The sequence below is a fragment of the Neobacillus solisequens genome (assembly GCF_051233465.1).
Lineage (GTDB): Bacteria > Bacillota > Bacilli > Bacillales > Cytobacillaceae > Neobacillus.
The window spans coordinates 1-57,671 of sequence record NZ_JBKFGJ010000017.1 but is presented as its reverse complement, the minus strand read 5'-3'; the positions used below and the strand labels follow the sequence as shown (position 1 = coordinate 57,671).

The 57,671-nt window shown below is 39.4% G+C and carries 55 protein-coding genes and 1 riboswitch (1 of these 56 running past the window's edge); of the genes, 22 read left to right on the top strand and 33 right to left on the bottom strand.

Annotation, left to right across the window (positions count from 1 at the left end; translation table 11 throughout):
- The 5 genes from ACI3K6_RS16055 to ACI3K6_RS16035 form a co-directional block, all read left to right on the top strand.
- A protein-coding gene (locus ACI3K6_RS16055) for an ABC transporter substrate-binding protein (protein WP_435555611.1) crosses the window boundary here: on the top strand, positions 1–355 show its end. It extends 1,235 nt beyond the left edge of the window; 355 of the gene's 1,590 nt are visible here — the last part of the coding sequence; its start codon lies off the left edge, out of view; it ends in the stop codon at positions 353–355.
- Between the two features lie 193 nt (positions 356–548).
- Positions 549–1,487 (top strand): ABC transporter permease, encoded by a 939-nt coding sequence (locus tag ACI3K6_RS16050; protein WP_435555610.1) that lies wholly within the window; start codon positions 549–551, stop codon positions 1,485–1,487.
- Between the two features lie 14 nt (positions 1,488–1,501).
- Positions 1,502–2,329: an ABC transporter permease gene (locus ACI3K6_RS16045; RefSeq protein WP_435555609.1), complete on the top strand. Its 828-nt coding sequence runs from the start codon at positions 1,502–1,504 to the stop codon at positions 2,327–2,329.
- Entirely contained in the window at positions 2,329–3,333 is a 1,005-nt protein-coding gene (locus ACI3K6_RS16040) for an ABC transporter ATP-binding protein (RefSeq protein ID WP_435555608.1), read from the top strand. Before ACI3K6_RS16045 ends, ACI3K6_RS16040 begins: the two co-directional genes overlap by 1 nt.
- Complete coding sequence (locus ACI3K6_RS16035; RefSeq protein ID WP_435555607.1) at positions 3,320–4,285, top strand: ABC transporter ATP-binding protein; 966 nt, start codon at positions 3,320–3,322, stop codon at positions 4,283–4,285. The genes ACI3K6_RS16040 and ACI3K6_RS16035 overlap by 14 nt, the downstream gene beginning before the upstream one ends.
- A 121-nt stretch (positions 4,286–4,406) precedes the next feature.
- On the opposite strand, the gene ACI3K6_RS16030 is transcribed toward ACI3K6_RS16035, so the two are convergent.
- Complete coding sequence (locus tag ACI3K6_RS16030) at positions 4,407–4,826, bottom strand: MerR family transcriptional regulator (protein WP_435555606.1); 420 nt, start codon at positions 4,824–4,826, stop codon at positions 4,407–4,409.
- A gap of 190 nt (positions 4,827–5,016) precedes the next feature.
- On the opposite strand from ACI3K6_RS16030, the gene ACI3K6_RS16025 reads away from it, so the two are divergent.
- The gene (locus tag ACI3K6_RS16025) at positions 5,017–6,057 is read left to right on the top strand and encodes an NAD(P)-dependent alcohol dehydrogenase (RefSeq protein ID WP_435555605.1); all 1,041 of its coding nucleotides are present in this window, start codon (positions 5,017–5,019) and stop codon (positions 6,055–6,057) included.
- Between the two features lie 408 nt (positions 6,058–6,465).
- A complete protein-coding gene (katG, locus tag ACI3K6_RS16020) occupies positions 6,466–8,682 on the top strand; it encodes a catalase/peroxidase HPI (RefSeq protein WP_435555604.1) in 2,217 nt (738 codons plus the stop codon).
- A 192-nt stretch (positions 8,683–8,874) separates the two neighbouring features.
- On the opposite strand, the gene ACI3K6_RS16015 is transcribed toward katG, so the two are convergent.
- The 3 genes from ACI3K6_RS16015 to ACI3K6_RS16005 form a co-directional block, all read right to left on the bottom strand.
- Entirely contained in the window at positions 8,875–9,018 is a 144-nt protein-coding gene (locus tag ACI3K6_RS16015) for a hypothetical protein (protein ID WP_435555603.1), read from the bottom strand.
- A 120-nt stretch (positions 9,019–9,138) separates the two neighbouring features.
- Positions 9,139–10,971 (bottom strand): APC family permease, encoded by a 1,833-nt coding sequence (locus ACI3K6_RS16010; protein WP_435555602.1) that lies wholly within the window; start codon positions 10,969–10,971, stop codon positions 9,139–9,141.
- A 49-nt stretch (positions 10,972–11,020) separates the two neighbouring features.
- Positions 11,021–11,590 (bottom strand): hypothetical protein, encoded by a 570-nt coding sequence (locus tag ACI3K6_RS16005; protein ID WP_435555601.1) that lies wholly within the window; start codon positions 11,588–11,590, stop codon positions 11,021–11,023.
- A gap of 222 nt (positions 11,591–11,812) precedes the next feature.
- A riboswitch (cyclic di-AMP (ydaO/yuaA leader) is annotated at positions 11,813–11,957 on the bottom strand.
- 221 nt (positions 11,958–12,178) lie between these two features.
- Between ACI3K6_RS16005 and ACI3K6_RS16000 the strand changes: the two genes are divergently transcribed.
- Positions 12,179–13,660, top strand: coding sequence for an ATP-binding protein (locus tag ACI3K6_RS16000; protein WP_435555600.1), 1,482 nt, complete (start codon positions 12,179–12,181; stop codon positions 13,658–13,660).
- Positions 13,650–14,354, top strand: a complete 705-nt coding sequence (locus tag ACI3K6_RS15995) for a response regulator (RefSeq protein WP_435555599.1) — start codon at positions 13,650–13,652, stop codon at positions 14,352–14,354. The genes ACI3K6_RS16000 and ACI3K6_RS15995 overlap by 11 nt, the downstream gene beginning before the upstream one ends.
- Positions 14,355–14,630: 276 nt before the next feature.
- On the opposite strand, the gene ACI3K6_RS15990 is transcribed toward ACI3K6_RS15995, so the two are convergent.
- Positions 14,631–15,197 (bottom strand): DUF4256 domain-containing protein, encoded by a 567-nt coding sequence (locus tag ACI3K6_RS15990; RefSeq protein ID WP_435555598.1) that lies wholly within the window; start codon positions 15,195–15,197, stop codon positions 14,631–14,633.
- A gap of 299 nt (positions 15,198–15,496) precedes the next feature.
- Here ACI3K6_RS15990 and ACI3K6_RS15985 point away from each other — a divergent pair, with 299 nt between their 5' ends.
- The 4 genes from ACI3K6_RS15985 (at position 15,497) to arcD (ending at position 19,013) form a co-directional block, all read left to right on the top strand.
- The gene (locus tag ACI3K6_RS15985; protein WP_435555705.1) at positions 15,497–15,829 is read left to right on the top strand and encodes a PadR family transcriptional regulator; all 333 of its coding nucleotides are present in this window, start codon (positions 15,497–15,499) and stop codon (positions 15,827–15,829) included.
- Positions 15,826–16,500: a DUF1129 family protein gene (locus ACI3K6_RS15980; protein ID WP_435555597.1), complete on the top strand. Its 675-nt coding sequence runs from the start codon at positions 15,826–15,828 to the stop codon at positions 16,498–16,500. The genes ACI3K6_RS15985 and ACI3K6_RS15980 overlap by 4 nt, the downstream gene beginning before the upstream one ends.
- Before the next feature lie 225 nt (positions 16,501–16,725).
- Positions 16,726–17,493, top strand: a complete 768-nt coding sequence (locus tag ACI3K6_RS15975; RefSeq protein WP_435555596.1) for a dimethylarginine dimethylaminohydrolase family protein — start codon at positions 16,726–16,728, stop codon at positions 17,491–17,493.
- Positions 17,494–17,579: 86 nt separating this feature from the next.
- Complete coding sequence (arcD, locus tag ACI3K6_RS15970; RefSeq protein WP_435555595.1) at positions 17,580–19,013, top strand: arginine-ornithine antiporter; 1,434 nt, start codon at positions 17,580–17,582, stop codon at positions 19,011–19,013.
- A 96-nt stretch (positions 19,014–19,109) separates the two neighbouring features.
- Here the strand turns inward: arcD and ACI3K6_RS15965 are convergent, their stop codons facing one another.
- The 6 genes from ACI3K6_RS15965 to ACI3K6_RS15940 form a co-directional block, all read right to left on the bottom strand.
- Entirely contained in the window at positions 19,110–19,781 is a 672-nt protein-coding gene (locus ACI3K6_RS15965) for a Crp/Fnr family transcriptional regulator (protein WP_335479849.1), read from the bottom strand.
- A 331-nt stretch (positions 19,782–20,112) separates the two neighbouring features.
- Complete coding sequence (locus ACI3K6_RS15960) at positions 20,113–20,862, bottom strand: ABC transporter permease (RefSeq protein WP_435555594.1); 750 nt, start codon at positions 20,860–20,862, stop codon at positions 20,113–20,115.
- A complete protein-coding gene (locus tag ACI3K6_RS15955) occupies positions 20,863–21,624 on the bottom strand; it encodes an ABC transporter ATP-binding protein (RefSeq protein ID WP_435555593.1) in 762 nt (253 codons plus the stop codon).
- Between the two features lie 245 nt (positions 21,625–21,869).
- A complete protein-coding gene (locus tag ACI3K6_RS15950) occupies positions 21,870–22,214 on the bottom strand; it encodes a DUF1048 domain-containing protein (protein ID WP_435555592.1) in 345 nt (114 codons plus the stop codon).
- Positions 22,211–22,555 carry a PadR family transcriptional regulator gene (locus tag ACI3K6_RS15945; RefSeq protein WP_435555591.1) on the bottom strand — a complete coding sequence of 115 codons (345 nt, stop codon included), beginning with the start codon at positions 22,553–22,555 and terminating at the stop codon, positions 22,211–22,213. The genes ACI3K6_RS15950 and ACI3K6_RS15945 overlap by 4 nt, the downstream gene beginning before the upstream one ends.
- A 457-nt stretch (positions 22,556–23,012) precedes the next feature.
- The gene (locus ACI3K6_RS15940; protein WP_435555590.1) at positions 23,013–23,498 is read right to left on the bottom strand and encodes an HIT family protein; all 486 of its coding nucleotides are present in this window, start codon (positions 23,496–23,498) and stop codon (positions 23,013–23,015) included.
- A 430-nt stretch (positions 23,499–23,928) separates the two neighbouring features.
- Between ACI3K6_RS15940 and ACI3K6_RS15935 the strand changes: the two genes are divergently transcribed.
- Positions 23,929–24,558 carry an alpha/beta hydrolase gene (locus tag ACI3K6_RS15935; RefSeq protein ID WP_435555589.1) on the top strand — a complete coding sequence of 210 codons (630 nt, stop codon included), beginning with the start codon at positions 23,929–23,931 and terminating at the stop codon, positions 24,556–24,558.
- 606 nt (positions 24,559–25,164) lie between these two features.
- Complete coding sequence (locus ACI3K6_RS15930) at positions 25,165–25,791, top strand: class I SAM-dependent methyltransferase (protein ID WP_435555588.1); 627 nt, start codon at positions 25,165–25,167, stop codon at positions 25,789–25,791.
- 178 nt (positions 25,792–25,969) lie between these two features.
- Here the strand turns inward: ACI3K6_RS15930 and ACI3K6_RS15925 are convergent, their stop codons facing one another.
- From ACI3K6_RS15925 to rlmD, 3 genes are all read right to left on the bottom strand, one after another.
- The gene (locus tag ACI3K6_RS15925) at positions 25,970–26,761 is read right to left on the bottom strand and encodes a lipid II flippase Amj family protein (RefSeq protein WP_435555587.1); all 792 of its coding nucleotides are present in this window, start codon (positions 26,759–26,761) and stop codon (positions 25,970–25,972) included.
- 99 nt (positions 26,762–26,860) lie between these two features.
- Positions 26,861–27,127 (bottom strand): hypothetical protein, encoded by a 267-nt coding sequence (locus ACI3K6_RS15920; RefSeq protein WP_435555586.1) that lies wholly within the window; start codon positions 27,125–27,127, stop codon positions 26,861–26,863.
- 416 nt (positions 27,128–27,543) lie between these two features.
- The gene (rlmD, locus tag ACI3K6_RS15915; RefSeq protein WP_435555585.1) at positions 27,544–28,917 is read right to left on the bottom strand and encodes a 23S rRNA (uracil(1939)-C(5))-methyltransferase RlmD; all 1,374 of its coding nucleotides are present in this window, start codon (positions 28,915–28,917) and stop codon (positions 27,544–27,546) included.
- 184 nt (positions 28,918–29,101) lie between these two features.
- On the opposite strand from rlmD, the gene ACI3K6_RS15910 reads away from it, so the two are divergent.
- Positions 29,102–29,422, top strand: coding sequence for a hypothetical protein (locus ACI3K6_RS15910; RefSeq protein WP_435555584.1), 321 nt, complete (start codon positions 29,102–29,104; stop codon positions 29,420–29,422).
- 773 nt (positions 29,423–30,195) lie between these two features.
- Here the strand turns inward: ACI3K6_RS15910 and ACI3K6_RS15905 are convergent.
- From ACI3K6_RS15905 to ACI3K6_RS15865, 9 genes are all read right to left on the bottom strand, one after another.
- Positions 30,196–31,599 carry a putative bifunctional diguanylate cyclase/phosphodiesterase gene (locus ACI3K6_RS15905; RefSeq protein ID WP_435555583.1) on the bottom strand — a complete coding sequence of 468 codons (1,404 nt, stop codon included), beginning with the start codon at positions 31,597–31,599 and terminating at the stop codon, positions 30,196–30,198.
- A gap of 125 nt (positions 31,600–31,724) precedes the next feature.
- Positions 31,725–32,525 (bottom strand): hypothetical protein, encoded by an 801-nt coding sequence (locus tag ACI3K6_RS15900; protein WP_435555582.1) that lies wholly within the window; start codon positions 32,523–32,525, stop codon positions 31,725–31,727.
- A gap of 241 nt (positions 32,526–32,766) precedes the next feature.
- Entirely contained in the window at positions 32,767–34,230 is a 1,464-nt protein-coding gene (locus tag ACI3K6_RS15895) for a nicotinate phosphoribosyltransferase (RefSeq protein ID WP_435555581.1), read from the bottom strand.
- A 62-nt stretch (positions 34,231–34,292) separates the two neighbouring features.
- Positions 34,293–34,838: a cysteine hydrolase family protein gene (locus ACI3K6_RS15890; protein WP_435555580.1), complete on the bottom strand. Its 546-nt coding sequence runs from the start codon at positions 34,836–34,838 to the stop codon at positions 34,293–34,295.
- A 201-nt stretch (positions 34,839–35,039) separates the two neighbouring features.
- Positions 35,040–35,798 (bottom strand): succinate dehydrogenase iron-sulfur subunit, encoded by a 759-nt coding sequence (gene sdhB / locus ACI3K6_RS15885; RefSeq protein ID WP_435555579.1) that lies wholly within the window; start codon positions 35,796–35,798, stop codon positions 35,040–35,042.
- Positions 35,798–37,564, bottom strand: a complete 1,767-nt coding sequence (gene sdhA / locus ACI3K6_RS15880) for a succinate dehydrogenase flavoprotein subunit (RefSeq protein WP_435555578.1) — start codon at positions 37,562–37,564, stop codon at positions 35,798–35,800. The genes sdhB and sdhA overlap by 1 nt, the downstream gene beginning before the upstream one ends.
- A 25-nt stretch (positions 37,565–37,589) precedes the next feature.
- On the bottom strand, positions 37,590–38,204 hold the full coding sequence (locus ACI3K6_RS15875) for a succinate dehydrogenase cytochrome b558 subunit (RefSeq protein WP_435555577.1): 615 nt from the start codon (positions 38,202–38,204) through the stop codon (positions 37,590–37,592).
- A gap of 79 nt (positions 38,205–38,283) precedes the next feature.
- A complete protein-coding gene (gene aspA / locus ACI3K6_RS15870; protein WP_435555576.1) occupies positions 38,284–39,738 on the bottom strand; it encodes an aspartate ammonia-lyase in 1,455 nt (484 codons plus the stop codon).
- Between the two features lie 285 nt (positions 39,739–40,023).
- A complete protein-coding gene (locus ACI3K6_RS15865; protein ID WP_335479807.1) occupies positions 40,024–41,337 on the bottom strand; it encodes an anaerobic C4-dicarboxylate transporter in 1,314 nt (437 codons plus the stop codon).
- Positions 41,338–41,679: 342 nt separating this feature from the next.
- On the opposite strand from ACI3K6_RS15865, the gene ACI3K6_RS15860 reads away from it, so the two are divergent.
- Together ACI3K6_RS15860 and ACI3K6_RS15855 are read left to right on the top strand one after the other, a co-directional pair.
- Entirely contained in the window at positions 41,680–42,927 is a 1,248-nt protein-coding gene (locus ACI3K6_RS15860; RefSeq protein WP_335479805.1) for a sensor histidine kinase, read from the top strand.
- Between the two features lie 5 nt (positions 42,928–42,932).
- Entirely contained in the window at positions 42,933–43,841 is a 909-nt protein-coding gene (locus ACI3K6_RS15855) for a response regulator (protein ID WP_435555575.1), read from the top strand.
- 60 nt (positions 43,842–43,901) lie between these two features.
- Here ACI3K6_RS15855 and ACI3K6_RS15850 read toward each other — a convergent pair whose 3' ends face one another.
- The 6 genes from ACI3K6_RS15850 to ACI3K6_RS15825 all read right to left on the bottom strand — a co-directional run bounded on the left by ACI3K6_RS15850 (position 43,902) and on the right by ACI3K6_RS15825 (position 49,458).
- Positions 43,902–44,843 carry a diacylglycerol kinase gene (locus ACI3K6_RS15850; RefSeq protein WP_435555574.1) on the bottom strand — a complete coding sequence of 314 codons (942 nt, stop codon included), beginning with the start codon at positions 44,841–44,843 and terminating at the stop codon, positions 43,902–43,904.
- Positions 44,844–45,149: 306 nt separating this feature from the next.
- A complete protein-coding gene (locus tag ACI3K6_RS15845) occupies positions 45,150–46,070 on the bottom strand; it encodes a hypothetical protein (RefSeq protein WP_435555573.1) in 921 nt (306 codons plus the stop codon).
- Positions 46,071–46,155: 85 nt separating this feature from the next.
- A complete protein-coding gene (locus ACI3K6_RS15840; protein WP_435555572.1) occupies positions 46,156–47,232 on the bottom strand; it encodes a hypothetical protein in 1,077 nt (358 codons plus the stop codon).
- Positions 47,229–47,777 (bottom strand): anti-sigma factor family protein, encoded by a 549-nt coding sequence (locus tag ACI3K6_RS15835; protein WP_435555571.1) that lies wholly within the window; start codon positions 47,775–47,777, stop codon positions 47,229–47,231. Before ACI3K6_RS15835 ends, ACI3K6_RS15840 begins: the two co-directional genes overlap by 4 nt.
- Positions 47,774–48,337 carry an RNA polymerase sigma factor gene (locus ACI3K6_RS15830; RefSeq protein WP_435555570.1) on the bottom strand — a complete coding sequence of 188 codons (564 nt, stop codon included), beginning with the start codon at positions 48,335–48,337 and terminating at the stop codon, positions 47,774–47,776. The genes ACI3K6_RS15835 and ACI3K6_RS15830 overlap by 4 nt, the downstream gene beginning before the upstream one ends.
- 368 nt (positions 48,338–48,705) lie before the next feature.
- Entirely contained in the window at positions 48,706–49,458 is a 753-nt protein-coding gene (locus ACI3K6_RS15825; RefSeq protein ID WP_435555569.1) for a class I SAM-dependent methyltransferase, read from the bottom strand.
- 106 nt (positions 49,459–49,564) lie between these two features.
- Between ACI3K6_RS15825 and plsY the strand changes: the two genes are divergently transcribed.
- On the top strand, positions 49,565–50,191 hold the full coding sequence (gene plsY / locus ACI3K6_RS15820; RefSeq protein ID WP_435555568.1) for a glycerol-3-phosphate 1-O-acyltransferase PlsY: 627 nt from the start codon (positions 49,565–49,567) through the stop codon (positions 50,189–50,191).
- A 295-nt stretch (positions 50,192–50,486) separates the two neighbouring features.
- On the opposite strand, the gene ACI3K6_RS15815 is transcribed toward plsY, so the two are convergent.
- On the bottom strand, positions 50,487–51,041 hold the full coding sequence (locus ACI3K6_RS15815) for a thioredoxin family protein (protein ID WP_435555567.1): 555 nt from the start codon (positions 51,039–51,041) through the stop codon (positions 50,487–50,489).
- Positions 51,042–51,261: 220 nt separating this feature from the next.
- Here ACI3K6_RS15815 and putP point away from each other — a divergent pair, with 220 nt between their 5' ends.
- Positions 51,262–52,758, top strand: a complete 1,497-nt coding sequence (gene putP, locus ACI3K6_RS15810) for a sodium/proline symporter PutP (RefSeq protein WP_435555566.1) — start codon at positions 51,262–51,264, stop codon at positions 52,756–52,758.
- Positions 52,759–52,802: 44 nt separating this feature from the next.
- Here putP and ACI3K6_RS15805 read toward each other — a convergent pair whose 3' ends face one another.
- Together ACI3K6_RS15805 and ACI3K6_RS15800 are read right to left on the bottom strand one after the other, a co-directional pair.
- The gene (locus ACI3K6_RS15805; RefSeq protein ID WP_435555565.1) at positions 52,803–54,233 is read right to left on the bottom strand and encodes a 6-phospho-beta-glucosidase; all 1,431 of its coding nucleotides are present in this window, start codon (positions 54,231–54,233) and stop codon (positions 52,803–52,805) included.
- Between the two features lie 24 nt (positions 54,234–54,257).
- The gene (locus ACI3K6_RS15800) at positions 54,258–54,902 is read right to left on the bottom strand and encodes a YczE/YyaS/YitT family protein (protein ID WP_435555564.1); all 645 of its coding nucleotides are present in this window, start codon (positions 54,900–54,902) and stop codon (positions 54,258–54,260) included.
- A 169-nt stretch (positions 54,903–55,071) separates the two neighbouring features.
- Between ACI3K6_RS15800 and ACI3K6_RS15795 the strand changes: the two genes are divergently transcribed.
- The gene (locus ACI3K6_RS15795; RefSeq protein ID WP_435555563.1) at positions 55,072–55,959 is read left to right on the top strand and encodes a MurR/RpiR family transcriptional regulator; all 888 of its coding nucleotides are present in this window, start codon (positions 55,072–55,074) and stop codon (positions 55,957–55,959) included.
- Between the two features lie 26 nt (positions 55,960–55,985).
- Here the strand turns inward: ACI3K6_RS15795 and ACI3K6_RS15790 are convergent, their stop codons facing one another.
- A complete protein-coding gene (locus ACI3K6_RS15790) occupies positions 55,986–56,525 on the bottom strand; it encodes a DUF1697 domain-containing protein (protein ID WP_435555562.1) in 540 nt (179 codons plus the stop codon).
- A 118-nt stretch (positions 56,526–56,643) separates the two neighbouring features.
- Between ACI3K6_RS15790 and ACI3K6_RS15785 the strand changes: the two genes are divergently transcribed.
- Positions 56,644–57,075 carry a VOC family protein gene (locus ACI3K6_RS15785; RefSeq protein WP_435555561.1) on the top strand — a complete coding sequence of 144 codons (432 nt, stop codon included), beginning with the start codon at positions 56,644–56,646 and terminating at the stop codon, positions 57,073–57,075.
- The last annotated feature ends 596 nt before the right edge of the window (positions 57,076–57,671 follow it).

Here is a 57,671-nt window from a genome sequence, read left to right as displayed (position 1 = left end):
AGTATGGCTTGACCGTGTATACAAAGGCAGAGACTATGAAGCGACCATCATCGGTCTCGATGGCAAGTTAGATCCATATGAAATTTTAAGCCGATACATTTCAACTGCCGAAAATAATTTTCTTAATGTTAAGATCCCTGAATTAGACCAGGTTCTTTCGCAAGCCAGATCTGAAATTGATCAAAAAAACCGAGTGAAATTGATAAAGGAGGCCCAAAAGCTGATAACCGATAATGCCGCAGCTGTCTTTATCATGGATCCGCATACGAATGTATCTTTTAAAAGTTCGATAAAAGGCTATCAAACCTATCCCATTTATGTCCAAGATTTATCGACGGTCTATATAAAAAAGTAGAAGTTTTGCCATTTGAACACTTAAATACAGGTTATCTTTGATTCTATCAATCTGTACTCATTATAAATCTGCGCGGGCAGAGTCCAGCATTTCATCAAGATGAAGTTCCCCCAACATTATATGTTGTGGCGCACTTAAATGGGGGAGGCTCCACCCGCCTTTTTAATAAAAAATCCACTTCAAAAGGGGTGTTATGGTGAATTATATAAGCCGAAAAATCCTAACCCTGCTTTTCACTTTATTATTTGTTGTCCTGTTGGTCTTCATCGCTTTCCGGATCATTCCGGGGAATCCCGCCCAAATTATATTGGGAACGGAAGCTACTGCAGAGCAGATTTCTGCTCTTGAAAAACAGCTCGGTATTGATCAACCGCTTTCCAGTCAATTTATTTCATTTCTTAAAGGGATTGTCATGTTCAATTTTGGCAACTCCTTGCGATATTCTCAACCTGTTCTTTCATTAATATTCGAGAGAGTAGGAGTAACGTTTACTTTAGCACTAATTTCTATCGTCATGACTGTGTTGATTGGTATCCCTCTCGGTGTTGCTGCTGCCAAATATAAAGGGAAATTTGCGGAATTTTTTATTTCAATCGTCACACAGCTAGGATTAGCTATCCCATCTTTTTGGGCTGGTATCATATTAATCATGTTTTTCGGCTTAACCTTAAAATGGTTTAGTGTCGGAGGCTATGTGCCTTGGTCTGAAAATCCCTGGTTAGCGTATAAATCTCTTCTGCTTCCTGCCATAGCCATCTCGATCCCTCAAATTGCGATTATTGTCCGTTATTTACGGACAACAATGATTGAACAATTACATTTAGAATACGTTAGAACAGCCAAAAGTAAAGGTTTAAAAAATTCAGTTATTCTTTATAAACATGTTCTGAAAAATGCACTTATTCCCGTTATTACGATTGCAGGTATGAATTTCAGTGAGATCTTAGCAGGCAGTTTAGTCATCGAACAAGTTTTTTCTCTCCCAGGAATCGGCAGACTATTAATCACTGCGATCGGCGACCGCGATTTTCCTTTAGTTCAAGGGATGGTAATCATGATTGCGTTGATTGCCATTTTTGTCAATCTATTCATTGATCTGGCCTATCAGTGGTTAGATCCGAAAATGAAATGAAAGTAGGTGTTAGCATGAGAAAGTTGGGCAATGCCCATTTTTGGATTGGATTACTATTGGTTGCTATATTATTCATACTCTTTTTTACCAGCCTCTTTTACATTCCGCATGATGTAAATCAAATGAATATTGCAAAGCGCTTACTGGAACCCAACCGAATAAATTTATTAGGAACAGACAATTTTGGCCGTGATATCTTTAGCCGTATCATGAAAGGTTCTCAAACTGCCTTTTTAGTAGGTGCAGGTGCGGTTTCAATAGGACTTGCCGGCGGTCTTGTTATTGGGTCTTTATCAGGATACTTTGGCGGCTGGATTGATGAAATTCTTATGCGGTTCATTGATTCTTTGATGGCTTTTCCAGGAATTTTACTTGCTCTTATCCTTGTCACCGTGCTACAGCCTAATCTCTCCACCACCACTATGGCCATTGGTATTTTGTCTATTCCAGGTTTTTCGAGAATCATACGGAGCGGCTTTTTGAAATACAAAAAAGCTGATTTTGTACGTGCTGCCCGCAATTTTGGGGCAAGTCATTTTCGGGTCATTTTCCGATATATTTTACCCAATACGCTTTCAGCGATTATTGTGACTGCATCGTTAAGCTTCTCTACTGCTATTTTGGTAGAAGCCGCTTTAAGTTATCTGGGGCTGGGTGTTCAGCCTCCTGAACCAAGTTGGGGAAGAATGCTAAATGAAGCACAGGGCTTTGCCTTTAAAGCCCCATGGTACACATTAGCTCCTGGAGTGATGATTACATTAACCGTTCTCGCTTTTAATCTATTTGGCGATGGGTTTCGCGATCTAATGGATAAACGGAATGGAAAGGAGAACTATTCTTAATGAAGAAAGAAGTTTCTGAGTTATTACAAATCAACCATCTTACCATTCAGGTGAAAATAGGCAAACATCGATATGATGTCATCCGTGATGTGTCTTTTTCCATCAAAGCAGGTGAAATCCTGGGTATCGTCGGAGAATCAGGCTGCGGAAAAAGCGTACTTTCCCATTCTATTATTGGTTTACAGACAAAATCTATGAAAATAACAAAGGGGGAAATTTTTTATCAATCAATCCCCCTCCAAAACATGAATGACGAGGAACGTCGGCAAATACGAGGAAAAGAAATTTCGATGATTTTCCAAGATCCCATGTCCTCCCTCAATCCTTCACTGACCATTGGGGAACAAATCTTGGAAATGTTTAGGCTGCATAAAAGAGCTTCCCGGCAAGAAGCAAAGGAACAGACGATTGAAATTTTAGGAAAGGTGGGTCTTTCCAGAGCCTCAGAATTTCTGAATTATTACCCTCATCAACTATCCGGTGGCATGCAACAGCGAATTATGATCGCGATCGCTTTGGCCTGTAAGCCTTCTTTACTTATTGCAGATGAGCCGACCACCGCTTTAGATGTTACCATTCAAGCGCAAATACTCGATCTGATGAAGAAAAAATGTAAAGAAGATGGAACAGCCATTCTTCTCATTTCCCATGATTTTGGAGTAATGGCCGAGATGTGTGACAGAATTGCAGTTATGTATGCAGGAGAATTAGTAGAAGTGGGTATAGCCAGTCAGCTGCTGCAAAATCCACAGCATCCTTATACACAGGGTCTTTTGAAATCGATTCCTATACCGGAAAAGAAGAATACTCGGCTCTATTCCATAAAAGGTACGGTACCCGACCTCTCTGAACGAGGTGGTGGATGCCCTTTCTATGACCGCTGTGATTATGCCTTTGAGACATGCAAAGCACACAACCCAGCTTTTGAGGAATTTAAAACTAACCATAAGGTAAAGTGTGTATTATCCAAGTCGCATGAGGTGAACCTCTATGAATACAGCTGAAAAATTGATAGAAGTAGTAACCTTGAGTAAGTATTATCTACAATCAAGGTTTAATCAAGTCTCGGTCCTGCGTGCAGTTGATAATATTGATTTAACTATCCATAAAGGGGAAATTTTGGGGCTTGTTGGAGAAAGCGGCTCTGGCAAAACGACAATGGGGCAGCTTGCCGGCCAGTTATTAACCCCATCAAGTGGAAAAATATTATTTGAAGGCAAGGACGTCTCCAATTTTTCGAAAAGAGAGAAAAAATGGCTTCATAAGGATATTCAATATATGTTCCAAGATTCCAATTCTTCCTTTAACCCAAGACATAGGGTTTACCAATTATTAGAGGAGCCATTGAAAATTCAAAAAATAGGAAATGATGTTGAGAGGAAAAAAATGGTGAATGAAATGCTAGAAAATGTCGGATTAGGTCCTTCCTTTTCGAATCGATTTATTCAAGAATTAAGCGGCGGGCAAAGGCAACGTGTCGGAATTGCCCGTTCACTCATTCTCAAGCCAAAGTTTTTGATTTTAGATGAACCTGTTTCTGCACTGGATGTTTCAGTACAATCACAAATATTAAATTTGCTCGTAGATTTACAAGAGCAGTTTACACTCACCTATTTATTTATTTCGCATGACTTAAATGTGGTCCACTATTTATGTGATCGTGTGGCAGTGATGTATTTAGGAAAAATTGTAGAAGTGGCTGATGTTCACAGTATTTACGAAAGTCCACTTCATCCATATACAAGAGCCTTGGTTTCCGCTATTCCTACACATATACAAAAACGCGATAGAATAATCCTAAATAGTGAGATTCCCAATCTTTATGAAATTCCTAAAGGTTGTTCCTTTCACACAAGATGCCCATTTTCTTCTGATATTTGCAAAACCCGACAGCCTAACTTAAAAGAAGTAAAATCCAATCACTTTGTAAGCTGTCACCTATATTCCGAAGAATGATAATAGTTTTGTCAACCACAAATCATTCAGACAGGCGCAAATCCCATCAGTGAAAAGCGCCTGTTTGATCTGTTCCATGAGTTTGTTTTATAGAACAGGAATTATGAATAAAGGCAGCTTTCTATTCAATAGTTAAAGGAACCTCTATTTTATTGTTTTTATGAACATCTTCCGTGCCGGCAGTCAAAGCAGTTTTGTAATATAAGCGTTTATGCTCAATGACTTCCAATGTTTTCTTCAATGCCTCCATTTGTGCTTCTACATGAGCTTTTCGTTCCAAAAACATGTCATATCTCTGTTGCAACGTGGAATCCCCATCTGAACACCAATCGATAAACGTTTTAATTTCCTTAATAGGCATACCGGTAGATTTCAAACATTCAATTACTTTTAATGCAGCAATATCAGATTCTTTAAACAATCGTGTTCCGCTGGGGGTCCGTTCTACAGAAGGCATAAGTCCCTCCTTGTCGTAGTAACGCAGAGTATAGACTGTAAGATTCAATTCTTTTGCCACTTCACTGATAGAATATGTCTTCATTATAGATCTCCCATTCCCAATAATATAGACTTCGAGTTAGCTCTAAATTCTAATGTACTAGATTCCATGAAACCTGTATAGACTGAAAAATAATCATTAACCGCTTGACCTAGAGTTAACTAGAGGGATTAATATTTTTTAAGAGAGCAATCACAATCTCTTTAAAAAATAGATTATTGGAGGTTATTTTATGATTACTGCTAAAGCACGAGCTGTTGATGGTCCTGACAAACCGTTTCGGGCTGCTGAAATTAAACGACGAGATCTTGATTTGCATGATGTTTTGATTGAAATTAAATATGCGGGAATCTGCCATTCAGATATTCACACTGCTCACGGCGAGTGGGGTCCAGTAAACTATCCACTCGTTCCTGGACACGAGATTGCCGGCATTGTTACGGCTGTTGGAACAGAGGTCACAAAATATAAGATCGGTGACCGGGTAGGGGTCGGATGTATGGTTGACTCTTGCGGTGAATGTGAAAACTGCAAAAAAGGTGAAGAACAATACTGTCTCAAAGGAAATGTCCCTACCTACGCTGGTGTGGACAAATATGGTGAACCTACTCAAGGCGGTTATTCCTCTCACATCGTCGTAACAGAGGACTTCGTGGTTAGAATTCCAGAAAGCATTGAATTGGACGCTGCTGCACCCTTACTTTGCGCAGGTATTACGACATATTCACCGCTAAACCATTGGAAAGCAGGTCCAGGTAAGAAGGTAGCAGTTGTTGGTATGGGTGGTCTTGGTCATATGGCGGTCCAAATTGCACATGCGATGGGTGCCGAGGTTACTATTCTGTCTCAAACATTGAAAAAGAAGGATGATGGCTTGCAATTAGGGGCAAACCACTTCTATGCCACAAGCGATTCAGAAACATTTGAAAAACTTGCCGGAACCTTTGACTTAATTATTAACACGGTAAGTGCAAAAATTGACTTGGATGCTTATTTAGGGCTGCTCGCTCTTGAGGGTACCTTGGTCAACGTCGGTGCACCTGGAGAACCGCTATCACTAAACGTGTTTAATTTAATCGGTCACCGCCGTTCATTTGCAGGTTCCATGATTGGTGGTATTCGTGAAACACAAGAAATGTTAGATTTCTGTGCGGAACATAACATTACTCCTATGATTGAAGTCATTTCAGCTGACCAAATTGACGAAGCCTATAAACGCGTATTAGCTTCGGATGTGAAATATCGATTTGTAATTGACATCAGCACCATGTAGTTGTGGAAATGATTGAAAAAAAGCAGAGGGATTCAAGAATCCTTGAATCCCTCTGTTTATTATTTATATAGAATTTTTATAAGAGGATCTAAAGACTTGCCTCTTACCGATTCTATTCATTATAATGGAAATATATTGAAATTACCAAAACATTCAATTCGATGAATCTCTGCATATCCCCTTCTAAAATTCCGTTTCATTCTCATTTTAATTACTATTTTTAATCTTCTCTAATATTATGTTTTTCTTAATTTTTTTAGATTATAAGAGTCTCCTTGCCTGGAAAATGAATATATTTTTTATCCTTAAATCATAACATTATAGTGATTACTTAATAATCATTATTAACATTCTAGTTTCTTAGAAACTAGATGATTTTAAATTAGTTTAGAGGAGGAGAAATATAAAATGGATGCTAAGAACCATTCAAACAGTGAAGGATGTCCGTTTCACGGCGGTGCAACTAGTAACCAATCAAGCGGTACGTCAAATCGAGATTGGTGGCCAAATGCGCTAAATTTGAATATTCTTCATCAGCATGACAGAAAATCTAACCCTATGGGAGAAGACTTCGATTATGCAGAGGAATTTAAAAAATTAGACTACGATGCTCTTAAGCAGGATCTTCACAACCTTATGACTGACAGTCAAGATTGGTGGCCTGCTGACTACGGACATTATGGTCCATTCTTTATCCGTATGTCTTGGCACGCTGCCGGTACATATCGTACAGCTGATGGCCGAGGTGGCGGCGGAACCGGTAACCAACGCTTCGCACCACTAAACAGCTGGCCTGACAACGCAAGCCTTGATAAAGCCCGCCGACTCCTATGGCCGATTAAGCAAAAGTATGGTAACAAGATTTCTTGGGCGGACTTGCTTGTTCTAGCAGGCAATGTTGCGATTGAATCCATGGGCGGCAAGACCATTGGATTCGGGGCAGGACGACCAGACATTTGGCATCCGGAAGAAGACATCTATTGGGGCACGGAAACAGAATGGCTGGGTGATCGTCGGTACACAGGCGACCGTGAGCTTGAAAATCCACTCGCAGCCGTACAAATGGGGCTGATCTACGTGAACCCTGAAGGGCCAAATGGAAAACCAGATCCGATTGCAAGCGCCAAAGATATTCGTGAGACCTTTGCACGTATGGGAATGAACGATGAAGAAACAGTTGCCCTCATTGCAGGCGGCCATACTTTTGGTAAAGCGCACGGTGCAGGAGATGCGTCCCATGTTGGCCCGGAGCCAGAAGCTGCTCCTATTGAAGCACAAGGGTTAGGATGGCTGAACACCTATGGTTCTGGTAAAGGCCGTGACACCATTACCAGCGGTATTGAAGGAGCTTGGACTGCCAACCCGACTCAGTGGGATAATGGTTACTTTGAGCTATTATTTGGATATGAATGGTGGCTGACAAAAAGTCCTGCAGGGGCCTGGCAGTGGCTTATAGTAGATCCTGATGAGAAGCATCTTGCCCCAGATGCAGAAGATCCAAGCATTAAAGTGCCGACGATGATGACCACCGCGGATATGGCATTGCGACATGATCCAATTTACGAGAATATTGCTCGTCGTTTTTATGAAAATCCAGAAGAATTTGCCGATGCTTTTGCCCATGCATGGTTCAAACTTATTCACCGTGATATGGGTCCAAAAGCAAGATATTTGGGTCCGGAAGTTCCAGAAGAGGATCTCATTTGGCAAGATCCGGTGCCAACAGTGAATTACGAATTAACAGATGGCGAAATAGCCGTGCTAAAAGAAAAAATCCTAAACTCTGGACTGACAATCAGCGAGCTAGTAACAACGGCTTGGGCCTCCGCTAGTACCTACCGTAGTTCAGATCATCGCGGCGGTGGAAATGGTGCCCGTATACGACTTGCCCCGCAAAAGGATTGGGAAGTAAATGAGCCTGAGCGACTAGCAAAAGTGCTCAATGTACTAGAAGACATTCAACGTACATTGGATAAGAAAATAAGTCTTGCCGATTTGATTGTACTTGGTGGAAGTGCAGCAGTGGAACAGGCTGCACGTAATGCCGGCTTTGATGTTACTGTTCCTTTTGCTCCTGGAAGAGGAGATGCAACTCTAGAGCAAACCGACGTTGAGAGCTTTTCAGTACTAGAGCCTGTTTCCGATGGGTTCCGCAACTATCAAAAGAAGCAATACAGTGTAAGTCCAGAAGAACTACTATTAGACAAGGCACAACTATTAAACCTAACTGCACCGGAAATGACGGTACTTATCGGCGGTATGCGTGTTCTGGGAACAAACCACCGAGGCACCCAACACGGAGTGTTTACTGAACGGGTTGGCACACTTACCAATGACTTCTTTGTTCATTTGCTTGATATGAATGTAGCCTGGCATCCTGTTGACGGAGTAGTCTATGAAGGTCGAAATCGCAAAACAGGGGAAGTGGTGCATACTGCTACAAGAGTAGACCTCGTTTTCGGATCCAACTCCATCCTTCGCGCCATTGCAGAAGTTTTTGCTCAGGACGACAACAAAGAGAAGTTTGTCCGTGATTTTATCGCCGCCTGGGTCAAGGTCATGAATGCCGATCGCTTTGATCTTAAGACGGCTGACCGTAAGAAAATGCAACTGACAAGTCAATAAGTTCAAGAAAAACCGCCATTGGCGGTTTTTCTTGTGAAGGAGACCTAACAATGAATCATTTTACCTACATATTGGTCTAAATCCCTGTACCTCCCCTATTACCCTAGGGGATTATCTTACCATTTGAATATTTTAACTTAAAACTAATAAGGATATATTTGTTCTGATTGGAGTTTCGTCTAACGAGAGCAATTAATTAAGAAAAAATTTTTCCAAAGCAGGAATAAGCAGATCACTTTTTAGACAATTGTCACAAATAATGATCACGGTTGAATGGGCATCATTCGTTTCTTCAGTTTCCTCATGTCCACAAATACTACAAAACTGCTCATCCATTTGCTCACTCCTAATCATTGTATACTATTATTATTTTTCCCAATTTCTCCTTTTATACATATTATACAATAAAAAGAGCCCAATAAATAACATTGGGCTTGCTACTCGAACTAATTGTTATTAATCATTTAAATGAAACGGAACAGTAGAAACCACCACATCTTTTCTATTTAAAAGAAGTGTACGAATACGAAAAGCTGACTGATTGTGTAATAATCGATGCCAGAACTTGTGTGTGATAAATTCAGGTAAAAGAACAGTTATTCTTTTTTCTTTTCCATAATGGCGTTCCGCACGCCCAATGAATTCAATTAATGGCCTTATTAAGGTACGATAACGAGAAACAACGACCACTAATCGGACGCCTGGATTCCATTGTTTCCATCTTTCTTCCATTTTCTTAGCCTCTTCAGGGGAAAAAGCTACATAAAAAGCTACTACATATGGAGATAATGCCTTTGCATAAGCAATAGTTGACAATACAACCTTATGGATTCCTGCAACAGGAATAATAACGACCGTTTCAACGGCAGGAATGGGTTCATTTAATTCAACTTTCAATTGTTTAGCGACATTGTCATAGTGTTTGCTAATTCTTGTTAATAAAAACACAAGTAACGGGGTAATGATGATAACAATCCATGCGCCTTCTTTAAACTTTGTAATACAAAATATGATAACAACGCATAGTGTTACAAAGGCACCTACACCATTGATGATTGCTTTACGTTGCCATCCTTCTGACTTGTCTCTGCACCACTTTAATACAAGACCTACTTGTGCCATTGTAAATGAAAGAAAAACCCCAATTGCATAAAGTGGAATTAATGCATCCGTTTTTCCGCGAAAAACAATGAGAAGAATACTGGCTAAAATTCCTAATGTAATGATTCCATAGTTAAAAGCTAACCGGTCACCCCTATTGCTAAACATACGGGGCATATTTTTATCTTGAGCCATGATCGATGATAAAATAGGGAATCCATTAAAACTCGTATTGGCAGCAAGTGTTAAGATCGCTGTTGTAGCAAGCTGAATAACATAATAGAAACCACCTCTGCCAAAGGCCGCTTCTGCAACCATCGATAAAACGGATTTGGTCCCTGTTGGGTCGGGATGTATATTATAAGCTTGTGAAAGTATGGTTACTCCTCCAAAGATGACAGCTAATAAAATTCCCAATGTTAACATGGTTCTTTTTGCATTTTTTTCAGCAGGTCTTCTGAAATGAGGAACAGCATTCGATATAGCTTCGACTCCTGTAACAGCTGAACACCCGGAAGAAAATGCTTTTAATAATACAAACCAAGTCAAACCTGTAGGTAATCCGGTAGGAACAGATACAGAATGGGTTGTATGCCCAGTGCCAGTTAGCCAATCAAATAAACCTTTCCCTACAAGGACTAGCATACAGAAAATAAATAAATACGTTGGGAAGGCAAATACATTTCCAGATTCAGACGTGCCTCTTAAATTCATCCAAACCATAAACCAGGTGAATAATAAAGCGATTGGAACAACATAGGGAACGGCTGCATGATAGGCTGAAGTGATCGCCATCACTCCTGCTGAAATGGAAACGGCAACGGTTAGTGTATAATCAATTAGAAGCGAAACACCAGCCAAACGCCCCCACATCATTCCTAAATTTTCCTTGGCTACCATATACGCCCCGCCACCTTGTGGGTAGGCATCAATGACTTGCCGGTAGCTAACAATTAAAATCGCGATTAGTAAAATAATTGCCAGCGCAATGGGAATAGAAAATGAGAAGGCAAATGCTCCAACGGTTGCAAGCTCTAATAATATCATTTCTGTTCCGTATGCTACGGAGGAAAGGGCGTCCGATGATAGAATCGGTAAAGCTTTCCACATGGGCATTTTTTCGCCTTCAGCCTCTTCCGATTTTAATGGCCGCCCTAGGATTAGCCGTTTTATTGATTGAGAAGTCATTTCTTTCTTCCTCCAATTATTTTTTAATTTAAGTACTTTTTACTTGTTGTTAATTTTTTATATTGGATTCTGCATATACATCGTAATTTAAATGAATATTATGTTCAGTATTAATTAAATTAATAAATTTGACTGCATCATTTTTATTTTCACAAACCTGTATATGCTCTATCCAAACGGAATACCGATTTTTTTGAATACATGTAAGGATGCAAGGAAAATTAGTACCTGATTTTAAAACATACCATCCTTTCCTTAAATCTTTCCATGGCTTCTTCAATATAGATAAAATCGGTAACTTGCTTCTGTTAGACCAATTTTGTTGGTCCTGTTCAATACGGATTGAATGATAAACTTCATTTATTTCACCATTATCTGAATTAATTAGTTCGGTAAAACCTGCACTTCTTATAGCGTATTGAAGTTCACTTTCATTGTCTGCAAACCAGTAGCCTAAAATAATCCTTTTACCATCGATCAATTTCCAAATTCCACCAAAAACTCTATAACTTAATGTATGCATATCAAAACAGTCTTTTTTTGATCCAAATAAGGTTGGACAAGAATTATCTAAATAAAGATATTCAAAATCGAAATTGGTATTAGAAAGTTGAATCATAAAACTTCCTCCCAAAAATCAACACTTTGGCATTGAATCAGTAAAATTAACCAAAATTAAATATTTAATGAGTCCTGGTAAACCTTTAGTCTCTCTACTTTCTTTTAATGTATCCCCTATTCCTTTTTCCTAAAAATAGGCATAATAAAAAGACCTACTTAACATGCTCAAGTTGCCTTTTTGCTTTGTAAACAAAAAGCCCCCTGAATCAGGTGGTCTTCTGACCTCCTTCGCTTTAGCCGACGAAGTTAGCTGACGGGTAGGATGGCGAAAGAGTATCTCATCCTTTCTACAACTTGTAGAATTAACCCCGGAAAAATTGGTTCCTCCGTTCCTGAGTTTCCTCAGAATTAAGCCGTTCATATGATTTTTTTATAATGAAATTTTATAAAACTTCGCTCAAATCGACTTTCACCTTCTCTTATTACTTCTTGTGCTCCCCTATTTAAAATAAATCTATATGTATTTTAAGATCGTTTAAATAAGAAATACAGTTAAGATGTTGTTAATTTTTTAAAATCGAATTCATTTTATAATTTCAATAAAATATTATTAGATAATAATATCAAAACATGAAGGATGATATGAATGAAGCAACTGAAACATATCACATGGAATATCGGGGTGATGGTCATGATCATGATGTTCATTACTTTCCTATCTTTATTCTTCAAATATATAGGAATAACTGAAACCAATATAATCATTACTTTCATATTAGGTGTTTTGCTAGTTTCAAAATTTACAGAAGGTTATTTGTATGGAATAATTGCATCAATAATCGGGGTATTGGATTTTAATTTCTTTTTTACTATGCCTTTTTACTCTCTCGCTGTTTATCGACCAGACTATCCCATAACATTTGCTATTATGTTGATTGCCGCGATTATCACAAGTACATTGACGACAAAGGTGAAGAAAGAGGCAAGTTTATCCTCCATTCGTGAAAAACAAACACAAATTCTTTATCAGATCAGTAAAAATTTACTCCAAGCACCAGACGTAGACCAAATCTTAGAAATTGGTGCGAAAAAGATACTTGAGTCCATCAATCATTCTGTTTTCATTACTGCGTTAAAATCATCGAACGGACTGAGTGAACCTTTCATATTAAAAACAGATGAGAATGAACAAATTTTTTATAATAGCGATGGAATAAGAAAAACAATCCAAACAAATAAATCGTTAGAAACAAAGAATGTAACCTATTTTCCGATTAAAGGACTTGACGAGAGTCTCGGGGTAATTGGGATTACCTGCTTGAATTCTACTTTAACCATTGAGCAAAAAAGTTTTGTCGAAGCCATTTCTATGCACCTTGCGCTAGCAATGGAACGCGAAAAAATTTCAAAAAAACAACAGAAAGCCCAAGTAGAAATGGAAAGAGAAAAACTTCGAGGTAATCTTCTTCGTTCAGTATCGCACGATTTACGTACACCTTTAACAGGAATTTTAGGATCTACGACTACTTTACTCGAACACGGAGAAATACTTGAAAAAGATGTGAAGAGACAATTACTAGTTGATATTTTCGAGGATTCTAAATGGCTTATCCATTCAGTTGAAAACATATTAAGCATTACCAGGATGGATGATGGTAACGTTTCAATTAATAAAAATATGGAATTAGTGGAGGAAGTCGTTAGTGAGGCAGTCTTTAGAATAAAAAAACTTGATATTCATCATGAAATAAAAATAACTATTCCAGACGAACCTATTATGATTCCAATGGATGGAATATTAATCAAACAAGTATTGATAAACTTGCTTGATAACGCCATTAAATATACACCACCTCATTCCACTATTAAAGTGAGAGCCTTTCTTAAAGATAATTTTGTTTATTTCGAAGTAGCTGATAACGGAAATGGCATTCCCGATGAAAATCTGTTTGTGATTTTTAATCGATTTTTCACTACTTCTTCAGGGCGTGGCATCGGGTTAGGTCTTTCCATTTGTAAATCGATTATTACCGCTCACGGTGGAGTAATTTCTGCTTTTAACAATGAAGAGGGCGGAGCAACTCTTCGATTTAAATTACCAGTAAAGGATGATACATATGGAAAATAAGCCAGCAATTCTTGTGGTTGAAGATGACAAATCGATTAGAAATTTTATTTGTGTTTCATTAAATGCAAATGGTTATAAATACATTGAAACAGATTCGGGTAAAACCGCTATTTCTTTAGCCGCATCCCATCGTCCAGAAATCATTATTCTGGATTTAGGACTTCCAGATATTGATGGGATTGATGTGATTACCGAATTAAGAAAATTTACAAAAGCACCTATTGTTGTTGTATCGGCACGAGGGCAAGAAAAAGAAAAAGTACGAGCTTTAGATTCTGGTGCAGATGATTATTTAACAAAACCTTTTAGTTTGCCCGAACTGCTCGCACGACTGAGGGTTGCTTTGCGTCATTTAATTCCTACTAGTATCTCTAATCAGCAGGAATTGAGTTCCATGTTTACTGTCGGAGAATTGAAAATTGATTATGAAAGACGCCATGTTTTTTTATCAAATGATGAAATTCACTTAACGCCTTTGGAATATAAATTATTGGTTTTGATGGCAAAACATGCAGGAAAGGTATTAACACATAAATTTATTCTAGGGGAGATTTGGGGAGATACGAATGGCAATGATACATTGTCACTCCGAGTATTTATGGCAAATATGCGAAGAAAAATTGAAAAAGAACCAGCTCAACCCAGATATTTGTTAACTGAAATCGGAGTAGGTTACCGACTAGCGGATGAATAAACTAAAGATTCAATTAGCGTCATTTGTTGTCAGGACAGCTTCTTGTTCTCAACAGTGAAAGCGAACTATAGTTTTTTTGCCTTCACTTGCACATATTTATAAAAAATGATAAAAAAGGGACCAACGTCCACTGAACTGCACCTCCAACTGTTAGATCGTGTCTAACAATTGGGGTGCAATTCAATTAGCCTGCTTGTTCTTTTAAAACATGTAAGGGTATGAATGTAGAACACATGAGGTCCCGGTTAGTTTTATTTATGTATTTTCCTTTTAAATTTAGATCCTTAGCGATCCACGGAAACCCCTGGCTGCGTAATAGGATTCTGCTCCATTGTGGTACACAAAGACCGTGTCGTAGCGACGATCACAGAAGATGGCCCCACCGAGATTTCTAATAGTTGCAGGGGTTTTCACCCAGCTCGATGTTTTAGTATCGAAACTTCCCAGATTCTGCAGCTCCCGGTATTGTTCTTCTGTTAAGATCTCAATGCCCATGTCAACAGCCATATCCATAGCGCTGTTTTGTGGTTTATGCTGTTTCCTTGATTCCAGCGCTTCACGGTCGTAACAAACACTTCTGCGACCTTTAGGACTTTCCGCTGTACAATCACAAAAAATATATTCGTCCGTCTGTTTATCGAGACCAATAACGTCGGGTTCTCCACCAGTTCTTTCCATTTCATAGAGCGACCATAGTTTTTCAGTATTTGCTTCTAGCTTGGCCTGTACTTTGTCCCATTCAAGCCCTTTATGACGATTCATGTTTTTCTCAAAACGGGCTTTTAATGTATTGAGTATTTCTTCATGTTGTTCAGATGACAACATCCTTGTTTCCATATTCATAAAATCCTCCTCGTATATGTTACTTCTTATTTTGTGCAGTTAAAATAATTTTTCTAACAAATAACTCACACTTTTTAATAATGGCGAAAATTATTATATAGTATGTATATGGAGAAATTCGAAAAAATTATTTGTTTATTGAGGAAATAACTTAATATGTAAATTATATATTGACAGAACAGAAGAAAAAAAGCTAAAATTTTAACAACTACTTGGTAAAGCATAGTAGCTTCTTTTTTAATCCACTATCTTGTTTTACATAATACAGGTGTGATTTTTAAATGAAAGGAAAACTATACATGTCCTTAAGAAGTCAATTATTAAAGGGAATACTGGATGGCTGTGTGTTAGCAGTAATCGAAAAGAAACCAGTGTATGGTTACGAATTATCAAAAAAACTTCAAGAAGAAGGTTTAGGCGATATAAGCGAGGGCACCGTTTATCCTATTTTACTGAGGTTACAAAAAAATGGTCTTATTCGTGGGGTAATGCAACCCTCAGACTCTGGGCCAAACCGAAAGTACTACCATTTAACCGAGCAAGGAAAAGAAGCGCTCGATACCATTGCCTCAGAGTGGATTCAAATTGCAAAACCTATTAATCATTTATTCAATGGGAGGAATTTACCGTGAAGGAAAGACAATTGATTGAGGAAAATAATGCAAAACGTGAGCTACTTACCCCAGAGAACAAACAATACTATAGTGATATGTTAATTTATATCCGATTGAATCCGTCTCTGTCTCAACAATACTCTGAGGAGGTTCTAATGGAAATGCTAGACCACCTGCTTGATGGGCAACAGGAAGGAAAGTCTGCTCGGTATATATTCGGTGATGACCCTAAACGGTATGCTGATGAAATTATTCAAAACCTTCCAAAAGAAAAGAAACGAAAAGTGATTCCTTTTATATTGGGGATTGTCTTTAATCTGATTAGTTGGATGATGATAGCCCGAGGTATCACTATGCTAATAGTCTCCAAATTTAGGAGTGTAGAAAACATCGTTTTCCCATTCTCATCACTTATTATGCAGGCTATTATTCTAGCTTTTGTCCTATTTGAAGTATGGTTTATCTTTAGGGTTATTCAAAATTCTTTGTTTAATCAAAGTGCGAATGAAAAGAAAAATATGCTGAAAGTAGGAATTTCCGCTGCCTTATCAATGGGAGTTGTTATTGTAGTAGGAAGGTTCATTCCTCACTTCGGCCCAAGCTTCCCATTTACTTGGTTAGCCTCTCTACTAACTGGTGCAATCCTTTGGATTGTCGTATTCATGGTGAGAAGATTCAATAGAAACTAGATCCGTTAATTATTGAAGGTTATTCAAATATATAAGTTTATTTCAAGGTAACCATTCTTTCATTTATTTGGTGAATTTTGTGAGCATCCTTACAGTTGGAGTGTTGAAAATTACCTTCTAGTATTACGGAAATTCTCACAATATTTTCTGCTAATAAACTCTACAATAAAGTAGAAGAAATCATTAGTGTTTCTAAATAAAAATATCTTGAGAGAAGGTTCTAGTATGTTTAAGAATGTAATTGTAAGAGTTCCATCAAAATCAGTAGTGGAAGGTATTAGTAGTGCAGACTTAGGAAAACCGGATTATAATCTAGCACTGAAACAACATGAGCTATATGTAAGCGCCTTGACAAAAACTGGTGTGGATGTAACTGTGCTTGAACCAAATGATGAATTTCCTGACTCTTGTTTTGTAGAAGATGTTGCCTTATGTACGAAAAGATGTGTCATTATCACTCGCCCAGGTGCTGAAACGAGAAGAAATGAATCAGCTTTACAAGATTTACAAACTGCCTTAAATAAATTCTATGAACATATAGAATACATAAAAGAACCGGGAACTATAGAAGCCGGCGATATTATGATGGTTAACGATCATTTCTATATCGGTGAAAGTGCCCGTACGAACCGCGAGGGTGCAGAGCAAATGATCGCTATCCTTGAAAAATACGGATTAACAGGCTCTATCGTTCCATTAAAAGAAGTATTGCATTTGAAAACTGGTTTAGCCTATCTAGAAAATAATAATCTATTAGTAGCTGGCGAGTTTTTAACTTCTCCAGAATTTGAAAAGTTTAATAAAATCATTGTCTCAGTAGAGGAAGCATATGGAGCAAACTGCATTTGGGTGAATGACTATGTATTAGTGCCGGAAGGATATCCAACTGTCCAAAAAGCAATTGAAGACCTCGGCTATAAAGTATTAGTGGTCGATACTTCAGAATTCAGAAAAATTGATGGCGGATTAAGCTGTCTATCACTTAGATTCTAAATAAGGTGAAAATCCAAAGTGAGAGGAGTATGGGAAAGATTTTCTCATACTCTTTACTATGCTAGTGCATACCAGGAGGAATTCTTATGGGATCGGAAAAAAAGCTAAACCTTGGTTCTTTAACCGCTGTCATCATTAGTTCGATGATTGGTGCAGGGATTTTCAATTTAATATCTGATATGGCCTCGCAAGCTGCCCCGGGGGCGATTATTGCTGGCTGGCTTGTTACTGGAATTGGGATGGGGACCCTTGTCTTTTCTTTTAAAAATTTAAGTGAAAAACGTCCCGAATTAGACGCTGGAATTTATAGCTATGCCAAAGAAGGATTTGGTGATTATATGGGGTTTAATGCGGCATGGGGATATTGGTTATCTGCTTTAATGGGAAATGTCGCATTTGGAACATTAACCTTTAGTGCATTGGGCTATTTTTTTGAAACCTTTGGAGACGGTCAGAATATTTATTCAGTTTTAGGCGCTTCCATCACATTATGGATTATTCATTATATAACGATTAAGGGTTCGGGTACCGCTTCCTTCGTCAATTTTATTGTAACGGTTGCAAAAATTATCCCCATCATTTTGTTTATTATTGTCGCTATTTTTGCTTTTAAATTTGATGTATTTTCATTAGATTTTTGGGGAACAGCTTCCGGGAATTTTGAATTCGGATCTGTTGCCTCACAAGTAAAAAATGTGATGTTAACAACGGTTTGGGTGTTTATTGGTGTAGAAGGAGGAATCATTTATTCCGGTCGTGCCAAAAAGGCAAAAGATGTCGGGAAGGCAACATTAATTGCCTTTACATCCGTTCTAATCCTATATGCTCTAGTTACCATTCTATCCTTTGGTGTTATGTCTCAAAATGAATTGGCCGATTTACCAAAACCGTCAATGGCACATGTACTTGAACATATTATTGGAAAACCCGGTGCCATTATAATAAATATCGGTGTTATTATCTCCATTCTTGGCTGCTGGCTTGCTACCACCATGTATACGGGAGAAGTTCCATATCGAGCAGCACAGTCCAAAAACTTCCCGCGGCTGTTTACAAAAGTGAACGAAAATGGTGCACCGACTGCTGCTCTTCTCGTAACAAATTTATTAATCCAAATCTTTTTATTCACTTTTTTAATTAATGACAGTGCCTATAATTTTATGTATTCCCTTTCAGCTTCAGCTATTTTGCTGCCATATGGGTTAGTCGCCTTTTATCAATTAAAATTCTCATTAGGCGAAAAACCAGGGACAAAAAATAGAGTTCAGAATATTATTTTAGGGATCATATCCAGTGTCTTTGTGGTTTGGGTTACAATTGCATCAGGGATCCAGTATTTCTTATTAACAATGTTTATCTTTGCCGCCGGATTCTTCGTGTTTGCATGGGTTCAAAAAGAAAACAAAAGAAAATTATTATCGACAAAAATTGATTGGATTTTTGCAGGGATTGTCCTTATCTTGTTCATTATCTGTATAATCCAAATAGCAACTGGTGCCATTGACCTTAGGACTATTTAAAAAGAATGATAGGTTGGAATGGGGCTGCCTCATTTTTACTATGAAGAAGCTATTTTTATGTTAAGAAGTAGGCTGCCCTATCATTTATTGAATACATTACTTTAACCGATCTAAAAAATATTCGGGTTGCTCAATTTTTATTTGTTTGTTGTCATTAAAAGATATTACATTGTCATCTTTTAATTCTTTAAATATATGGGATACCGATTCTCTTGAAGTTCCCGAAAATTTAGCAATTTCGGTTTGTGTGACCGGAATATCTATGATTACACTGTCTTGAGCATTGATCCCGTAATAAATCATTAAATAGGCAATTGTTTGTTCGATTCGATCTTTTACATAATTGGTCGTAATGATAGCAATTCGCTTTTCATGTTGTTCCATAATTTCTGTCAGTATTTTAGCAACATGATACAATCGACTTTGATCCAATAAAATAAATTTTTCAAAAATGGCTGTTGGGATATAATAGACAATAATATCCGTAAGGGCATATGCAGAAAAATGATAATAATCATCTGTAAACATTCCTCGATAAGGAAAAAAATCATGCGGTTTTAAATAGTCCAAATACAGCATCGTTGCATCTTGATTAAACCTTTCCAGTTTAACAAATCCCTCTAGCAAAAAATAAATTCTATCCCGCGGATCCCCTTCAGAAAATAGAAGTTGATTTTTTTTATATGTTCGCTTAAACATATACTTCTCTAATGATTGATAATCTTCCTTATTGCCTAATAAAAATAGGTCACTTTGGGTTAGATTCATGATCTGCCACACTCTCCTGTTCCTAGCCATTTAATTATTGCAAATAGAAAGTAACTATTTACAATTATACAAAGGTATTTATCTAAATTTTTGCTGAATTTGTAACAATAAAAGGAAATTATACTTTCCTAACGGCAAAAAGAGGGATCCGCACTCTTCCCTCTTTGCTTGGTTTTATTTTTTATCAGTTCTAAAAATGAGAGAATCGTTAAGGTTACTTTATCAAAGTTTGCTAATTTAAAATGTTCATTCGGAGTATGAATATAAAGCCAATCTTAGTAGGTTATTCTGATCGCATTTGCTCTGAATGAAGATTCTCAATCTCTCTTTCTTACCCTAGCTGACGTTTAAATGCTTTAATGGCGAAGAAGAAAGCGATCACCATGATACCGACGCACCAGGCAAGGGCAATCCAGATATCGTTGCCCACAACCCCATCATATAAGAGAGCACGAATTGCATTCACGATTGAAGTTACGGGCTGGTTCTCGGCGAACGCACGGACCATTTTAGGCATGGTTTCGGTGGGGACAAAGGCCGAACTGATAAAAGGGAGGAAAATCAGTGGGTACGAGTAAGCCGTCGCCCCTTCCATTGACCTTGCTCTCAATCCGGGTATGACCGCAAGCCATGTCAGGGCCAGCGTAAACAACCCGAGTATTCCAGCCACCGCGAGCCAATTGACGATATCAGCGTTGGAACGGAAGCCCATCAAGAGTGCTACGAGGATCACCACCACAACTGTAAGAGAATTGGACACAAGCGAAGTCAACACGTGAGCCCACAATACCGACGAGCGCTTGATTGGCATAGTAATGAATCGCGCCATCAGCCCACTTTTTACATCTGTAAACAGTCGTAAGGAAGTGTAAGCGACTCCGGATGCGATCGCCATCAGTAAGATTCCTGGCAATAAATAATTGACGTAGTTGTCCGTGCCTGTCTCTATGGCACCGCCAAATACGTAGACAAATAGAAGCATCATCATAATCGGTGTAATTGCCACCGTAATAATCGTGTCAGGGCTGCGCATAATATTGCGCATTAAACGCCCTAGTAATACCCCTGTTTTGCTTTTCATTTACATCTCCTCCTTTTTACCGATGATTGCAAGGAATATTTCCTCCAAGGTCGGCTGCTTCTCGATGTACTCTACTTTTGCTGGCGGGAACATTTCCTTAAGTTCGGTAAGGGTACCTGTTGTGATGATTTTTCCATCATGCAGGATGGCGATACGGTCCGCCATTTGTTCGGCTTCCTCCAGGTACTGGGTCGTTAATAAGATGGTGGTTCCGCCGCCGGCAAGTTCCTTGATGGTATTCCAGACTTCGATTCGCGCTTCGGGGTCAAGCCCTGTCGTCGGTTCGTCGAGAAAAATGACTTCTGGCGTTCCGATCAGGCTCATGGCGATGTCAAGCCTGCGCTTCATCCCGCCAGAATACTGGTCCGCCCGGCGATTGGCCGCGTCACGCAGGCTGAATCTTTCAAGCAGATTGTCGGCGACTTGAGCAGGGTGGGAAACTCCCCGCAACTTGGCAATCATCAACAGGTTTTCCCTACCTGTAAGCATACCGTCCAAAGCTGCGAACTGCCCTGTTAGGCTGATACTCTGGCGAACATAATCTGCTTGAAGCTGGGTATCATAGCCACATATACCTACTTCGCCACCATCGGGCTTCATCAGTGTCGAGAGGATATTGACCGTCGTCGTTTTTCCCGCTCCATTTGAGCCAAGCAGTGCGAAAATTTCGCCACGTTGAACCTCAAAATCTACCCCCTTTAAGACCTCCTTATCTTTAAAGGATTTTTTTAATCCTTTTACAGAAATCACTGCATTGCTCATATTTTTTCCCCCTTATTAAAATTGAAGATTGCCGACACCTTCACTACTAAGTCTCACTGATATTCTGTATTACTTACTACATGATTAAAAATATAACTGAATAGTTGAGGTGACATAGTACATTTGTAACCAGCTATCCAGTAGGTATGATCCATTGCATCAATTTATTCCCAATCTATATTCAAGATACCTGTCGACATCGGTTTTAGAAAAGGAAACCAAGTCGTCCCAAGTGAAGGTTTTCTTTATTCACCGCGTCCAATTGTATCGTTCAACTTCTTACGATACTTATCCTTCCACGTTTGCTCATCCTTCACTAGGTCATCGCAGAAAGCAGCCACGTCCTCACCTGTAAGATCAGTGACTTTCTTGCCATCCGCTGCACCTTCCTCAAAGAGGTCAAGAATGCCGCCAAAGATACGGCTACTGTCCTTCCAGTCGGTGGGGCCGCCACCAGCAGTCCACATATACTTTTGGATAGCTTTATAAGCGTTGCGGAACTCAGTTGGAAGTGCCTTCGCACGCGCCTCCATCGCCTTCCATTCCCTCTTGTCATCCAGACTTCCGATAATTTTTTCAAAAATGCTCATATAACTTCTCCTTTTAATTTTATTTTCGTTTTAAGTTCGTTTATTTTACTTGAGACAAAATCCCACTTCTTCCAAAATAATTCAAGCTGCTCCTGACCTGCTGCATTGAGCGTATAAAATTTTCTCGGCGGTCCCATAGTCGACGGCTTTTTCTCGATGTCCACCAGATTGTTTTTCTCAAGCCGCATGGTTATTGTATAAACTGTGCCTTCCACCACATCAGTGAAGCCAAGTTCTCGCAATTGTTGGGTGATTTCATATCCGTAAGTTTCGCCACGGCTGATGATTTCAAGCACACAACCCTCAAGCACCCCTTTCAGCATTTCTGTAATATTTTCCAATTTTTTACCTCCTTCTTATTTTACTAATTTATTTACAGCATTCTGCAATAATGGTATTTTGTGATACAGATATTCTGTAATACTGACTACTAGTATATAGTATTACCGAATACCATCATTTGTCAATAAAACTTTTCATCAAATACGCCCGTTATTACGAAATTAAATTTTTATTGAGTAAAATTCCATTAGGATAAGGTGAACTAATATGATCTACACCTGACTTAAAATATCCTAATGATATAAAAGCATTAAACGGGCTATCAAGACCCATTATTTATCAAAAAGTACATTGCCAGCAGAATAATCATTACAACAAAAATACCTATAAGAAGCCGTTTCAATATAAGCCCTCCTTTAAATTTTCTTTGTAAAGCTTCATTATCATGCTAAATTAAGAACCAAAAATGCCTTTTTGATTGCTACTGTTGAGGTAAATATCTATTTGTGGAAAGAGCTAACTTTCTAATGCTTTAGTTAAGGCTTTAATTGCACTCATTACTTCTTTAATATTTTCTTCATTGTTCAAATTGTTTCTTGCATGAAGAAGAACAGGTCTAACAGACTCTATCGAACGTCCAAATTCATACATCCATTCATAACGTGGAACCATCCAAGTATGAAAATGATGTGTTGTATCTTCATTGTAAAAATAATATACGTATTCTATATCTAAGACCTCTCGTTGAGCCTTTCTAATCTTTGAAAGAATGTTTATATAGTCATTTCTTTCTAATTCCGTTAGTTCATCCAAACATTTTATATGCCGTTTTGAGGCTAATATTACTAACCCCCTTATTGGATAGGCAACATCTTGATGTGCATGAAAATATTCAGTTTCAATCACAACTCCACCATCAGGTTCAATTAATCCATTTACCAACGCACAACTTAAACATTCAACCTCTATTGTTTGTCCATTGGATAATGTAATTTTTCTCATAAGGGTCCCCTCTAATTATCAAAATCTGATAATACTTATCTTTTTTATTTCTATATCGCTCAAAATTCATTTTAAATAATTATTCTTTTTATGAAAAATACGTCTGGGGTACTAAATTTTTTAAACTGCACTCACCGCCTTCAAATATTGTTTAACATCAGCTAAGGATAACCTTAGTTTTTTAAATCAATCAGACTCTTAGATTCAATTCTTGCTACCAACTTGGAATATGATATACCTAATTATTCCAGTAGCCAAGACCATGAATACTATTGGTAGAAATTAAGTTAAGGACAACAATTGAAGAGTTCTTTTACAGGCATATGTAATTACCTTTTTACATTAATAAAAATTATATAATTTTTTGTAAATAGAAAAAACTGTTAAATATAGTATAATATGTTTTATATACACGAAAGGGGAGTAATGTTTGAAAATTGTTAATGACTTAGTTTCCTCAAATAATAGGAACATCCCATTCACACTTTATAAACAGGATAATCGCACTGATTCTTTAACTATTATTTTACCGGGTACAGGCTATACAACCCAGAAACCCTTGCTCTATTTTTCCACAAGTGCTTCTCTACAAAAAGGCTTTGATGTACTACAAGTCAATTATGAATACTCCAAAGAAGAATTGTCATTGTTAAGTGAACAAGAGTTTACAGCCGATGTTATTGCTGTAATCGAGCCTATATTGAAAAATGAGAGATATTCAAAAATAAATATCATTGCAAAGTCAATAGGTACTATTGCTTTGACTTATCTCTTGGATAATCTCATTTTTGAAACCGCAATGACTATATGGTTAACCCCTCTGTTACAGAGAGATGATGTTTTTAATGCCCTTTTAAATAGCTCAAATAAAGGACTCTTAATAATAGGTGATCGTGATCATTGTTATATAGAAGAAAGATACAAAGAATTAAAAAGCAATAATAATATTAGTCTAAAATTAATTGAAGGCGTTAATCATAGTTTAGAGTTTGAGGGCAATATATTTAATTCAATTGATGCTCTTAAAAAGGTAATAAATTTAATATATGAATTTGAATAAAACTGTATGGCTCCCCATACAGTTTTTTAGTCTATCTTTTAAATAAAAGATTTCCACAATAAATCTCCTATACCAATCTGTACTTATTCATTTATTAGATTAAACCATCTACCCTGACAAAACGAAAAATCCCTTAACAGCGCTAACTGACTCTTCCTTTATTCATTAGAAACTTGCTTCCGGAACAGCCTAAATTAAATGTAAGCACTATTTGAGTAAGGACCAAATCTTTTATAATGAACAAGGGTTGCCTTTTCATTTATGCTATGGTTCCTTATTCGGTATATGTTTCTTTATATCTTTATTCGCTCCACCAAATCCTGCGAATACTGAATTTATAAATAGTCAGTTTCTCTCCAAGCTTTATCAATTCACTGATTGCCCATCTAATTTTTTGTTATTAAACCACCTTTTTGTCCCTACTGTCTTTCTAATATTAATTCTCATGGAGATTTTCCAAAAAAATGTTAGGATAAATATAAGTAAATATAGGTGGGGATTACAATGAAAATTCCATATTTAAATGCCAAGTTAATATATTTGGATCGAGTGATTCAAATGATTTAATTGAAGCTCGAAATGTCTTTGTAAATAGGAGGAGCATTCATGTTAAGTAAAAGTGGATTTAATTTATGGGCAGATAATTATGATAACACTGTTCATATAAGTGAAGAAAACAATGATTATCCGTTTGCAGGGTACAAACAAATATTAAATATTATATTCAATGAAGTAATGCAAAAAACGTATTCAAACGTGTTAGATATAGGGTTTGGAACAGGTGTATTAACAAGTAAGCTATATGAAAATGGGCATCAAATAGATGGTTTGGACTTCTCACCTAAAATGATTTCTATAGCAAAGTCCAAAATGCCAAATGCACATTTAATAGAGTGGGATATTTCAAAAGGTTTACCCTCCGAAATCGTGAACAAGCGGTATGATTCAATTGTAAGCACCTATACATTGCACCATCTAACGGATGTGGAAAAGGTCATCTTTGTTTCCAAATTATTATCCCTACTAAAAGAAGAAGGGAAAATAATAATTGGCGACATTTCTTTTCAGAGCAGAGAGGAACTGAATAAATGCAGACAGAAAAATCTGCACCACTGGGACGATGATGAATTTTATTTCGTTTTTGATGAATTAAAATCTGCATTAGCAAGTATATGTAATTGTAAATTTCAACCGATTTCTCATTGCGGAGGGATTATAGTCATTTCTAAATAAAGTATGGGAGTAGCAACTCTACATTGCTACTCCTTCTCTTTCTGGAATATTATTGCCTGTTAATCCTCGGTCAGGATTGCGGGGTTTTTCCCCGTTTTGTTCCGCTTTTTGCGAAAATTATATTATGACAAACGAAGTGTTTATTATGATGTTTGTTAATTTATTGCGGAAAAAAAGCTTATATCATTTTTGCAATAATTACAATCAAATATGAAGCAGGAATTATTAGTAATAGCGATGCGAATGTTCCCAATGTTTTACTTCCTACCATTCCAATTACAACTGTACGAAAATCTTCTTCTGTGCAGTTTCCTTCTATCACATCATCAGTCATAACCGATAATTGCGGGTCAATAAATATTGCCATGAGAATAGTCGCAATCCCATTTATGATGGAAGATAAAGTAACGCATGTTGCTCTTAAATCTGGAGCAATACTACCTGCATATATTGGTGCTAATGCTCCAACCGTTAATAGGGCAACTGCAATGAGATTAAAACTTATTATTTTTATAGGTAATTTCCTAATATTAAATCCTGTTATATTCTCTTTTACGGGGATTGCCACACAATCTATTATGTAATTAACTCCAGCTTTTGAAAAACTATGGATAACAAGTTTAGGAATTGATCGATCAACTGAGAAATGTAATACCCCTTTATAAAAAATCCTTTGAAATGTTGGAATTAAAAAAGCTCCAACAATTGTAGCAATGCACGACACTAAAATGATGACATTAAATATAGGTAATAAATCATTGGAACCAGAGTGATGTTCTACATATTTAGTTAATAATGGAACTTGAAACGTTACTGCCATTCTTGATACTAACGTTAAGATATTAAATACTGCAAATGATACAGCAATTTTACCTGTTCTAACCCCAACCATTCGGACAGAATACGCCAATGTCCCTATCAAAGAAATAATAAAATTTAAGATTAAAACAATGAAAATTTGTGGACTCAATTTCCTTACACCTTCTTTTTTTACCTATAAATTACCTTTTTATTTGCAATCTCTTATTTCACTAATCCGTAAAACCAATAAGCTACTCTTCAATCTCCATCATAATTTTCCTATCCACTTTAAGAAGTGGCAACCAATAGAGTATTTATCTAACCTTTCGTTCTCTTTAACATCACTTTTTTGTGGAAAGGCTAGTTGAAATACACTGGGATTATTGATCCTAATTAACACTCTTTCTGTAGTTTCATTAGCAGAACTTGTTCCATAATCCTTATATTTTTCCAACAAAGGCAAAAATGCCTTAACTTGTATATCAAATATTGCTTGTGCATCTACATTTGTTGCTTTTTCCAATCGTACTTCCAAAAGACCACCACCCAATATATGTAATAATTAGTATTCTACAATTCTTTTGTTATTTCCTTCACCTTCAGAAATTAGAACGTGGTTACTTTGTAGCTCCGGTCCCTGATAAATAAGTAAATAATCAAACTCCCCTTGTAATTAAGTTTATTTGGGATCATCAGGAGGAAAAAAATAATTCTAAGGTAAAGGGGATGCATTGATGATCCAAAGCAGCTTATTTTGGTATGGCGATCCTTATTTTTAAATTTCTATTACTTTTTCCAACTATGAATGAACGTTAATACATAAAAAGAGACCGAGGGCACCTCAAGATTTCTCCTGAAGACCATCGATCTGTAGAGCAAATTATTATTTAAATTCTACTATGTTTTTTACTTACTTTGTAAGGGACATACTGATTGAAAGGACAGTTTATGCTACAACTTTTTTACGAGTTGAGCGACACATTCCACGTGCGTCGTCATTGGAAACATATCTACAGGCTGAACCTCAAGTGTCTTATATCCCCCATCTTCTAGAATCCGCAAATCCCTTGCCAAGGTGCCCGGGTTGCAGGATACGTAGACGACCTTTGTCGGTTTCATATCAATGATGGTCTGCAGCAATGCTTCGTCACAGCCTTTTCGTGGCGGGTCGACCACCAGGACATCGGCGGTATTCCCTTCCTTATACCAAGTTGGAATGACTACTTCAGCTTCTCCGACAGCAAATTCTGCATTCGTTATCCCGTTTAAATCCGCATTCCTCCGGGCATCTTCAATTGCCTCCAGAACAATTTCCACACCAAATACTTGTTTTGCCTTTTGTGCTAAAAATAACGAGATCGTACCAATTCCACAATAGGCATCAATCACGCTCTCTTCCCCACTTAAATTGGCATATTCAAGAGCCTTATCGTAAAGCACCTTTGTCTGAACAGGATTGACCTGATAAAAGGACAAGGCTGAAATAGCAAACTTCACGTTGCCAATATAATCGTAGATAAATTCATTACCCCATAAAACAGATGTCTTTTCACCAAGTATCACGTTGGTCCGTTTGGAATTGACATTATGGACGATTGACTTTACCTGGGGCAGCCGTGCCGTGACTTTTTCAATTAATTTATTTTTAAAAGGAATATCAGCCGTTCTTGTTACGACAACAATCATTAATTCACCCGTTTGCTTTCCGTAACGGGCCATAATATGACGCAGCACTCCTTTATGAGTTTCCTCGTTGTAAGCAGGAATACCTAGTTCCCCGCAAATCTCCTTCACTGCTTTGATTGCCTCGTTTACTTCAGGGAGTTGAATCACACTTTCATCTGTATCCACAATTTCGTGGCTTCTAGGTTTGAAGAATCCGGCAATCAGTTTGCCATCCTTTTCCCCCACCGGCACTTGGGCTTTGTTTCGGTAGTGGAATGGCTGGTCCATTCCGATAATCGGGTGGACGACGACATCCTCCAGTTTGCCAATTCGGCTTAAAACCTGGCGGACTTGATTTTCCTTGTATATAAGCTGCCCTTCATAGCTGATATGCTCGAGCTGACAGCCACCGTATTGATTCTGTTCCTCGCTAGGAATGTCTACCCGGTACGGGCTTTTTTCATAAAGTTCAATTAATCGACCAACGCCATAGCCTTTATTTACCTTAATGACCTTGATCTTTGCTTTTTCTCCAGGCAAACCGTTTGGGATAAATAGTGGATACCCATCCACTTTAGCTACGCCTGCTCCATCATGAGTTAAATCCTCGAAGACGACCTCAATATATTCATTTTTTTGAACTGGCAATGTTCTGCTCATTTACTTCTTCCTTTTCTGCATTTTGACTAACGAGATTGTATCATAAAGCAAGCTTTAATGCGAAATTTGCCATGTTTAGTAGATTTTTACCCATTTTTCATTTAAATTGTCAGAATATTTTTGTTTTCAAATATAATGAAAGTGAGTATGATTAAAACAATCTCATTGGAAGGAGTCGATTACGGTGAAGAAGTTTCAACCTGTCTCCATCCTATTGCTCCTTAGTCTTTTGGCTTTTGCCTTGATTCATTTACCTTCCATCAATCACACCAATCACGCTGCCGAGCATAAGGCTGTCATCATGTTGGATGATACGTCATCCAAGGTGCAATGGGACGATGAGAAAAAGCAGCCATTTCATCATCCATTACTATTTATCTTGACTCTGATCCTGCCCATTACCACATTTTCTCTACAGTATTTCTCATCTAATTATTACAAAGGCTACTTCTTTCTATTACCTAAATTTTATCAATCTAATTACATGGTCTCTCCCTCCCTTTAATGCACTATTTTTTAAAAATAAGGGAGGAATTTTAAAATGTGGATTCGATTTCTAATGATTGGCTTCTTCTCATTTTCTGCGGTGAGCCTGTTAACTTACCAAGGTATCGAGATTTTCCATGCATTTGTTGATTATTTCAAACAAAAATAAATGAAAAGCAGACTCTTAGGTGCTTGGTTATGGACTTTAGAGTCTGCTTTTTTGATTTTAACGGGTACTGGCAATTTGGTTTTGATTGGTGTCCTATTGGCGACTGTCATTTTTCAATTTATATTTTTGGGGTGACAAGAGGGTTTATTGGCGACCGATTTTTCGGTTCCTTTCCTTTTTCGGGTGCCAAGGGGGCTTATTGGTGACCTCCTTCTCGGCCCTTTTCCTTTTTCGGGCGCCAAGAGGGCTTATTGGCGACTGTCTTTTCGGCCCTTTTCCTTTTTCGGGCGCCAAGAGGGCTTATTGGCGACTGTCTTTTCGGCCCTTTTCCTTTTTCGGGCGCCAAGAGGGCTTATTGGCGACCGTCTTTTCCGCTCCTTTCCTTTTTCGGGTGCCAAGGGGGCTTATTGGTGACCTCCTTCTCGGCCCTTTTCCTTTTTCGGGCGCCAAGAGGGCTTATTGGCGACTGTCTTTTCGGCCCTTTTCCTTTTTCGGGCGCCAAGAGGGCTTATTGGCGACCGTCTTTTCCGCTCTTTTCCTTTTTCGGGTGCCAAGGGGGCTTTACTAGCGACCGCCTTATTTGATTTTTTTACATCTAGGGGTGCAAATGGAGCTTATTGCGATCATGAAATCTTCAAACTTTTCTCCAGCATAAATTGTTCGATATCAGTAGGAGGCAGGGGCTTACTGAAATGATAGCCTTGCCCAACAAAACATTGATGGTTCTGTAAAAAGTCTACATGTTCTCTTGATTCGACTCCTTCCGCAATAACCATGAAGTTCATATTACGGCCCATATCAATGATCGTCTTGACGATTGGGCCTTCTTTATTGACCGATAATTCATCAATAAAGGCCTTATCAATTTTCAAACAACTCACAGGTAAGTCTTTCAAATAGCTTAATGAGGAATAACCTGTTCCAAAATCATCTATAGCTATTTGAATGCCTAATCCCCTTAATTGATCGAGTATTTTTTTTGTTTTATTTATGTTTTGCAGGACACTTTCTGTAATTTCTATTTTTAAATACTTGGGGTTAAGATTTGTTTCCGCTAAAGTAGTTTGCACTTCATGAACATAATTTGGATTCTGGAATTGGCGGATTGATGCGTTAACGGACATGGAGACATTCTCCATTCCCATTTGCTGCCATTCCACTAATTGACGACAGGCTGTTTCCAATACCCATTTGCCAATGGGTTCAATTAAACCGGATTCTTCCGCCACCGGTATAAAGTCAACGGGGGACACCATTCCAAGCTCTGGATCGTTCCATCGCAGCAATGCCTCAAATCCAATAGTTTTTCCGGTTCTTAATTCAACCTGCGGCTGATAGTTTAAGCTAAAATTATTTTCTTCTAATCCTGCTCGGAGCCTTGTTTCCAGTTTTATTTTTTTCGAGATTGCTTCATTCAATTTATGGTTGAAGAATTTGAAGTTATTCTTTCCTTCCTCTTTGGCAAGGTACATGGCGGCATCAGCACTTTTCAATAATTCCTTCATGTTTTTTCCACCCTCTGGGTATATCGTAATCCCCATACTCGGTGTGGTATATAAGAAATTGCCATTAATGTCAAAGGAAGTCTCAAATCTATTAAGAATCTCTTGGGCAAAGATCTCAAGCTTGGTTGGGTCGGATTCTAGTAAAATAATGGCGAATTCGTCCCCTCCTATTCTAGCAACAGTTGCTGATTTTCCCACTGATTCCTTAAGTCTATTGGCAACCTGTTTTAGTAACATGTCCCCACAGTCATGACCTAGACTATCGTTCACATATTTAAAACGATCTAAGTCAATATACATCAGCGAGAATGAGGAGCCCTTAACGCGAGCTTTTTTTAGTTCCTGCTCGATCCTTGTTTGGAATAGATTTCGGTTCGGCAAATGGGTCAGCGGATCATAATGGGCTAAATTCTCAATTTTTTTAAGCAGACTGCCTATTTCATCGCCTTGTTGTTCCAGTTTTTGTTCTTCCTGTATGAAGGTTTCATCTGATAAGGCAATGCGTTTTAATTTTTTGAACATATTTTTATTTTCTAATCCTGTTAAGGTTTGTTGAATTAATAGTAGAATGACCGTTACATGAAGGCCCTTTTCTAGGATGTTATTTTCATTGTTATAAAACGTGAATAATAATAGAATCCCTGCACTTAGGATAGTAATGAAATTTTATTGTACTCAAGTTTTTCTTCCTTTTTCATATTCCAAGGATACTCTTTTGAATAAACGGCGGCTAATCCCATAAATAATGCAGAAATTGGCCAAATGATAAAGATCCATTCTTTCACATAGTAATGGGTAATATAGAAGAAATCACCGACTACTTGAATTAAGAAGCCGGCCGCAATCAGATAGAAACTGGTTTTCTTTTTCACGTGTTTAAAAAGGAAAATGAAGCAGCCAGCAGCGAACAATAGACTTATATTAAAGGCATGTGTAATGGAAGAGATCCAGAAGCCAATATTGGTCACATCACGGTTGCCTTGAAGGATTGGGTTCACAAGGTATTGCCAGCTTAGAGCATATGCCACTGTAATGACAATGATGATATTTAATAAGAAGCGCAGCATTGGCAATGTGTTTTTCATTACTTTTATTTGGTACATAAAACCGATAAAGAAAAATAAATAGCCCACCAGTCTGAGAGAATCCTCAGTTGAAATATGCATCATTCTGCCAAAATGCATCCGCTCATATGTGGACACGATCTTTCCAAACAGTAGGAAGCAAATCCCCAGACCAAAAAACATCCAAAAATAACGGTGTGGACCTTTTATCTTCTTATATGAATCCATCATCCAAACTAATGCTACGAAATAGGCCACCATTGAAAAACTATTAATCCCCAAATCAGCCAACTGATTCCCCTGTCCAAAAACAAACAAACATCCTATGAACAAGCTGAAAAATAGTATGATAAAAAGAATCTTTCGAAGTAAATGCGGCTTCAATGTCACAACCCCCAACTATATGTACAACTCAATACTAATAAAATATACCTCTTTCCTTAAGATTCACTTAAAAGGGTGACCGTGAGGGTGACAGGCACCCCTCATGTACATTTGTCCATATGGAGTGGACAAAACGAAAGGCACACCTGGCTCTTTTGAAAATACCTAAAAAGGTGACAGGCACCGCATCTCTATGAAAAAGGACACCCTTTTTGAGGCGTCCTTCGGTTCACTGTTTTATTTATTCTTTCATTGCTGCAACTTTTTCTTTTATTTCTTCGATATTTCTCATTTTGTTGTCCCAGCATTTTTGGCTGAGGTCGACTGGGTAGTCTTCGGGATTCATGGTACGTTTGTATTCGTCCCAGAGGGCGTCTAGGTTTTGCTTTAAATATTCTCTGGATTCTTCTAAGCATGGAAGTTTGTGAACTAGCTCTCCATTCACGAAAATATCTTGGTGTAGCTCTTTTGCTGTATAGTTGGTGACAATTTTATTTAAGTACGTATGGGTAGGATGGAACATCCGCAACCGTTTTTCCGGCAGCTTTTCATCCTCCATCGCGATGTAATCTCCTTCAGCATGGTGGTTCTGATTGTTGATAATCCGGTAGATTTTCTTTAATCCTGGAGTGGTTACTTTCTCAGGATTTGAGGATATTTTAATGGTATCCTCCATCTCTCCGTTCTCATTCTCAATGGAAACAATCTTATAAACTGCGCCAAGAGCCGCCTGATCAAAAGCGGTGATCAGTTTTGTACCAATTCCCCAGCTATCGATTTTAGCACCCTGCGCCTTTAAGTTCAAAATCGTATATTCATCCAAATCACTCGAGGCAAAGATCTTGGCATCCTTAAAACCTGCTTCATCAAGCAGTTTACGCGCTTTCTTTGATAAATAAGCAAGGTCTCCGCTATCAAGACGGATTCCGATAAAGTTAATCTTGTCCCCTAGTTCCTTCGCTACTTTAATTGCGTTGGGCACTCCTAATCGCAACGTATCATATGTATCCACTAAGAATACGCAATCCTTATGAGTTGCCGCATATTTATGGAAGGCCGTATATTCATCTTTATATGCTTGAACCATTGAATGGGCATGTGTCCCTGAAACAGGTATACCAAACAATTTACCGGCACGAACATTACTGGTGGCCTGGAATCCTGCCAAATAAGCCGCCCTTGTTCCCCAGATGGCTGCGTCCATTTCCTGAGCGCGTCTGGTGCCAAATTCCATGGCCACTTCATCACCAACTACTTGTTTAATGCGTGAAGCCTTTGTGGCGATTAATGTTTGGTAATTTACAATGTTAAGCAAAGCGGTCTCAATGAGCTGGGCCTCAGCCAATGGTGCATCTACCCGTAAAATCGGCTCACTGCCAAACACTAGCTCCCCTTCACTCATAGCTCGAATTGTACCCGTAAATCTCATATTTTTAAGGTAATCTAAAAATTCTTCGCCATACCCAACTTCATTTTTCAAATAGTCCAGATCATCGTCACTGAAACGAAAACCTTGAATAAACTGAATCACCTTTTCCAAACCAGCAAAGACAGCATAACCGTTCCCAAATGGAAGCTTGCGGAAAAACAGTTCGAAAACCGCGCGTTTATTATGGATTCCATCCTTCCAATAGGTCTCCGCCATATTGATTTGATAAAGGTCCGTATGCAATGTAAAGCTATCATCCTGATAAATGTGTTTCATAATCGTCCTCCGAAAACTAATACAGCTATTCAGTATTTTAAACCATAATAACATTATTAAAGCTATTTAACCATAGCACCAAGCGATTGTTCAAAATGTCCGAGAGCCCATTCATGCCCTGCCAGATTAAAAGAGGCAACCCCATCCTTGTAAACGACAATCTTAAAGCCTTTATTATAGGCATCCACAGCGGTATGCAGGACACAAATATCGGTGCAAACACCTACAAGATGAACCTCAGTAATGCCGCGCTCTCTCAATTTAATTTCGAGATCCGTTCCAGCAAAGGCGGAATACCGTGTCTTATTCATGTACATCACGTTTTCCCGATGCTTATTTGCTTCAAAAACTTCCTGCAACCCACCAAATAAATCCCTTCCTGACGTTCCCCGAAGATTGTGCGGCGGGAATAATTTGGTTTCCGGGTGGTATTCATCGCCCTTGTCGTGAACGTCGATCGCAAACACGACAAGGTCACCGTTTTCGATAAACTCTTTTGTCAGCCGGACGATTTCCCCTTCAATCTCCTGCCCCGGCTTTCCGCACGTCAATGCCCCAGCATCCGCTACAAAATCATACGTATAATCAATATTAATCAGCGCCTTCATCCCCAACACTCCTTAACAATTGTCTTTACTGCTGTCTTTCATTATATACCCTTTTATTCAGAGCTAAAAATGATCCTTCTCCGATCTAAAAAGATTTCTTAAGTTATAAAAGTTTAAGGTAAACCAAAAAATCCCGCATTATTTTCAAATGCAGGATTACTTTACAAGGATATTTTTAAGACCCTTAGATATTCCAAACTATCAATAACTTCCAAAGAAATTCTTAAAGGATTGAACAGTAATTTGGCGATTTAAATGGGCGATCGAGGTGGTTAGCGGAATTCCCTTAGGGCAAACCTCGACACAGTTTTGCGAGTTCCCGCAGGATGTCAAACCGCCTTCACCCATGATTGCTGCCAACCTCTCTTCCTTATGCATGGCACCTGTCGGATGGGCATTGAACAGACGCACTTGAGACAATGGGGCAGGTCCAATAAACGCTGATTTGTCATTGACATTTGGACAGGCCTCAAGACAGCAGCCACAGGTCATACATTTGGATAACTCGTAGGCCCACTGCCGTGTTTTTTCCGGCATCCTTGGCCCCGCACCCAAATCGTATGTTCCATCAATTGGAATCCATGCTTTTACCTTTTTTAATGACTCAAACAATCGAATTCTATCCACCATTAAATCCCGCATCACCGGGAATGTGGATAGTGGTGCCAAACTTATCGGCTGCTCCAGCTGATCGATGAGCGTTGAACAAGCTTGTCGGGGTTTGCCGTTGATGACCATTGAGCATGCACCGCAAACCTCTTCCAAACAAACAGATTCCCAAATAACTGGAGTCGTTTTTTCCCCTTTATGATTTACTGGATTCTTCTGAATTTCCATTAATGCAGAAATGATATTCATGTTGGAGCGATATGGAACCAGGAATTCCTCTGTATAAGGAGCTGACTTGGCATCCTTTTGCCTGGTAATGATTAAGTGAATTTTCTTTGCCGCTTCTACCATTATGCTTTCGCTCCTTTCTTCGCTTTTGTATAATCCCGTTTACGAGGTTTAATCAGTGAGATATCAACGTCCTCATAAGACAATTCAGGAAGGTTGGTTTGTGTATTGTATCTTGCGATCGTCGTTTTTAACCATTCTTCATCATTGCGGTCTGGGAATTCCGGTTTATAATGCGCTCCCCGGCTTTCATCCCGATTGTAGGCCCCTAGCGTGATGACATGGGCAAGATTGATCATCCCTTCTAATTGGCGCACGAACGAGGCACTTGAATTACTCCATTTTGCCGTGTCTTCTATGTTAATATTTTGATAGCGTTCCGCGAATTCCTGAAGTTTTTCATAGGTCATCTTCAACTTCTTGTTTTCGCGGACGACTGTCACATTAGAAGTCATTAATTCTCCAAGCTCTTTATGCAATACATACGCATTTTCCGTTCCGTTCATCGCTAAAATAGATTCATATTTTCGAGTATCTTCCATTGCTTGCTTTTCAAAAATGGAACTTGAAACCTGTTCGGTTGACTTTTCCAATCCATGAATATATTCAAGGGCTTTAGGACCAGCCACCATTCCTCCGTAAACGGCAGATAATAAGGAGTTCGCTCCGAGGCGGTTTGCTCCATGCTGGGAGTAATCACATTCACCGGCAGCAAATAATCCTGGAATATTGGTTCGCTGGTCAAAATCCACCCATAACCCACCCATGGAATAGTGAACTCCAGGGAAAATTTTCATCGGGATCTTTCGCGGGTCATCCCCCATGAATTTTTCATAAATTTCCATGATGCCACCAAGTTTAATGTCCAGTTGTTTCGCGTCAATATGAGATAAATCAAGGTAGACTTTGTTTTCCCCATCAATTCCAAGTTTCTGATTTACACATACATCGAAAATCTCACGGGTCGCAATATCACGCGGCACCAAATTCCCATAAGCCGGATATTTTTCTTCTAAAAAGTACCATGGCCTTCCATCTTTATAGGTCCACACTCTCCCGCCTTCTCCACGAGCTGATTCACTCATGAGGCGATTTTTATCATCACCCGGAATCGCGGTTGGATGGATTTGAATAAATTCTCCATTTGCATACAAGGCGCCTTGTTGATAAAGCCTTGAGGCCGCATAACCTGTATTAATGGTTGAATTGGTGGATTTACCAAAAATCATTCCCAATCCGCCCGACGCCATAATAACAGCATCTGCCGGAAAAGCTTTCATTTCCATCGTTCGTAAATTTTGGGCTGTAATTCCGCGACAGACGCCGGCATCATCAAGGACGGCCGAGATAAATTCCCAGCTCTCATATTTTGTTACCAATCCCTTTACCTCTAGGCTCCGTACCTGTTCGTCCAGAGCATACAGGAGCTGCTGCCCGGTTGTAGCACCTGCATAGGCCGTTCTGTGGTGTTGGGTTCCGCCGAAACGGCGAAAATCTAGTAATCCTTCAGGGGTCCGGTTAAACATGACCCCCATTCGGTCAAACATATGTATGATCTTTGGAGCAGCCTCACACATCGCTTTTACCGGCGGCTGATTGGCAAGGAAGTCCCCGCCGTATACGGAATCATCGAAATGTTCCCATGGTGAGTCATTCTCTCCTTTTGTATTGACAGCCCCGTTAATTCCGCCCTGGGCGCACACAGAATGAGAGCGTTTGACCGGAACGACAGAAAATAAATCTACTTTTGTTCCTGCTTCTGCTATTTTAATGGCGGCCATCAATCCTGCTAAACCGCCGCCTACAATGACAATATTACCTTTGCTCATTGGTAACTCCTCCCTATCAAGCTCTTTATGCAAATGCCAAAATGGCACGGATTCCGATAAAGGCTAAAGCGATAAATAATCCGAAAGAAATATATTGTGTGATTTTCTGTGATTGAGGCGAAATGGTAATTCCCCATGTGATGAGGAATGTCCAAATTCCATTTACAAAGTGATATACACAAGAGAGAATGCCAATAATGTAGAGTATTAACGATAAGTTGTTATCAACAATGTTGGCCATTAAATGATAGTTGGCTTCCACTCCATTAAACTCTACCTGCACCTTTGTCTCCCAGACATGCCAAATGATAAACACAAATGCTATGAGACCCGTAATTCGTTGCAGGAAAAATTTCAAGTTACGGAGGTACGTATAACTGCCTATATTGTTCTTTGCCTGTCTGGCAATGAAAATACCATATATGCCATGAAACAATAGAGGAACAAAAATAACAAATAATTCCAAAAAATATTTGAATGGCAGATTTACCATAAAGTTTGCGGCCTTATTGTAGGAGTCCATCCCCCAAGTTGCCGAATAATTTACGAATAAGTGAACCGTCATGAATACACCGACAGGGATGATTCCTGATAGAGAATGAAGCTTTCGGTAAAAGTGCTGGTGTTTTCCACGCTCCATAATTTTTCCCTCCTAATGATGTAAAGTTAGTAAAAAAAGAAGCCGGCGCCAGTCCTGGCAAGGCGCCAGCTCATTTAATCTACGCTAATACATGTGTTTGAGCATACCGTTTTTTTAGAAGTAATTCTTTACCGGCAATACCGGGGTTGGTCATTTCAAAGGGATGTAAAATCGTATCTAGCTCTTCAGCCGTCAATACTCCCCTTTCTAGAACAATTTCTCTAACCGGACGACTGGTAAGAATCGCTTCCCTCGCAATACTAGCAGCTGTTTCATAACCAACATGTGGATTAATGGCGGTGATCACTCCGACACTATTATTCACGTAAGCTTCCATTCTTTCTTTATTGGCCGTAATGCCACTTAAACAGTATTCGCGGAACACAGTAAATACATTGGTCATGATCTTAATGGATTGAAGGAGGTTAAAGACGATCACTGGTTCCATTACGTTCAATTCAAATTGTCCTGCTTCTGATGCCATGCTGATCGTTAAATCGTTGCCTACTACCTGGAATGCACTCTGGTTTAACACTTCAGCCATAACTGGGTTGACTTTTCCTGGCATGATGGACGAACCTGGCTGCCGTGCCGGAAGATTGATTTCTCCTAATCCGCAACGAGGACCGGATGTCATCATCCGTAAATCATTTGCCACTTTTGACATATTCAACATACAGATTTTTAGAGCGGCCGAAACTTCAATATAGGCATCTGTATTTTGTGTTCCGTCAACAAGGTCTTCGGATCCTTTGATAGGAAAGCCAGTTAGCCCCGCCAAATACTTTACTGTTCTTTCAATGTACTCTGGTTCCGCATTTAGGCCAGTACCGACAGCTGTTGCTCCCATATTCACCTCATACAAGTTCTTACGGGTTTCTTTAATTCTCTTAATGTCTCTTCGTAACACACGTGCATAGGCTTCAAATTCCTGGCTAAGCAGAATAGGTACAGCATCCTGGAGATGAGTACGACCCATTTTGATCAGGCCGTCGAACTCGTTTGCCTTTTTCATAAATTCTAAATGAAGCTCTTCCATGGCTTTGATTAGGGTTTCCAATGCCATTAGAGTGGACAAATGAATGGCTGTCGGAAAGGCGTCATTTGTGGATTGGGCCATGTTCACATGGGAATTTGGACTAATCACTTTGTAATTCCCTTTTTTCTCGCCTATGATCTCCAGAGCCCGGTTGGCCAGCACCTCGTTCGTGTTCATATTAATCGAAGTTCCTGCCCCGCCTTGAATGGGATCAACGATAAATTGGTCGTGCAGCTTCCCTTCCATTACTTCATCTGCAGCATCCATAATTGCATATGCGACTTTTTTATCCAATTGGCCAATCTCTGCATTTGCAAAGGCTGCAGCCTTTTTCACCATGGCCATTGCTTTAATTAACATTCCATCAATTCGATAGCCCGTGATCGGAAAATTTTCAACTGCACGCATTGTTTGAACACCATAATAGGCATCATTGGGAACCTGTTTTTCACCAAGGAAGTCTTTTTCAATTCGGAAAGCATTTGAATCCCTCATGTTTCGTCATCTCCAATTTACTTTTTTTAAAATTGGCTCTGTTAGACTTGGCTGTTGATTTGCGCTCCAGGTGCTTCGCTTTCCGTGGGCGTTTCGGCGAGCCTCCTCGGCGCTTGCGCCTGCGGGGTCTCTCCTGAACCCTACTCCCACAGGACATTGATTTTCTTCCTAGATTTCGCCCACGCACGAAGGAAACGCGTTAGCATTTTCGAGGAGTCTTCGCACCTTCCGCTCCAATCAACAGAGTGTAAAAAATCAACACTGTTCTTTAACATAGCCTTAAAATTAAAGAATAATCGTGCTTAACAAGATGCCAATCCCTACCGCTCCAATGGTGGCTATCAAGCCGGGAATCATGAAGCTGTGATTCAATATATATTTACCGATTCTAGTTGTACCGGTGCGGTCAAAGTTAATAGCCGCAACGACCGTTGGATAGTTTGGAATGAAGAAGTACCCGTTAACTGCCGGGAACATGGCAATCAGTAACGCTGGATTGATTCCAAGTGTTACCCCCAGCGGCATTAAAGTCCGAACCGTCGCTGCCTGACTGTAAAGAAGAATCGAAAGCGCGAAGAGCGCAAGCGCAAATAACCATGGTGCTGCCGTAACAAGGTCAGCTATGGAACCAGAAATGAGTTGCATGTTTCCTTGGAAAAAGGTATCTCCCATCCACGCAATCCCAAAGATGGCGACAACCGCAGCTGCACCTGCTTTAAATACACTTCCTGAAACAATTTCTTCCACTTTTGGTTTACAGAATATAATGATCAAGGCTGCAATGGACAGCATGACAATTTCGATCGCCGCCGGCATGGTCATCCGAGTAAACACTCCATCAATCATCCAGCCTGGACGCAATTTTTCAAATGAACCTAATAACACAACCAGCACAGCCGCCAAAAGGAAAAAGATAACGGACAATTTAGAGCCTTTGGTCGCATTGTATTCCTTTTTATCCTTCCTAATGGGAGCTAATCCAGCCTCCAACCTTTTCAAATATTCAGGATCCTGATTAAGCTCTTTCCCCATTTTGCTGGCAACAAATGCGGCAAGCATGCAGGCAATCAATGTGGACGGAATACAAATCATTAGAATATCAAGTAAGCTGATTTTAAAATCTGTCAACAAGGCCAACAAGGCAACCGTCGCAGCAGATATAGGACTTGCTGTAATCGCCTGCTGTGAAGCAATAACAGCAATGGACATAGGTCTCTCAGGTCTTACTCCGGATTCCCGTGATACCTCGGCAATAACCGGTAAAACAGAATAAGCCACGTGTCCGGTTCCGGCGCAAAAAGTGAAAACATAGGTTACCAGCGGAGCAATGTATGTAATCCATTTAGGATTTTTTCTTAATGCCTTCTCGGCAAGATAAACAAGATATTCCATCCCGCCTGAAGCTTGCAAGGCACCTGCTGCAGTCACGACCGATAAAATCATTAGCATGACATCGATTGGGGCAGATGTTGGCTGCAAACCAAATCCAAAAACCAGAATCGCCAGACCAACTCCACCCATTACACCAAGTCCAACCCCGCCTAACCTTGCTCCAATAAAAATACATGCCAGAACAATCAAAAATTCAATCCAAAACATATGGATTTCCTCCAAACGATAATAGATTTTTTATATCGGTACTTTGAATTAGGTCATTTTCGTTGGCTTCACCAACCTTCTGTTTGAATGTGAATTTTTTCACAAGCAATCACAAAATAGAAGTAGGGTATGTCTGCATCCTGTGATAAAAATAAAAAAGTGCTGGGATGAAACTTCCCTTAAAAATTATCATTGAGGCTACTAAAAACTACATAAATATACACATTGATCTGAAAACTTAATAAATTTGTCATTTTTTTGGGGTAAAACTTGTTCATAATCGTTTTACGATAAAGGAAGCTTTTATAAATATAGGAGGCGATTTTACTGCGGGAGAAACTATTGGCCTATCTGTTTATCATCTTCGCTGTACCAATCGCGGGTGAATTAAAATTCTATCCCATTCATGTCGATATTAGGGTCAGCCTTGGAACGCCCGTATTTTTCTTTATCCTATTATGGATGAGAAAAATACATCCAATCCTGTCGGGTTTGTTGGCTGGGACTGCTGTGTTTCTGTTTCGCATGATTCTGTATGGATTACAATCCGATTCAATAAGCATTGCACATGCATTTTCTATGCATTTTCCAGTTTTCTTTTATTACCTTGTTTTTTCTATGCTGTTTTATCTTTTTAAAATTAATACTCTATATGACAATCCATTTTTAATTGGTGTACTCGGAGTAGTCATTGAGATTCTTGCCAGTATGGTGGAAATCACATTCAGGTACTTTTCTTCTCATACACCGCTTACCTTGCATACCTTTCTCATCATTGGCGGGATTGCCATTATCCGCAGTTTTTTTGTATTAGGCTTTTTTAATATTCTTATTCTAAGGGAATCGAAGCTGGCAGAAGAACAACAGCGTAAGCGGAATGAGGAAATTTTATTAACAATTTCAAATCTATATGTCGAGATGATTCAGGTAAAAAAATCGTCCAAAAATGCAGAAGAACTAACGAGTTCCTGTTATGGCCTTTATCGAGGGCTAAAGGGAGGAAAAAACAACCAGGAGTCCCAGACAACCTTAAAGATTGCCGGTCAAATTCATGAGATCAAAAAAGATCTTCAGCGAATTTATGCAGGTCTATCGAAATTGATGGTGAAGGAAAATTTTAATGATTATATGGACATTGAAGATATTATTGCCATCATCATTTCATCCAATAAAAGTTATGGAGAAATGCTGGGCAAATCGATTGAGTATGAGGTGAGTATTTCAGGTGCTCATTTACATTATCGTACGTTTATCCTTTTTTCATTAATTAATAACCTTGTGGCGAATGCTGTTGAATCAATCCATGAAAAAGGGAAGATTGAGCTACTGGTCGAAAGGATAAATGAAAAAATCAAGATCGTAGTTAGTGATAACGGATCAGGAATTTCTGAAAAAAATAAGCCCTATATTTTTGAACCGGGTTTTACAACGAAATATGATGAAACAGGAATGGCCTCTAATGGAATCGGCTTATCGCATATCAAACAGGTCATTGAGAATATTGGCGGAGAAATCAATCTACTTGATACAACACAGAGAACCACTTTTGGTATTGAATTGCCTGCCGCAAGCTTAACTGAAGGGGGATAATAGCTTTGAAATTCTTTATTGTCGATGACTCCATAACCATCAGAAAAATGCTCGCGAATATTATTGAAGAAGATGAACTCGGAACAGTTGTAGGAGATGTGGAAGATGGATCCGAGGTCTATGCAGATATACTTGCCGAACAAGAGATTGATATTCTTCTGATTGACTTACTAATGCCCAATCGTGACGGAATTGAAACAGTGCGGGAAATTTCCCCTTCTTTTAAAGGAAAAATTATTATGATATCCCAGGTGGAAGCGAAAGAGATGATTGGGGAGGCCTATGAATTAGGAATTGAACACTATATTACAAAACCCATTAATCGCCTGGAAGTTGTGAATATCCTTAAAAAGGTATCCAATCTTTTAAGACTTGAAAATTCTTTAAATGATATCCAAAAATCTTTGAGTTTTTTAAATAATAGTAAGGTAGAATCTCAAACACTGCTTAAGACCAACCATAATCCCATAGTGAAATCCGGAAAGAACGTCCTGCTGGAGCTTGGGATTATCGGGGAGAGCGGCAACAAGGATTTACTTGATATTTTGGCAGTATTATCCCGGCTGGAATCTGAAGGAATACGCGATGTTCCTCCACTAAGGGACCTCTATGAAAAAATAATTGAAAAACGTCACGGGTCTTCCATCACTCAACAAGAATTAAGAAAAGAAATAAAAGCGGGCGAGCAAAGGATCCGCCGGGCGATCCATCAAGCTTTAGACCATATCGCCTCCTTAGGTCTTACTGATTACACCAATGCAAAATTTGAAAACTACGCTTCATGCTTTTTCGATTACAATCAGGTTAGAATGAAAATGTTAGAGCTGGAAGGGAAAATTTCAGGTGAGAGCAGCCATTCCAGAATCAATATCAAGAAATTTATTCAAGCTTTGTATATGGAAGCTAAGAGATAACACGTATTGATATGCGAAAAAAGCCCTAAAGTTTCACCTTTGGGCTTTTTATTTTTATTACTAACTATATCTCATTCCAGATTCCCAATCCGTCGGACGGTCATTTGGACGAATGTCATCAAGCGGCACGAAAACCTCTAAATGGCGGTATAAATTTTCAAATTCCGCAGGCAGTAACCCGCCAAATTCTCCATCTAAGTTTAATTGGACCTTTTCCGGAGATTGCACCTTAATTCGATTGGCTTTTGTGTAGATCACATTTGGATCATTAATATGTTCGCCTCGGATGGCCAAAGTAGCTACCCGAATAAACTCGGCTAGATTCACTTTTTTCAAAATTAATAAGGAAAATAAGCCATCATTGATGGATGAATCAGGAGCCAATTTTTCAAATCCGCCAATGGAGTTGGTCAACCCGACAAGGAACATCATTGCTTCCCCTTCAAACAGCTTTCCATCGTATTCAATCTTAAGTTCAGAAGCTTTGATGGAAGGGAGCATTTCCATTCCTTTTAAATAGTAGGCAAGTTGTCCTAACATCGTCTTTAATTTGCTCGGAACTTCATAGGTTAGTTCTGTCATTCGGCCTCCGCCGCCTATGTTAATAAAATATTTATCATTAATCCGGCCGATATCGACTGGAATTAATTCACCTCTTGTAATGATATCTACTGCCGCTCCGACATCCCGAGGGATTTGGAGTGCACGGGCGAAGTCATTCGTGGTTCCTGCGGGGATAATCCCTAATTTTGGGCGATATTCCTGCTCCGCAATGCCATTTACCACTTCATTGATGGTTCCATCTCCACCTGCAGCAATGACCACATCATAACGGCGCTCGACCGCAATTCGCGCTGCATAGGTAGCATCACCTGCTTCCGTTGTTGCATGGGCAGATGCCTCGTACCCGGCCTTTTCTAATTTTTCAAGAATCTCCGGCAACTGCCGTTTAATCAATTCACGGCCCGAAGTAGGATTGTAAATCAGTCTTGCTCTTTTCATCATCATCATCCTATTAATAAATTCAACTATTCGCCATAGCCTTCTATATTCTACCAATTAATATCCGCGCTTACAATAAAGCGATGCATCCATCTAATATAATACCGCTGTTTTCTTATTTTGCAAAAAAAAAGTAAATAATCCGTTTGGTTTTGGGTTGTGCGCTACCTTCTCCCTCCGTTTTCTAGTCATTTTGTAACTGGTAGAATCCTCTTATCTAGCCTACTCTTTTAAAAAAATTACTTTTTTCGTCACATAAAAAGCCCCCGGCGGCCTAAAGGTCATTGTTCCGGAAGCTCATCGAATTTATTGCCCAGAGTTAAGGCTAACCTGATAGGCATTAGCAATATTAATCTTGTATTTCCCCTCACCTGACTGAAAAATGGCACTTTTCAATGAAGGCTCTCCTTCTCCTGTGGCAGGCTTTTCAGTTACTTTCCATTCGCCATCTTTTCCTGTAACCTCTTGCACTCCTACTGCTGCGACCTGGAGATCCTTACTTTCTGAAGTATCCAAAACGATAGATGCCGCACTTTCAATATTCCAATTGCTTGTGAGCGTTCTTGGTTTTAATCTAAGTGTGTTATCGCTGCCAATTACCTCAACCTTTATATTATTAGGAACCAGAACCGTAGCAGCCACCTCTCCCTGTTGGTTAAACGGAGCTACTTCATTAGGTAACGATTTCACATTGATATAAAGGGTGTCGCCTTTTTGATTAGCTGAAATATAATCGTCCGGCCTCTTAATCAATTTGGTGTTATCCGCCGTCTGCACTCTATATGTTCCAAACATAGAAACAGCATTTTCCGGACTAGACTCTATGGTCATATCATAGCCTGTCGTACGAACGACCACCCGTTTGATGCCGGCATTCACCTGATAAGTGAAATCCGGTAGCTCAAATGAGCGCTCTTCTCTAACCATAACCTCTTCAATTTTCCCTGTCAGTCCTGTGGTATTTAGTACAGCAAAGGCAATTCCAACCATTCCGATCAATCCAACAAAAATAATACTTAAAAAGTCATATTTTAAAATGGGCTTTTCCTGTCTGGATAAGAATAAGTAAAGGAGTATTTCGATTCCCAGAACAATTAATAATACAGGCCACCAAGCTGCCATCGCCTGAATTAGATCAAACCCGAAAAATCGGGAGAGAAACAGGAAGAGGCCCAGCAAAACCAGCGCCCCTCCCATTGAAAATGTACCGACACGCCACGTTCTCATACCCCTGTCCCCTTTCCTTTTTTAAAAAGAAAGCTAATCCCCGCCCCGATTAAGACGGCTGCTGCCAACCCTGTTTTCCATTTTTTCATGATTTTCCTTCCTCCCTTTTATGCTTGCTGCCGGTTAAAAGCTTGATGCCACCAACGATCAGGACAAAGCAGACAAGCCCTGTTTGAAAATAGCTTTGCACCCAATAGGCAAGATCGATATTGATTAATTTTGTCAGCATAGGTGAGAACACCGGAAGCAAGATATTTACTACTAAGTAATACATTCCTAGTAAAATCAGACCAATGCCGACCCATTTTTGATGATTGAGAAAGTAGGAGATAATCGGAACATCTTCCAAGGTTTCCTCGTTATAGCGGGAAACTTTTTGTAGTCCGTCAAAAAAGCTATAAAACCAAATAATCGGGATCAAAAACAGAAAGATGCCCAGCCTAAGCACATCGAGAATATAAACTGAGAATAAAAATGCTGCCATTAGTTGAATCCCACGGCGCTGCAGCCCAAGATATAAGTGTCCAGCCCCAGGGAAAATCGATAGAAATGTCGCAATGGCTTTGCTTTTTTTACCATCTTCCCGCCGTGTTTCAAAATCCTCAAAAATTGTCCTGTCGACCAACTCTTCTCCCCGCTGCTTTTTGTTTACCTGTTGAACGGCATCAAAAAATCCATACACCCATATGACCGGAAGACCTAATAAAAAGACGAGAAATTCTGATCTGTCTGATAGGGCTGTCACGAAAATCACCATGATTCCCAATCCAAGAAAGCTAGCTAAAAGGGTTAATCCACGGTTCATTAATCCTAATTGAAAATGGCCGAGTCCTGGAATAAACGAAAGGACAATCGTATAAAACCGCTCGGAATCTTGAGCTGCCTGAGAATTCGGCACACCGAGGTCAGCAGCTAGCAACACTTTCTTTTGCTTAGAAATTTGCACACCCATGTCAATAAAACTAACAAAGTAAATAAAAATCCCGACCATAAAAGGAATAATGATGGCATCCCCAGTGCCATTGGCGATTCCAATGACTGTGATCAACGCACAGCCAAATACCAACAATAAATATAGGACCCCGCGGAACATTTTTCCCCAATAAATAAGGCCAAGTCCCGGAAACAAAGATAAGGTTAATGCCTTTGTTGAACTTTTCATTTCCTAATTGCCTCCTTCTTCTCTAATGAATCCATCCATGCAAATGTCTTATCTATAACACCCTCCGTCACCGAAGGCCGCTTTTCTTGCACATTCCCTGCCTCCAAGGAATTCGCATATTTAGCTAATGATTGAAATGCTCCTGTAAACGTCAGTAAGATCGTCGCTGCTGCTGCCAGCAAATAATGAAATACCGCCCGCTGATATAATGGCCTCTTCGATGTTCTTTTTTTAACTGAACTTGTTGTGGTGCCAGGCACCAATTCCAATTCAATACTAGTGCTTTTGGTGACAGGCACCTTTTCTAATCCATCAGTAGTGTTTTCGGTGACAGGCACCGTGTTTAGTGCCCCCATCACGAGTTCGGTGAAGTCGCTAGTGTCTGGAAGGGCCGGGAGTGATGTTTCATTTACTTCAACAGCTTTTAGATATTTTTCTAAGCATTGGTCGCAAGTATATAGGTGGTTTTCCAGTTGTTCTCTGGTTTGGTCGGTTAAGTCGCCTGTTACGTATTGCTGCCATTGTTCTTCAGTAAAATGCGTCATGAAAAATCGTCCTCCTTCCAGTTTTTTTTGATCCAGTTACGGGCGCGGTACAGTTTGGTTTCGATGGTTTTGACTTGAACATTTTGTTCCTCAGCCATTTGCTGGTAGCTTTTTTCGGCTATGTAAAAGCCAAATATGACATCCCGGTAATTTTCCGGTAATTCATTAAGCCGCTTTCGGACCAGCTGTTTTTGCTCCTTCTGCAAAATTTCCCTTTCCAAACTGTCCTCCGTCGTCCCTAATGTTTCAAATTCCTCGAAAACTTCTTCTCGCCTGCGTGCTTGTTTTCGTTTCATATCAATGGCATGGTTGACAGCAATCCTTGTCATCCAAGTTTTAAAACCTTGATTTTCATATTGGGAGAGAGACATATAGATTTTGATAAATACTTCCTGGGCCGCATCTTCGGCTTCCTTTTGATCGCGAAGGATTGCAAAAACCGTCCGGAACACATCATTGCGGTACTTCTCGACCAAAAGCCGAAAGGCATGATCATGGCCATCCAGTACTTTTTGAATTAAAACCGTATCACTAATGGTTCTCTCCCCCTTTCTTTTCAATCTGTACACCTAATAGACGAACCTACTATGGATAACCCCTACACTTTTTTCAAAAAAATATTTTTAACGATTAAGCTATGTTAAAGAATACTGTTGATTTTAAACCCTGTTGATAGGAGCGGAAGGCACGAAGACTCCTCGAAAATGCTAACGCATTTCCTTCGTGCGTGGGCGAATTCTAGGGAGATAATCAATGTCCTGTGGGAGTACGGTTCTGGAGAGACCCCGCAGGCGCAAGCGCCGAGGAGGCTCGCCGAAACGCCCACGGAAAGCGAAGTGCCTGGAGCGGAAATCAACATACAAGTTTAACAGAGCCAACGATTAAAAAAACGTGCGAATCTGTCTTCGCACGTTTCCGATATGATCTATTATGCCAATGTTAAAATACAAAGATTACATTCATATGGGATTTCAAACGATTCTTTATCAGATATGCCTGAGAATATTTCATCAAACAATCCATTCCTTTGAGTTCCATCCATGTCGGTAACCATGAATACTTCCATCCATTCCTCTTTTGTTAACGTAATTGAATCTTTCAATTTGTAAAAATCCCGAAGTTCAAAACCATTGTGCTGCCATTCGGCAAACCACTCGACTGGAAAACCATTGATGAATTGGTTGGAGAACGACTTTTTACCGCCCTCCTTATCCCTGTTCAAAACAGTTAGGGTTTTGTTCACCACTTCCGAATCGGGAGTAAATCCTGATTCTATCACAATCAGTATCCCTTTCGATTTCAAGAGTCTTTTAATCTCCTGAAGAGCTTTCTCGCGATCAAACAAATTCCAAGCTCTCATGACAGTAACAATATCATAAGTTGAGTCATCCAAACCCGTGTTTTCAGCTGTAGCTTGAGTATAAGGAATCGTAAAGTTTCTCGTTGTATTCAATTGATGCGCCTGCCTCAGCATGTCAGATGATGGCTCAACCCCCACAACATTTGCCTTTCTCATTGCTATTTTTCGTGCTAACGTACCCGTTCCCGATCCTAAATCTACTACTTTTTTTCCTTCAAAAGAAATACCACGAATCATTAAACTGTCCATCATAGCTGGGGGAATATCTTCTCTTGAGCTAGCATAGTTTTTAATAACTTGGCCAAAATCAATATTTTCCATCATCGGCGCCTCTTTTCACTTCATTTCCAATACATGAAAATTCAACAAAATAATACCATTTCTTTATGGTAGAATGAAAGAAAAATATTTTAAGGGAATGATCCTTATGTTCTGGTTGCTGCTCCTTGCTTCTTATTTAATTGGAAGTTTCCCGACAGCGTTAATTGTAGGAAAGATCATATACGGGGTTGATATCCGGGAACTTGGAAGTAAAAATCCCGGTGCCACTAATACCCTCAGGGTTCTAGGCAAAAAATCCGCTCTCTTTGTTCTATTCATTGACCTTGGAAAAGGTGCTCTGGCGGCCTATCTTCCTCTGTTCTTTCACCTTCAGACCGAACCGCTTTACTTTGGTCTTACCGCTGTCATTGGACATTGCTTCCCTATCTTTGCTGACTTCAGAGGTGGCAAAGCGATTGCCACCACTGCTGGTGCTTTATTGATCAGCAATCTTCCTTTACTAATCATTGCCTACATTTCGTTTTTTCTCATGATATTTTTAACAAAATACGTCTTTTTCGGCTCCATCTCTGTTGGTCTCAGCATGCTAGTCTTTGATCTCTTCTCTTCAAAATTAGAATTTGAACTTATCTTTTTATTTTTCTTCATCCTATTAATCTTTCTGCACCGTTCTAATATACGCAACTTTATTTTAGGTATTGAACCGAGGATCAACGATAAACATTTGCTCAATGACCGTATTCCCCCAAAGAAAAATGGATTTAAAATGTAGGTCTGTTAAACTTGTCTGTTGATTTCCGCTCCAGGTGCAAGCGGTTCGTGGGCGTTTCGGCGAGCCTCCTCGGCGCTTGCGCCTGCGGGGTCTCTCCAGAACCGTACTCCCACAGGACATTGATTTTCTTCCTGGAATTCGCCCACGCACGAAGGAAATGCGTTAGCATTTTCGAGGAGTCTTCGCACCTTCCACTCCAATCAACAGGGTGTAAAAAATCAACACTGTTCTTTAACACAGCCAAAATGTAAAAAATGCCACTAGGAAAGGAATTCACCTTGCCAGTGGCATTTTTTTAAATCAACTTAGATATGATGCTGTCAGCAACGGTCTGCCAGATGGTCTCATCGGTTTGATAGGATGCCACTAGCCGCTTATACATGGCCAATTGTTTTTCTTGAAAGTCGGGTGCTTCCCTATCAGGCAAATTCGTCCGTTCTCTTTCCACTAATGCCTGCATTTCCGGAGCTCGTGGTCCCCATACAGCCACTTCACTGCCTTCTTGGTCGATAAAAATAAAAATGGGAATGGCTCTTGAGGTACCATTAGTGAGGTATTGGTCCATGAGTTCCAGATTTTGATCCCGTAATAAACAACGAATTTCAATTCCTGCTGCCTCAGCAATTCTGAATAAAATCGGATTATTGAGCATGGCATCTCCGCACCAATCCTCTGTTAACACAATTACCCGTAATTCCCGAGATTTAAGCGCTGCAAGTTTGTTTATACTTTCCTCATCTACAACAAATTTCTCATAAATGGATAGCATTTTTGTTTTATTTTTATCCATGGAGTCAATGTATTCCTTTACCGTCATTCCTTTTTGGAACCATGAAAGTAATTCTGTCATTACAATCACTCCTTTTTATTTTCTATCATAGCGGAATTGTAAACTAATTGGCAATGATCCTGCTTACATCCCCAAGGATTATTATATTACAAGTATTTTTTACTTTTTTAACAAAACCAATAATTTAACAGTAGAAATAGATTTATACAATTGATAGAATATTTTATAAAGAGGAAATATTATTTTAAATATTTTCCAAGATAATAAAGGGGGATAAAGGATGTCCAATACAACTCTACAAATGGTCTCGATTGGAATTTACTTAGCCATGATGCTTTTTATTGGATGGTATTCTTATCGAAAAACAAGCAATCTCACAGATTACATGCTCGGAGGAAGGTCTTTAGGACCCGCAGTAACAGCGCTTAGTGCCGGTGCGGCCGATATGAGTGGTTGGCTGTTAATGGGCCTGCCGGGTGGAATTTATGTAACCGGTTTAGCAGATGCGTGGATTGCCATTGGCTTAACGATTGGTGCTTACTTAAACTGGTTATTAGTTGCACCACGCTTGCGTTCCTACACCCAAGTAGCCAATGATTCCATCACTATACCAAGCTTTCTTGAAAATCGCTTTAAAGACAACACAAAACTACTTCGCATTGTTTCTGGTATCGTTATTCTTACTTTCTTTACTTTCTATGTCTCTTCCGGTATGGTTTCCGGCGCCGTCTTTTTTCAAAGCTCCTTTGGTACAAGCTATCTTACAGGACTTTATATTGTTGGTGGCGTGGTCGTTGCCTATACTTTATTTGGCGGATTCCTTGCCGTCAGCTACACAGACTTTATTCAAGGTTTAATGATGCTAATTGCCCTCTTGCTTGTACCGGCGATTGGTATTTTTAAGACTGGTGGTCCTGTAGAAACATTTAATACGATTCGTGCCATTGATCCAACCATTCTCGATTTCTTTAAAGGAACTACCTTTTTAGGGGTTGTTTCTGCGATGGCATGGGGACTTGGTTACTTTGGCCAGCCACATATTATCGTTCGCTTTATGGCTATTACCACTGTAAGAGAAACGAAAAGTGCCCGTCGTATTGGAATGGGCTGGATGATTTTTTCTTTACTTGGTACGATCTTTACTGGATTTATCGGATTAGCCTTTTTCCATAATAACGCGGATTATAAACTGGATAACCCGGAAGCCGTCTTTATTTCCTTGAGCCAGATCTTTTTCCATCCGCTCTTTGCCGGATTTGCCTTGGCTGCCATTCTTGCAGCCATTATGAGCACGATCTCTTCTCAGTTAATCGTTACCTCCAGTGCTTTAGTTGAGGATTTGTACAAAGCGGTCGTCAATAAGGAAGCAAAGGACAAACAGCTGGTTTTCTTAGGGAGAATGGCCGTGCTTTTAGTCGCTGTGGTGGCTGCCGCACTTGCCTTTAGACAAAACAATACCATTCTAAGCCTCGTTGCTTATGCTTGGGCAGGTTTCGGAGCTTCCTTCGGACCAGTCATTCTGTTAAGCTTGTTCTGGAAAAAGATGAACCACTGGGGCGCCCTGTACGGTATGATCGTCGGTGCCGTAACGGTAATCCTATGGAAAAACTTCGACCTTGGAAAGGTATTTTTCGGAGAATCCTTATATGAAATCGTTCCAGGCTTCCTCTTGAACTCAGTCGTCGCTGTTGTCATCAGCCTGGCAACTTATAAAAAGAACGAACAAATTGAAAAAGAATTTGAAGAAAGCATCCGTTTGATGAAAGACGCTTCTTAATAGGAAAAAGGAGAACATATACGCCGATATGTTCTCCTTCTTTATTAAACCTCTTCTCCGTTTGATGCAATTACCTTCTTATACCACTCAAACGATTTCTTTTTCGATCTGGCAAGCGTTCCATTGCCTTCATTATCGCGATCCACAAAGATAAAGCCGTAGCGTTTTTTCATTTCACCAGTTGTAAAGGAAACACAATCGATACAGCCCCATGGAGTATAACCCATTAATTCCACGCCATCTAATTCAACAGCCTTTTTCATTTCTTTAATATGGGCACCTAGATAGTCAATACGGTAATCATCATGGCAGCTGCCGTCTTCTTCTTTCACATCAATAGCACCGAAGCCGTTTTCTACAATGAAAAGTGGTAATTCATAGCGCTCATATAATTGATTCAAGGAATAGCGTAACCCCACAGGGTCAATTTGCCAACCCCAGTCAGAAGCTTTCACAAATGGATTCTTCACACTGGATTTTGAACCAACCACTGTTTTATCATCCAGTTCATTCACGCCGCTTTTTACTGCGTCAGACATATAATAGCTAAACCCAATATAATCAACAGTTCCTTCCGCCAAAATCTTGGCATCTTCCGGCTGCATCTTGATGTTGTAGCCCTTTCTTTCCCACTCTTTTAAAGCATAAGCAGGATAGTGACCTCTGCAATGTACATCTGCAAAGAACCAGCGGTCATGCATGGATTCCACCTGAAGCATCATATCATCCGGGTTGCAAGAGTAAGGGTAAATCGGAACAAAAGAAACCATACAGCCAATCTTAAAATCAGGATTAATAGCATGTCCAGCCTTCACGACCAAAGCACTTGCCACCATTTGGTGATGGGCAGCCTGGTACATCACTTCTTCTGGATTCTCTCCTTCTTCACAACGAACCCCTGAATTGGTCCATAAAAAGATAGGATTCGCCGTATTTTTTTGATTGTTGATTTCGTTAAAAGTCATCCAGTACTTCACTTTATTTTTATAACGTTCCATTACAGCAGTTGAAAAACGCACAAAGAAATCAACTACTTCACGGCTCCGCCAGCCACCGTATTCTTTTGCGAGGTGGTACGGCATTTCAAAATGGCTAAGGGTAATAACCGGCTCGATCCCATACTTTAACAATTCATCAAACAGATCATCATAGAATTTCAGGCCTTCTTCATTCGGCTCTAATTCATCCCCTTTTGGAAAAATCCGTGTCCAGTTAATACTTGTGCGAAAACACTTAAAGCCCATTTCGGCAAATAAAGCGATATCTTCTTTATAGTGGCCATGAAAATCAATTGCAACATGGTTAGGATAGTATTTCCCTTCGATGATGCCATCGGTAATTTCTCGCGGCACTCCATGAGCACCAGCGGTCATTACATCTGCCACACTTGGTCCTTTACCGCCTTTATTCCATCCACCTTCAACCTGGTGAGCTGCAACAGCACCACCCCATAAAAAATCCTTATGAAAAGCCATGAAAGTCTCCTCCTAAAATATAAACTAATCTATTAACCCTACTTTTTTTAATCTTGGCATCATCATTTTCATAAATACATTTAACAACGGGCCAAAGAGAAGCATCATAATAACCGTACCTTCTCTAACCGTGATGCTTTGATTAAAGAAAAACGAAACTCCCAAGGCGACCACAATGGATAAGATGTCCACAAATTGTCTGATCGCTCCGAAGTTTTTATTGATCTTTTTCGAGATCACCATACAACATGATTCCAAGGGAAACGTGATTAAGTTAATCGTCATAATCATCGAAACGGCTCCTGCACAAATAACACAAGATACGATCAGCAATACGATGTTAGCCCAATAGCTGTGGATAGTAAACCTGGCAAAAACGTCATAGAACATAAAATTAACGACATATCCCAACAGAATAGCCACTAAGATTTGTGTCAAAGTTTTCAGCTTAAATTCTTTTTTCAAGAGGAAAAGTTGAATCAGCACACAGCTAATATTCATCATCATTGAAAATGTTCCAACTTTCATATCGATGACTCCTGATATACTTTGACTCAAAGCATCCCATGCTCCGACTCCGACAGCTGCCTTTAATGCCATGCTTGCACCCACACCTGTCATAATCATGCTAATGGCAACAATGATAACCCTTTGAATTGCTTTCATCATGTCCGTTCATCCTCGATTATCTTTGATTAAAAAGCGTTAATGTAATAATATAAAATCAATTACCGCATTAGAATACTTTGCGAACAGATTAGAAAGCCTTTTCAATTATTTTCGTATTTTACTATAGATTGTTGAAATGCCTTTTCAATATAAAGGGGTTACTTTTACCATGATCATTTCAAATAGACTGGAAGCCATGGAATCTTTGTCGAAATCCGAGGAGATTCTTGCGAAGTACATATTGAAAGAAAAAGAGAATATTGAGAAACTATCCACTATCGACTTGGCCAATGCTACGTTTACCTCCCCATCCACTGTGGTCCGTTTATCAAAAAAGCTGGGCTTCAGCGGCTGGAATGAATTTAAGGAAAAGTATCTAGAGGAGCTTTATTATTTAAACAGCCACTTTACCAAAATTGATCCCAATTTTCCCTTTCAACCCCATGATACTTTTATGGCGGTTGCTTCAAAAATAGGCCATCTGGCCACAGAGACGATTCAGGATACACTATCTCTTATAAAAAACGAGGATCTCAAACAGGCCATTGATCTGTTGGCGAATGCAGAAATGATCAATATATTTGGGATTAGCAATTCTCTCCTGATGGCTTACGATTTCAAACATAAAATGCTCCGCATCAATCGCCGTGTAGAGATCATGAATTTACCGGAAGAACAGGTATATGTTGCTTTGAATTCCTCTCCGAAGGATACGGCCATTTTAATCTCCTACACCGGGGAATCAGAAGAAGTCTTAAAGATTGCCGAGATTTTAAGGAAAAACAAAACTCCCATCATTGCCCTAACAAGCATCGGTGAAAATAGCTTATCAAAATATGCAAACTGTACGCTTTCTGTCTCAACCAGAGAAAAACTCTATTCTAAAATTGCCACCTATTCATCTAATAATTCGATTCACCTCGTTCTGGATATCCTTTATTCCTGTTTATTTAAATTAAACTACCATCGTGACCTAGAGTATAAGACGAATATTTCGAGGAAAATTGATGAGCGAACTTCGGATAGTGAGTTAATAAAAGAGAAAGAGGATATTTAGGAAACAACCTAAATATCCTCTTTCTCTTATTTTAGAGTATTGACCAAGGAATCCAACTTCATAACGGTTTTCCAATTGCGAACCGTTGCATGTACACCTAGCTTCGACAACTTTGTGGCAAGCTTTGAATCTCTAAAGCTAATTTGAAAAAATAGATAAACCTGTTTTCCGATCATCTGGAAATGTTCCTTTTCATTTTGAAAAGAGCTTAACTGGTTAACCCCTTCGGTTGAAGGCTCCTCTGCCAAAAAAGCAACATGAACACTTTCCTCTTCATCTAAGGAGCTTAGTGTATAAGGGCAATTTTGAATGATTTCCTTCAGTTCAGTAGCTGTTCTCAAGACTACCGGCACCGGGAAGCCGAATGTTTTACTGATTTCGTCCTCCAATCGCTTTGTGAGGGACCGGGACTCTTCATCTGACTCAAACAAGATATTTCCGCTCTGTATGTACGTTTTAACCTTTCGCAACCCCATTGCTTCCAATAGATTTCTTAAATCTGCCATTTTAATAATATGATGCCCGCCAACATTAATACCTCTTAATAGTCCAATATAAATGGTCATTTGTGCACCCCTTATTTAGTAGTCTCTTCATTCAATCTTACCATTTACTTTAATTACTAAACTACTGCAGGAAAACGGCTTTTTACTGTAGAACTAGATGCTGTAAGGAGGGATTTTTATGGTATTGCAAAGAGTGAGTTTGGTAACGATAGGCGCCGTCAATTTACCGGAGCTTCGTGCCTTTTATCAATCGCTGGGGTGGGAAGAAACAGAGATCAGTTCGGATCAATATGCTGTATTTAAAACAGCTGGGGTTCTGTTTTCCTTATTCCCGATTGAGGAGCTGGCCAAAGATGCCGGAGTGGACTTTACGAATTCAGGCGATGGGTTTCGCCCGGTTACGCTTGCTATTAATGTAGATCAACCGGAACAGGTTGACACAACCATCGAAGAAATCCGTGCTGCGGGGGCGAGAATTCTTCGCGAACCTAGCAATGCCTTCTGGGGCGGACGCACCGCTTATTTTGCTGACCCAGAGAATAATCTCTGGGAAGTGGCCTGGAACCCGAGTGCTGTTTTCGATGATCGTGGGGCAATGATTTCTTTTTAGTTTTTGAAAAAGGGTGGCCAAAAGATTGGACCACCTTGTTTTCTCTTCGGACATGATCTTGTTTTTGCAGCTATGACTTGTCCGATGTTCGCTCGGCTTCAGACACAGCCTCGCTTTTTTGACTCTGACTTATCTGAAGTTCACTCATCTTCAGACACAGCCTCGCTTTTTTGGCTCTGACTTGTCCGATGTTCGCTCGGCTTCAGACACAGCCTCGCTTTTTTGACTCTGACTTATCTGAAGTTCACTCGGCTTCAGACACAGCCTCGCTTTTTTAGCTCTGACTTGTCTGAAGTTCGCTCATCTTCAGACGTAGCCTCGCTTCTTTAGCTCTGACTTGTCTGAAGCTCGCTCATCTTCAGACACAGCCTCGCTTTTTTGGCTCTGACTTGTCCGATGTTCGCTCGGCTTCAGACACAGCCTCAGTTTTTTGGCTCTGACTTGTATGATGTTCACTCGGCTTCAGACATAGCCTGGCTTTTTTAGCTCTGACTTGTCTGAAGTTCGCTCATCTTCAGACGTAGCCTCGCTTCTTTAGCTCTGACTTGTCTGAAGCTCGCTCATCTTCAGACACAGCCTCGCTTTTTTGGCTCTGA

What these genes read in the sequence shown, in the direction of transcription:
- plsY (WP_435555568.1), top strand. Translation starts at nt 49,565, where the DNA reads ATGTTCTGGTTGCTGCTCCTTGCTTCTTATTTAATTGGAAGTTTCCCG.
- ACI3K6_RS16040 (WP_435555608.1), top strand. Translation starts at nt 2,329, where the DNA reads ATGAAGAAAGAAGTTTCTGAGTTATTACAAATCAACCATCTTACCATT.
- sdhA (WP_435555578.1), bottom strand. Translation starts at nt 37,564, where the DNA reads ATGAGCAAAGGTAATATTGTCATTGTAGGCGGCGGTTTAGCAGGATTG.
- ACI3K6_RS15840 (WP_435555572.1), bottom strand. Translation starts at nt 47,232, where the DNA reads ATGAAAAGTTCAACAAAGGCATTAACCTTATCTTTGTTTCCGGGACTT.
- ACI3K6_RS15795 (WP_435555563.1), top strand. Translation starts at nt 55,072, where the DNA reads ATGATCATTTCAAATAGACTGGAAGCCATGGAATCTTTGTCGAAATCC.
- ACI3K6_RS15905 (WP_435555583.1), bottom strand. Translation starts at nt 31,599, where the DNA reads ATGTTCAAAAAATTAAAACGCATTGCCTTATCAGATGAAACCTTCATA.
- ACI3K6_RS15950 (WP_435555592.1), bottom strand. Translation starts at nt 22,214, where the DNA reads ATGAGCATTTTTGAAAAAATTATCGGAAGTCTGGATGACAAGAGGGAA.
- ACI3K6_RS16000 (WP_435555600.1), top strand. Translation starts at nt 12,179, where the DNA reads ATGAAGCAACTGAAACATATCACATGGAATATCGGGGTGATGGTCATG.
- ACI3K6_RS15975 (WP_435555596.1), top strand. Translation starts at nt 16,726, where the DNA reads ATGTTTAAGAATGTAATTGTAAGAGTTCCATCAAAATCAGTAGTGGAA.
- ACI3K6_RS15805 (WP_435555565.1), bottom strand. Translation starts at nt 54,233, where the DNA reads ATGGCTTTTCATAAGGATTTTTTATGGGGTGGTGCTGTTGCAGCTCAC.
- rlmD (WP_435555585.1), bottom strand. Translation starts at nt 28,917, where the DNA reads ATGAGCAGAACATTGCCAGTTCAAAAAAATGAATATATTGAGGTCGTC.
- ACI3K6_RS16045 (WP_435555609.1), top strand. Translation starts at nt 1,502, where the DNA reads ATGAGAAAGTTGGGCAATGCCCATTTTTGGATTGGATTACTATTGGTT.
- ACI3K6_RS16015 (WP_435555603.1), bottom strand. Translation starts at nt 9,018, where the DNA reads ATGGATGAGCAGTTTTGTAGTATTTGTGGACATGAGGAAACTGAAGAA.
- ACI3K6_RS15985 (WP_435555705.1), top strand. Translation starts at nt 15,497, where the DNA reads ATGTCCTTAAGAAGTCAATTATTAAAGGGAATACTGGATGGCTGTGTG.
- ACI3K6_RS15965 (WP_335479849.1), bottom strand. Translation starts at nt 19,781, where the DNA reads ATGAATCTAACCCAAAGTGACCTATTTTTATTAGGCAATAAGGAAGAT.
- ACI3K6_RS16005 (WP_435555601.1), bottom strand. Translation starts at nt 11,590, where the DNA reads ATGATTCAACTTTCTAATACCAATTTCGATTTTGAATATCTTTATTTA.
- ACI3K6_RS15960 (WP_435555594.1), bottom strand. Translation starts at nt 20,862, where the DNA reads ATGAAAAGCAAAACAGGGGTATTACTAGGGCGTTTAATGCGCAATATT.
- arcD (WP_435555595.1), top strand. Translation starts at nt 17,580, where the DNA reads ATGGGATCGGAAAAAAAGCTAAACCTTGGTTCTTTAACCGCTGTCATC.
- ACI3K6_RS16025 (WP_435555605.1), top strand. Translation starts at nt 5,017, where the DNA reads ATGATTACTGCTAAAGCACGAGCTGTTGATGGTCCTGACAAACCGTTT.
- ACI3K6_RS15990 (WP_435555598.1), bottom strand. Translation starts at nt 15,197, where the DNA reads ATGAATATGGAAACAAGGATGTTGTCATCTGAACAACATGAAGAAATA.
- ACI3K6_RS15895 (WP_435555581.1), bottom strand. Translation starts at nt 34,230, where the DNA reads ATGAAACACATTTATCAGGATGATAGCTTTACATTGCATACGGACCTT.
- ACI3K6_RS15815 (WP_435555567.1), bottom strand. Translation starts at nt 51,041, where the DNA reads ATGACAGAATTACTTTCATGGTTCCAAAAAGGAATGACGGTAAAGGAA.
- aspA (WP_435555576.1), bottom strand. Translation starts at nt 39,738, where the DNA reads ATGAGGGATTCAAATGCTTTCCGAATTGAAAAAGACTTCCTTGGTGAA.
- ACI3K6_RS15785 (WP_435555561.1), top strand. Translation starts at nt 56,644, where the DNA reads ATGGTATTGCAAAGAGTGAGTTTGGTAACGATAGGCGCCGTCAATTTA.
- ACI3K6_RS15865 (WP_335479807.1), bottom strand. Translation starts at nt 41,337, where the DNA reads ATGTTTTGGATTGAATTTTTGATTGTTCTGGCATGTATTTTTATTGGA.
- ACI3K6_RS15995 (WP_435555599.1), top strand. Translation starts at nt 13,650, where the DNA reads ATGGAAAATAAGCCAGCAATTCTTGTGGTTGAAGATGACAAATCGATT.
- ACI3K6_RS15955 (WP_435555593.1), bottom strand. Translation starts at nt 21,624, where the DNA reads ATGAGCAATGCAGTGATTTCTGTAAAAGGATTAAAAAAATCCTTTAAA.
- ACI3K6_RS15845 (WP_435555573.1), bottom strand. Translation starts at nt 46,070, where the DNA reads ATGAGAACGTGGCGTGTCGGTACATTTTCAATGGGAGGGGCGCTGGTT.
- ACI3K6_RS15790 (WP_435555562.1), bottom strand. Translation starts at nt 56,525, where the DNA reads ATGACCATTTATATTGGACTATTAAGAGGTATTAATGTTGGCGGGCAT.
- ACI3K6_RS16030 (WP_435555606.1), bottom strand. Translation starts at nt 4,826, where the DNA reads ATGAAGACATATTCTATCAGTGAAGTGGCAAAAGAATTGAATCTTACA.
- sdhB (WP_435555579.1), bottom strand. Translation starts at nt 35,798, where the DNA reads ATGGTAGAAGCGGCAAAGAAAATTCACTTAATCATTACCAGGCAAAAG.
- ACI3K6_RS15875 (WP_435555577.1), bottom strand. Translation starts at nt 38,204, where the DNA reads ATGGAGCGTGGAAAACACCAGCACTTTTACCGAAAGCTTCATTCTCTA.
- ACI3K6_RS16050 (WP_435555610.1), top strand. Translation starts at nt 549, where the DNA reads ATGGTGAATTATATAAGCCGAAAAATCCTAACCCTGCTTTTCACTTTA.
- putP (WP_435555566.1), top strand. Translation starts at nt 51,262, where the DNA reads ATGTCCAATACAACTCTACAAATGGTCTCGATTGGAATTTACTTAGCC.
- ACI3K6_RS15850 (WP_435555574.1), bottom strand. Translation starts at nt 44,843, where the DNA reads ATGAAAAGAGCAAGACTGATTTACAATCCTACTTCGGGCCGTGAATTG.
- katG (WP_435555604.1), top strand. Translation starts at nt 6,466, where the DNA reads ATGGATGCTAAGAACCATTCAAACAGTGAAGGATGTCCGTTTCACGGC.
- ACI3K6_RS15800 (WP_435555564.1), bottom strand. Translation starts at nt 54,902, where the DNA reads ATGATGAAAGCAATTCAAAGGGTTATCATTGTTGCCATTAGCATGATT.
- ACI3K6_RS15940 (WP_435555590.1), bottom strand. Translation starts at nt 23,498, where the DNA reads ATGAGAAAAATTACATTATCCAATGGACAAACAATAGAGGTTGAATGT.
- ACI3K6_RS15825 (WP_435555569.1), bottom strand. Translation starts at nt 49,458, where the DNA reads ATGGAAAATATTGATTTTGGCCAAGTTATTAAAAACTATGCTAGCTCA.
- ACI3K6_RS15930 (WP_435555588.1), top strand. Translation starts at nt 25,165, where the DNA reads ATGTTAAGTAAAAGTGGATTTAATTTATGGGCAGATAATTATGATAAC.
- ACI3K6_RS15890 (WP_435555580.1), bottom strand. Translation starts at nt 34,838, where the DNA reads ATGAAGGCGCTGATTAATATTGATTATACGTATGATTTTGTAGCGGAT.
- ACI3K6_RS16035 (WP_435555607.1), top strand. Translation starts at nt 3,320, where the DNA reads ATGAATACAGCTGAAAAATTGATAGAAGTAGTAACCTTGAGTAAGTAT.
- ACI3K6_RS16010 (WP_435555602.1), bottom strand. Translation starts at nt 10,971, where the DNA reads ATGACTTCTCAATCAATAAAACGGCTAATCCTAGGGCGGCCATTAAAA.
- ACI3K6_RS15835 (WP_435555571.1), bottom strand. Translation starts at nt 47,777, where the DNA reads ATGACGCATTTTACTGAAGAACAATGGCAGCAATACGTAACAGGCGAC.